Here is a 55,054-nt window from a genome sequence, read left to right as displayed (position 1 = left end):
CCTCGGTGTCCTTTGCGCCGCTGCAGTCGCTGTTCGGCATCATCACGCCCAGCGGCCTGCACTTCGAGCGTCATCACCAGGGCTGGTGGGACATCGACCCGTCCAGGCACCGCCTGATGATCAACGGCTCCGACGCATCACTGTTGAAGACGCCCAAGGTGTTCACCATGGACGAGCTGATGCGGCTTCCGGCCGTGTCCCGCCTGCACTTCATCGAATGCGGCGCCAACACCGGGATGGAGTGGGGCAACGTGGCCGTGCCGACCGTGCAGTACACGCACGGCATGCTCAGTTGCAGCGAGTTCACCGGCGTGCCTCTGAAGCTGCTGCTAGAGCATTGCGGGGTCGATGCGAAGCGCGGCCGCTACCTGCTGGCCGAGGGCGCGGACGGCTCCTCCATGACCCGCACCATCCCGATGGAGCTGGTCGAGTCCGGCGAGGTGCTGGTGGCCTACGGCCAGAACGGCGAGATGCTGCGGCCCGAGAACGGCTACCCGCTGCGCCTGGTCGTGCCCGGCGTGCAGGGCGTGAGCTGGGTGAAGTACCTGCGGCGCATCGAGGTCGGCGACCAGCCCTACGGCACCAAGGACGAATCCATCCATTACATCGACCTGATGCCCGACGGCCTGCACCGCCAGTACAGCAGCACGCAGGAGTGCAAGAGCGTGGTCACCACGCCCTCCGGCGGGCAGGTGCTGCTGGACCAGGGCTTCTTCAGCATCTCCGGGCTCGCCTGGTCGGGCCGCGGCACGATCAAGGCGGTGGATGTTTCGGTCGACGGAGGCCGCCAATGGCGGCCTGCCCGGCTCGAATCGCCGATCATGAGCAAGTGCCTCACACGCTTTTCCATCGACTGGGTGTGGGACGGCAAGCCGGCCATCGTGCAAAGCCGCGCCACCGACGAGACCGGCTACGTGCAGCCCACCTATGCGCAGCTGCGCGCCGTGCGGGGGCGCCGCTCGATCTACCACAACAACGCCATCCAGAGCTGGCTGGTGCAGGAGAACGGAGAGGTGCGCAATGTCCAGCTCTCCTGAGACTCGCCGCACCCTGCGCATGGCGGTGCTGGGCCTCGCGCTGGTGACTCAGATCGCGCAGCCCGCCGCCGTGGCCCCGCCCTCGAGCTACCCCGGCATAGGCCGCCCGGCGACGGCCAAGGAACTCGCCGCCTGGGACATCGACGTGAGGCCTGACTTCAAGGGCCTGCCCCCGGGCAGCGGCTCCGTCGCCCAGGGCCAGGACATCTGGGAAGCGAAGTGCGCCTCCTGCCACGGCATCTTCGGCGAGTCCAACCAGGTGTTCAACCCGCTGGTGGGCGGCACCACCGCCGAGGACGTGAAGACCGGCCATGCGGCCCGCCTGATGGATCCGGCCTTCCCCGCCCGCACCACCTTGATGAAGCTGCCCACGGTCTCGACGCTGTGGGACTACATCCATCGCGCCATGCCGTGGAACGCGCCCAAGTCGCTCAAGGTCGACGAGGTCTATGCGGTCTCGGCCTTCCTGCTCAACCTGGGTGGCGTGGTGCCGGACGATTTCGTCCTGTCCGACCGCACCATGGCCGAAGCCCAATCCAGGCTGCCCAACCGGAACGGCATGACGACCGCGCACGCGCTGTGGCCGGGCCGCTCGCTGCCCGGCATCGCGACGCAGCCGGACGTCCGGGCCCCCGCCTGCATGCACGACTGCGCCACCGAGGCCAAGGTGTCGTCGCTGCTTCCCGATCACGCGCGCAATGCCCATGGCAACCTGGCCGACCAGACACGCGCCGTCGGTCCGCAACACGGTGTCGGCACGGGCGCGCCCGCCGCCGCGGATCGTGCCGACACGCCGCCAGCGGTGAGCTTGCTCCAGGGCCACGGCTGCGTCGCGTGCCACGCCATCGACAGCAAGCTCATCGGGCCGGCCTTCGTCGACGTCGCGGCCCGGCATGGCAGCCGCAGCGATGCGCTCGTCTACCTGAGCGAGAAGATCCGCACTGGCGGCTCCGGCAGCTGGGGGGCGATCCCGATGCCGCCTCAAAACCTTTCCGACGCCGACGCGCGGGCGATCGCGCAGTGGCTGGCCGACGGCGCCCGCAAATAGGCCCGCCCGTTCAGGGTTGGGCCGCTTGCCGGTACGCTGCCGGCCGTTTACACCTGAATCCGCATGAGTCAAGGAGTGCACGAGCATGCTGAAGCGACGTGAGATGCTGGCCCGCAGTGCCACGGTGGCCGGCCTGATGGCCTCGGCGGGCCTGTGGCCGGCGCTGGCGCGGGCCGACTGGAACCAGCCGGCCTTCGAGGCCAAGAGCGTGGCCGAAGCGATCAAGGCGATCGGCGGCTCGCCGCCCACCGAAAGCAAGGACGTCACCATCACCGGCCCCGACATCGCCGAGAACGGCGCCGTCGTGCCCATAGGCGCGGCCACCGCGCTGCCGGGGGTCAAGCGCGTGCTGATCCTGATCGAGAAGAACCCTTCGGTGCTCGCCGCGGCCTTCGACGTGAGCGACGCGGTGGAGGCCAACTTCTCGACGCGCGTGAAGATGGCCCAGTCGTCCAACGTCTACGCCGTGGCGATGATGGCCGACGGCAAGGTGCTGTTCGCGCAGAAGGAAATCAAGGTCACGCTCGGGGGCTGCGGCGGGTGAATGAAGCCCCCACGCCCCCTGCCGGGGGCTGCCCCCCGAGGGGGCTCGCGCAGCGGACCGGCTAATCCGAATCCGCGCCCGCCCTGGAAGGGAGGCGGCTCCTGAGGAGCGCCTCGTGGGGGAATGACATGAATGCGAAATTGGTCAACGAAATCTGAGGAGCCTCGAATGGCAGATCCGATGCGCATACGCGCCCAATCCGCGGGCAACGCCGCCACCGTGCGGGTGCTGATGAGCCACGAGATGGAGACCGGCCTGCGCAAGGATGCCAACGGCGTCGCCATCCCGGCCTGGCACATCCGCGAAGTCAGTGCGGCCCTCAACGGCAAGACCGTCATGACCGCCCAGTGGGGTCCGTCGATCTCCAAGAATCCCTTCCTGCAGTTCAGCATCAAGGGCGCCAAGGCCGGCGACAAGGTGAGCATCACCTGGGTCGACAACAAGGGCGACCGCCGCACCGACGAAGCCGTTATCAGCTGACACTTTCCACCCCTCCCTTGCAGGAGACCGCGTGCAAGCATCCGTTTTCAAGACAGGCACCGCCGCCGCCCTGGGCGCCACGCTAGCGGCCCTGGGCCTGACCCTGGCCGCCGGCAGCGCACAAGGCCAGAAGAGCACTGCCGACGGCATCGCCGAATACCGCGCGATGCTGGCCGACGGCAATCCCGCCGAGCTGTTCGAGGCCCGGGGCGAGGCCCTGTGGAAGGAGCCGCGCGGGCCGAAGAACGCCTCGCTCGAGCGCTGCGACCTCGGCCTCGGCCCGGGCGTGGTCAAGGGTGCCTGGGTGCAGCTGCCTCGCTGGTTCCCCGACACCAAGCGCGTGCAGGACCTCGAATCGCGCCTGCTGACCTGCATGGAGACGCTGCAGGGCATCGCCGCCGAGGAGGTCGCGAAGTCGCCCTTCGGCAAGGGCGAGCAGAAGTCGATGGAGGCGCTGGCGGCGTGGATCTCCGCCGAGTCGCGTGGGCTGCGCATGAACCTGCCGCAGGCCCACCCGGAAGAAAAGCGCATGTACGCCCTGGGCGAAAAGGCCTTCTACTTCCGCGGCGGGCCGATGGACTTCTCCTGCGCGACCTGCCATGGCGAATCGGGCAAGCGCATCCGCCTGCAGGACCTGCCCGACCTGCGCACCAACCCGGGCGACGGCATAGGCTTCGCGGCCTGGCCGGCCTACCGGGTCTCCAGCGGCGAGCTGTGGACCATGCAGCGCCGGCTGAACGACTGCTACCGCCAGCAGCGCTTCCCCTACCCCGGCTACGCGTCGGACGTCACCATTGCCTTGGGTGTCTTCATGGGCGTCAACGCCAAGGGCGCCGAGTCCATCGCACCATCGCTCAAGCGCTGAGGAAAGCACATGACGCCACGACACCTCCCACGCGCCGGCCTGGCACTGATTGCTGCAGCCGTGATGGGCTGCGCCACCGGGCCCAGCTCGGAGCAGATGGACCGGGACTTCCAGGCCATGATGAAGGCCTCCTTCCGCAGCGAGGGCATCGCCACGGTGGACCGCATCGAGCAGGATGCCGACCAGGCCGCCTGCTCTGCGGCACACCAGGCCAATGCCAGCGACACGCAGCGCATCGAGGCCGAAGCCCGCGCCACCATCCGGCCGCCCGGCGATGGCAAGTACCTCGGTGACTGGCGCGAGGGCGAGAAGCTGGCCCAGAACGGCCGCGGCATGACCTGGACCGACAAGAGCGCCGACCCAGCCGGCAACGGCGCCAGCTGCTACAACTGCCACCAGATCAACAAGGCCGAGATCTCCTTCGGCACCATAGGACCGAGCCTGTACCAGTACGGCAAGCTGCGCGGGGTGACCAACCCGGCCGACCCCGCCGCGCTGCCGATGCTGCAGTACACCTGGGGCAAGCTCAACAACTCCTGGGCGTACAAGGCCTGCTCCAACATGCCGCGCTTCGGCCACAAGGGCCTGCTCAACGAGATGCAGCTCAAGCACCTGATGGCGCTGCTGCTGGATCCCCAGTCGCCGGTCAACGCGCAGTAGGCCTTGGCCGGTATGGGAATCAGCAGGCGGGACTTCCTCCAGGTCCTGGGCGCGGCCTCGGCCGCCGGCATGGGACTGGCGCGCTGGGCCGAGGCCGATGCCGCCACCGCGAGCGAGGGGCTGTACGAAGCGCCGCGCTTCGGCAGCGTCTCGTTCCTGCACATGACCGACTGCCATGCGCAGTTGAAGCCGCTGAGCTTTCGCGAGCCGAGCGTCAACCTCGGTGTCGGTTCGATGCTGGGGCAGTGGCCGCACCTGGTCGGAGACGCGCTGCTGCAACGCGCGGCCCTGCGGCCGGGCACCGAGCTGGCGCATGCCTACACCTGCCTCGATTTCGAGCAAGCCGCGCGCCGCTACGGCCGGGTCGGCGGCTTCGCCCACCTCGCCACCCTGGTGAAGCGGCTCAAGGCCAGCCGCCCGGGCGCCCTGCTGCTCGACGGCGGCGACACCTGGCAGGGTTCGGCCACCTCGCTGTGGACCGAGGCGCAGGACATGGTCGAGGCCGCCAAGCTCCTCGGCGTGGACGTGATGACCGGGCACTGGGAATTCACCTACGGCATGGAGCGCGTCCGGGAGATCGTCGAGAAGGATCTCAAGGGTCGCATCAGCTTCCTCGCGCAGAACGTGAAGACCGCCGACTTCGGCGACCCGGAGTTCGAGTCACACCTGATGCGCGAGATCAACGGCGTGCCCTGCGCCATCATCGGCCAGGCCTTCCCCTACACGCCCATCGCCAACCCGCGCTACTTCGTCGCCGACTGGACCTTCGGCATCCAGGAAGAGCCCCTGCAGAAGCTCGTCGACCAGGTGCGCGCCAAGGGGGCGCAGGTGGTGGTCCTGCTCAGCCACAACGGCATGGACGTGGACCTGAAGATGGCCAGCCGCGTGCGCGGCATCGATGCCATCTTCGGCGGCCACACCCACGATGGGGTGCCGGTGGCCATCCCGGTCGCCAATGCGGGCGGCAAGACGCTGGTCACCAACGCCGGCTCGAACGGCAAGTTCCTCGGCGTGATGGACTTCGAGCTCAAGGGCGGCCGCGTCGCCGACTTCCGCTACCGGCTGCTACCGGTGTTCTCGAACCAGTTGCCCGCCGACCCGGCGATGGAAGCGTTGATCGCCAAGGTCCGTGCGCCCTACGAGGCTCGACTGGCCGACAAGCTCGCCGTCAGCGACGGGCTGCTTTACCGGCGCGGCAACTTCAACGGCAGCTGGGACCAGCTGATCTGCGATGCGTTGATGGAGGTGCAAGGCGCCGACATCGCCTTCTCGCCGGGTTTCCGCTGGGGCACGACGCTGCTGCCGGGCGAGGTGATCACCCGCGAGGCGATGATGGACCAGCTGGCGATCACCTACCCCTACGCGACCGTCAGCGAGATGAGCGGCGAGACGATCAAGACGGTGCTCGAGGACGTCTGCGACAACCTGTTCAACCCTGATCCGTACTACCAGCAGGGCGGCGACATGGTGCGCGTTGGCGGCCTGAGCTACACCTGCACGCCGGGCGAGGCGATGGGCCGGCGCATCGACAACATGCGGCTGAAGGGCAAGCCGATCGAGGCGGGCAAGACCTACAAGGTCGCCGGCTGGGCGCCCGTGGCCGAGGCCGCACGCACGGCGCCTGGAACGCGGCCGGTCTGGGAAGTGGTCGAGCCGTGGCTCAAGTCGCAGCCCGGCGGCCGCGTGAAGCCGCGTGCGCTGAACACGCCCACCCTGGTCGGCGTGGCGGGCAACCCCGGCCTGATGGGCTGACGCGCCATGGTCTCGCGGCGCTGCGTGCTCTGCCGTGGGGCGGCAGCGCTGCTGCTCGGCCCGGCCAGTGCAGCCCCGGCCGAGACCGAGGTGGCGACCATCGAGATGCGGCCGGTGCAGCTGGCCGAGGGCGCGTGGTTCGTGCAAGGCGAAGCGGCGCTGGGCTCGGCGGCCAACCAGAACTTCATCTCCAACGCCGGCTTCGTCGTCACGCCCGCCGGCGTGGTGGTGATCGACGCGCTCGGCTCGCCGCCGCTCGCGCGCCGGCTGCTGGCGGAGATCCGGCGGATCACCCCGCAGCCGATCCGCTACGTCATCGCCACGCACTACCACGCCGACCACATCTATGGCCTGCAGGTGTTCAAGCAGGCCGGCGCCACCATCCTGGCCCATACCGCGGCGCGCGAGTACCTCGCCTCGGACGCCGCCCGGCAGCGCCTGGCCGCGAGCCGGCAAGACCTGTTTCCCTGGGTCGACGAGAACACCCGGCTCGTCGAACCCGACCGCTGGCTCGGCGTCCCGGACCCGAAAGCGGACACCACCCTGGAGCTGGGCGGCGTGCGCCTGCTCATTCGCCCTGTCGGGCCGGCGCACACGCCGGAGGACCTCGTCGTCTACCTGCCGGACCGCGGCGTGCTCTACGGCGGCGACCTGCTCTTTCGCGGCCGCATCCCCTTCGTCGGCCAGGCCGACAGCCGCGCCTGGATAGAGGCGCTGGACCGGCTGCTGAGCTTGAAGCCCAAGGTGCTGGTGCCCGGCCACGGCGCGGCTTCGACCGACCCGGTGGCCGACATCACGCTGACCCGCGACTACCTGCAGTACCTGCGCGACCGCATGGGCGCCGCGGCCCGCGAGATGGAGCCTTTCGAAGAGGCCTATGCGCGCACCGACTGGAGCCGCTTCGCCGGGTTGCCGCTGTTCCAGGCGGCCAACCGCATCAACGCCTACAACACGTACCTGCTGATGGAGCACCAAGGTCGCTGATGCCGCCACCGCACGCGGCGCATACTGCCCCTGGTTCTCGTCACATGCCGCGAAGGAGTGCTGCCATGCCACTGCGCCGCCACGGATCCATCGCCGCCGCCGCGGTGTTCGCCGCCGGCGTGACCAGCGCCATGTCGGCCGCGCCGCCGCCCTTTGAGGGCGCCGACCTCCAGCTCGGCGAGCGCCTGATCCAGGAGCACCGCTGCAACCAATGCCATGCCCGGAAGGTGGGCGGCGATGGGCAGGCGATCTACCGGCCGCAGGGCCGCATCAACACGCCTTCGGCCTTGCGCACCATGGTCGAGTACTGCAGCACCGAGCTGAAGCTGCAGCTCTTTCCCGAGGACCTGGACGCGATCGCCGCGGTGCTCAACCGGGACCACTACCACTTCCGTTGATGCGTATCGGTACATGAGCACACGCTCATAGAATCGCCTCATGCCGCTGCCGACCTCGCCCGACCAGGACGCCGTCTTCGAGTCGGTCGCCGAGCTTTTCTCGCTGCTTTCGACCCCCGTGCGGCTGAAGATCATCAGCGCCTTGTGCCAAGGCGAGAAGAACGTCTCGCAGCTGCTGGAGCAGATCGAGACCACGCAGCCCAACATGTCGCAGCACCTGTCCACGCTGTACCGGGCCGGGGTGCTTGGCCGCCGGCGCGACTCGACGCAGATCTACTACCGGCTGCAGTGCGAGCGCGTCGCCACGCTGTGCCGCGCGGTGTGCACCCAGGTCGCGATCGAGCTGGACCCGCAGGCCGAAGTCCCGCCGCAAGAGCGCCTGCTGCCGGCCGGCGGCCGCTGATTCAGGCGGAGCGTTCCAGCCGCCACTCCTGGTAGCGCAGGCCCAGCAGCGCGCCGCCCACGAGCGCGGCCAGCGCCAGCAAGCTGCCCACCGAAAGCGTGGAGACGCCCGACAGGCCCTGGCCGATGGTGCAGCCCAGCGCCAGCACGCCGCCCACGCCCATCAGAGCGCCCCCCGTGAGGTGGTGCGCGGTGTCGCTCGCGCTCGCGAATCCCTCCCAGCGGAACTCGCGCCGCGCCAGCGCCATCGCCCACGCACCGGCCGCGATGCCCGCCACGGCGGCGATGCCCAGCGTCAGCTTCATCGAGGCGTCGCTGGTGTACAGCAGCCATTCGAGCGCATAGGCCACCGGCCCGACGGCGCTCAGCGCCTCCATGCGGTGCGAGTTCGTGGCGAGGAAGGCCTCCTCCAGCGTGCGCGGGTCCTCCACCAGATGGCCATAGCGCCCGCTGGCCCACCACAGCGCGACGATCACCAGCCCGATGCCCACGCCACCCGACCACACCGCGCCGCCTCGCCCCTCCGGCCTTCGCAGCACCCAGCCGATCAGCGCCAGGCCGATGAGCGTGCCCAGCACCGCGGCCACGCGCGGCACCGGCCAGCCGCTGCCCGCCGCGAGCAGCGACGGCAGGTCCTGGCTGGTGGGCAGGTCGATCGCCACGCGGTCGATGGTGGCGACGCGCCAGGTCGCGGTCAGTCCCTTCAGCGTTGCGAAGGCAGCCACCGCCAGCACCAGCAGCACGACAAGCGACTTGAGGTTGCCGCCGCCGAGCCGGACCAGGTTGCGGCTGCCGCAGCCCGAGGCGATGACCATGCCGAAGCCGAAGAGCAGGCCGCCCAGCAGCATCGAGGCCCAGGCCAGGTGCGGGCCGGCGTACAGGCTCTTGCCCGCCTCCACCCAGCCCAGTGCCACCATGCCGTTGAAGCCGAGGATGGCCACCGCGATGGCCAGGACCCACATGCGCATTCGCGTCCAGTCGCCCATGGTCATGATGTCGGCCACCGCGCCCATGGTGCAGAAGTGCGTGCGCTGGGCGATGGCGCCGAAGGCCGCGCCCAGCGCGAAGGCCATCCACACCACTTGGCGCGCGATCAGGTCGGGGTCGATTTCGGGCATCGGGCGATTGTGGCTCGGGGCCTCACGGTCCTCGCGAAGGCGCGTGCGGCAGAGGCCACGCCCTGCTGCGGGGTCAGGGAACCGCGGTATGGTGGCCACGGCTCGGTCCACTGAAACTTCACCCGCCTCGAGACACCATGAGCAAGACCTATCGCATCGCCGCCATCCCCGGTGACGGCATCGGCAAGGAAGTGATGCCCGAGGGCCTGCGGGTCCTGCAGGCCGCCGCCAGTCGCTTCGGCTTCCGGCTCGAGACGACGCCGATCGAGTGGGCTTCCTGTGACTACTACCTGCAGCACGGCGCGATGATGCCGGCCGACTGGAAGGAGCAGTTGCAGGGCCAGGACGCGATCTACTTCGGCGCCGCCGGCTGGCCGGCCACGGTGCCCGACCACATCTCGCTGTGGGGCTCGCTGCTGAAGTTCCGGCGCGAGTTCGACCAGTACATCAACCTGCGGCCGGTGCGCCTGTTCGAAGGCGTGCCCTGCCCGCTGGCCGGGCGCCAGCCTGGCGACATCGACTACTTCGTCGTGCGCGAGAACACCGAGGGCGAGTACACCAACCTCGGAGGCGTGATGTACGCCGGCACCGAGCGCGAGATCGTGATCCAGGAGTCGGTCTACTCGCGCTTCGGCGCCGATCGGGTGCTGAAGTACGCCTTCGAGCTGGCGAATTCGCGCCCGCGCCGGCAGCTCACCGTCGCGACCAAGAGCAACGGCATCGCCATCAGCATGCCGTGGTGGGATGCGCGCGCCGACGAGGTCGGCCGGCAGTACCCGCAAGTGAAGGTCGACAAGCAGCACATCGACATCCTTTCGGCCCGCTTCGTGCTGCAGCCCCAGCGCTTCGACGTGGTGGTGGCCACCAACCTGTTCGGCGACATCCTGAGCGACCTGGGGCCGGCCACCACCGGAACGATAGGCCTGGCGCCTTCGGCCAACCTGAACCCCGAGCGCAAGTTCCCCTCGCTCTTCGAGCCCGTACACGGCTCGGCACCCGACATCTACGGCAGGAACATCGCCAACCCGGTGGCCATGATCTGGTCGGGCGCGCTGATGCTGGAGTTCCTCGGCGAGAAGGCCGCGCACGACGCGATCCTCAAGGCCATCGAGACGGTGCTGGCCGAGGGTCCTCGTACCGGCGACCTGGGTGGAACGGCGTCTACCACCGAGATGGGTGAGGCCATCGCGAAGCTGGTGTAATTGCGGGCTCCCATCCTGCTGCGGCGCAGCTCAACTCGCAGCGCCGCCACCTCTTCAAGATGAGTGCCTACAGCACCGAGAAGGTCACCCACGTCCACCACTGGAACGAGTCGCTGTTCACCTTCCAGTGCACGCGCGACGCGGCCCTGCGCTTCGACAGCGGCCAGTTCGTGATGATCGGCCTGATGGTCGACGGCAAGCCGCTGATGCGCGCCTACAGCGTGGCCAGCGCGCACTACGACGAGCGGCTGGAGTTCTTCAGCATCAAGGTGCCCAACGGCCCGCTCACATCGCGCCTGCAGCACCTGCGCGTGGGTGACTCGGTGCTGGTAGGTCGCAAGGCCCACGGCACGCTGCTTATCGACGACGTGCTTCCCGGCAAGCACCTCTACCTCTTCGGCACCGGCACCGGCCTCGCGCCCTTCCTCAGCATCATCAAGGACCCGGTGGCCTACGAGCGCTACGAGAAGGTCGTCCTGGTGCACGGCGTGCGCACCAAGAGCGAGCTGGCCTACGCGCAGATGATCGAAGAGGAGCTGCCCGGCAACGAGTTCTTCGGCGAGGACGTCCGGGCCAAGCTCGTCTACTACCCCACCGTCACCCGCGAACCCTTCAAGAACCAGGGCCGGCTGACGGACCTGATGCACAGCAACAAGCTGTTCAACGACATCGGCCTGCCGCCGCTCGACCCGAAGGCCGACCGCGCCATGATCTGCGGCAGCCCGAGCATGCTCAAGGACACCTGCGCCCTGCTCGACGAGTACGGCCTGAAGGTGTCGCCGCGCCTGGGCGAGCCGGGCGACTACGTGTTCGAGCGCGCCTTCGTCGAGCGCTGAACACGCGATCTCTCTCCGGCAGAGATTCGGTCAAGATTGATCAACGGCAGGGGTACATCCTGCTGTTGCGGCATGGGGCCTGCTCCTAGATTTCGCGCGGCCGCGGCTCACGAAGCCCGGCTGCGTGTGTCACAACGACTGACAACGTTAGGAGAAATCCCATGCATCGAATGGCAGGTTGGATGATTTGCGTGCTGGCGCTCGCCTGCGCCACGAGCGCCCAGGCCGGCGCGAAGGACAAACTGGCGGTGCAGCTCTCGCTGCCGAACCCGGTCGTCCAGGGCGACGCCGAAGTGCTGGTCGACGTCGCCGTCACCAACAAGGGCTCGCACGCGGTGAAGGTGCTCAAGTGGCAGTTGCCGTCCAGCGGCCTGCAGGGCAAGTTGTTCGAGGTGACGAAGGAGGACGGCAGCCCGGCGCGCTATGTGGGCCCGCTGATCAAGCGCGCGTCCCCCAGGGCCGAGGACTACGTCACCATCGCAGCCGGCGCGACGCTGAACTTCCAGGTCGACCTGGGTCGTTCGTTCGACCTGACGGACGGCCGCTATGCCGTCAGCTACCTCGGCCGGGGCCGGCACGGCAACGAGGCCGAGGTCGCGTCGAAACGCGCCGTGCAGCTGTGGACCTCGGGCCGCAGCGCCCTGCAGCGCCACGACGAGCAGGAGAAGGTCCGCGCGCAGGCCGCGACCATCACCTACACCGGCTCCTGCACCTCGTCCGAGAAGTCCACGCTGGCCAGCGCGGTGAGCGCGGCCACCACCTACGCCACCAACTCGTACAACTACCTCACGGGCATCTCCGCGAGCACGCCGCGCTACCTGAAGTGGTTCGGCACCTACTCTGCCACCCGCAAGAGCACGGTGCAGACCCACTACGCCAACGAGGTAACGGCCTTCACCACCAAGACCATCACCCTCGACTGCTCGTGCAACGACACCGACACCTTCGCCTATGTCTACCCTGACTCGCCCTACAAGATCTACGTCTGCGGCGCCTTCTGGGGGGCACCCATGACGGGAACCGATTCGAAGGGCGGCACGCTCGTGCACGAGATGTCACACTTCACCGTGGTGGCGGGCACCGACGACTGGGCCTACGGGCAGACGGCCGCGGCGGCCCTGGCCAAGTCGAGCCCGACCAAGGCCGTCGACAACGCCGACAGCCACGAGTACTTCGCGGAAAACAACCCTTACCTCAACTGATGATGAACCGGCGGTCTGCGCTCCTGCTCGCGTGCGGCGCAGCCGCCTGGTCCCTCGCCATGCCCACCTTGGCCGCTCCCGCGCTGCGCTGTGCCGTCGAAGCCCCGGCCCGCGTGGCGGCCGGCCACTCGGTGGTGCTGCGCTTCACGCTGAGCAACCCGGGCCCTGCGCCGCTGCAGGTCCTGAAATGGAACACGCCGTTCGAGGGTTCATGGCTCGCGCCCTTCATCGAGCTCCAGCGCGATGGGCGGCCGGTGCCCTACCAGGGTCCCATGGTCAAGCGCGCCGAACCCCAGGCCGAGAGCTACCTGCGCCTGGAGCCCCGGGGCTCGGTCAGCGCCGAGATCGAGCTGGCCCCGGCCTTCGATGTTTCGGTGCCGGGCCGCTACCGCGTGCAGCCGAAGCTGCACATCGTCGACCTGCACGTGGCCCATGCCGGGCCGGTGGAGCGGCCGCGCGCCGAGCACCAGGGCGTGGATATCGCCTGCCCGGCCGTGCAGTTCGAGGTGCTCATCCCGCGCTAGCTTCGCTCTCGCCGCTGCCGGCGGCGCCGCGCTTCCAGTAGGCCGCAGCGCGGATCGCCCGCTTGTCGTGGCCCTTTTCGTCGACGAGGATGCGCCGCAGCTCCGCCATCGTCGCGGCCTCGCCCGCAGCCCACACATAGCCCTCGCCGGCCGGCAGCGTGAGGGCGCGGATCGCAGCCAGGCAGGCCGCGTCGTCGTCGACCCAGCGGAGCGTCAGGTCGGCATCGGTGCGAGGCGGGCGGCGGTCGGCCTCGTCGGGCACCTGCAGGATGGCGTGGGCGCGGGTGCCTGCAGGCAACTCCTCCAGCCGTCGCGCGATGGCAGGCAATGCGGTCTCGTCGCCGACCAGCAGGTGCCAGTCGTAGTCGGTCGGGATGATGAAGGAGCCGCGCGGGCCGGCGATGCGCAACGGCTGGCCTGGTTGCGCCAGCTCTGCCCAGGTGGCCGCGGGGCCGTCCCCATGCAGCACGAACTCGATCACCAGCTCGCGTGCCTCGTTGTCGAAGCGCCGTGGGGTGTAGTCGCGCCGCGCCGGGTCTTCCTCTCCCGTGTCGATGAAGACCTTGACGTGGTCGTCGAAGGACGGGCTGACGAAGTCGGACAGCGAATCGCCGCCGAGGGTGACGGCCACGAGGTGGGGCGACAGGCGTTCGACCTGCCGCACCTCGAGGTCGCGGTATTTCAGTTCGTGGCGAACGCGCTGCACGCGGCCGAGGATGCTGCTCATGCGTCCATGATGCCGCGGCGCGCTTGACCTTCCGCCGTTTGCGGTATCACGCCGTATCGAAGCGGGCCTCGATGGCGGAGAGGCGTTCGCGCAGTGCAGGCGATGCAGCCGTCAACGGCGCGCGCAGCTCGTCGCTCATCCGCCCCTGCTGCGCGAGCACCGCCTTCAGCGGCCCCGGGTTGGGCTCGGTGAACAGCGCCTCGATCAATGGCACCAGCGGCTGCCAGGCCGCACGGGCCTCGTGCAGTTCGCCTCTCGCCAGGGCGTGAAGCACCGCGACGAAGCGGGCGGCGTGCAGATGTGCGCTGGCCGCGATCGCGCCGGCGCCACCGAGCGCCACGGTGGCGAAGATCTGCAGGTCCTCGCCGGCCAGGACTGCGAGGCGGCCATCGGCGATCAGGGCCTGCGTCCTGGCCGCGTCGCCCCCGCAGTCCTTCACCGCCCCGATGTTGGGATGGGCGGCCAGGGCCAGCATCGTCTCCCGCGCGATCACCGCGCCGGTCCGGTAGGGGATGTCGTACACGATGAGCGGCAGCTCGCTCGCATCGGCCAGCGTCTCGAACCAGTGGCGAAGGCCCTCCTGCGACGGGCGCACGTAGTGCGGCGCGGGCACCAGCAGGCCGCAGAGCCCCGGCACCTGCGATCGCGCGAGTGCCGACAGAGACTGCACCCAGGACCGGGTCTGGCCGAGGTGGTAGCCGCTCAGGCCCATCACGAGGGGCCGGCCGAGCGCGTGCCGCGAGACGGTGGCCAGGCAAGCCAGTTGCTCGTCCTCGTCCATCGCGGCCGCCTCGCCGGTGGAGCCGCAGACCACGAAGCCATTGACGCCGTCGTTGGCGATGGAGCGCGTGAGCGCCGCGAGCGCCTCGTGGTCCACCGCGCCGCCACGAAACGGCGTGACGAGCGGCACCCAGAGGCCCGAGAAGGCGGAAGGGGAATGCGTTGGCATGAAGCGTCCTTTGAGGTTGACCGAGGGTTCAACCGCCGAGGGACGCACGAGGGAACAAGGCACAGTCGCCGCCGGCCCGGCCGGCTCCGTCGCTCATCCGACGACGGCAGCCGCAGCTCCGGTCAGATGAGCCGGGCTTTTTCTTTTTTCGACGCGCGCACGCCGGCCGCCGAGGCGGGAGGGACGTGCGGGCTGGGCGACATGCGGCGACTCTATCAGTCCGAGACACCTGGGCGGACGAGGCCACCCCGATCGCGGCACACTCGGGCGATGCCATCCTTCGGATTCGACAACACCTACGCCCGCGAGCTGCCCGGCTTCTATGCCGCCGTGCAGCCCGCCTCAGCGCCCGCGCCACGGTTGCTATTCCTCAACGAGCCGCTGGCGCTCGAGCTCGGCCTCGATCCCGCTGCACTGCGCGAGGCGGACGGCGCTGACCTCTTTGCCGGCAACGTGCTGCCCGACGACGCCCAGCCCATCGCCCAGGCCTATGCGGGCCACCAGTTCGGCGGCTTCTCGCCGCAGCTGGGTGACGGCCGCGCGCTGCTGCTGGGCGAGGTGATAGACCGCACCGGCCAGCGGCGCGACATCGCCTTCAAGGGCTCGGGCCGCACGCCGTTTTCCCGCGGCGGCGATGGCAAGGCCGCGATCGGGCCGATGCTGCGCGAGGTGCTGATCGGCGAAGCGATGCACGCGCTGGGCATCCCCACCACCCGGGCGCTGGCCGTGGCGGCGACCGGCGACATGGTCTACCGCGAGATCCCGTTGCCCGGCGCCGTGCTCACCCGGGTGGCGGCCAGCCACCTGCGGGTCGGGACCTTCCAGTTCTTTGCCTCGCGCGGGCAGCTCGACCAGCTGCGCCGGCTGGCCGACTACACCATCGCGCGCCATGACCCGGAGCTCGCCGGCGCGTCCCAGCGCGAGCTCGGCCTGCTGCGCGCCGTGGCCCGGCGCCAGGCTTCGCTCATCGCCCAGTGGATGAACGTGGGCTTCATCCACGGCGTGATGAACACCGACAACATGGCGCTGTCGGGCGAGACCATCGACTACGGACCCTGTGCCTTCATGGAGGCCTACGACCCGGGCGCGGTCTTCAGCAGCATCGACCATGGCGGCCGCTACGCCTACGCCAACCAGCCGCTCATCGCGCGTTGGAACCTCGCACGCTTCGCCGAGACCTTGCTGCCACTGATGGCACCGGCCGACGACGAGGCGGCGATCCAGCAGGCGGTAGGCGCCGTGATGGAAGTCATCGATGCATTCCCTTCGATGCACGCGGTTGCCCTGCTTCGCGGCCAGCGCCTCAAGCTGGGCCTGTTCGCAGCCACCCCGACGGACGACACGGTGGATGCGGCCCTGGCCGAGGACTGGCTCGGGCTGCTGCACGCGCAGGCCATCGACTTCACCCTGGCCTGGCGGCTCCTGGCCGACGCCGCCGTGGGTGACGGCGCCAAGCTCCAGGCCCTGTTCGCGGACACCGCCCCGCTGCAGGCCTGGCTCGCCCGCTGGCGCGAGCGCTGCGCGCGCGACGAGGCCGCCGGTGGCCCGCGCCCCACCGAGCGGGCTTCGCGCATGCGCCAGGCGAGCCCGTGGATCATCCCGCGCAACCACCGGGTGGAGGAGGCACTCAACGCCGCCATGCATGAGGGCGACCTCGTCCCCTTCGAGCGGTTGCTGGCCGCCGTTCGCCGCCCGTTCGACGACGACCCATCGCTCGCGCCCTTCGCGGAACCGGCGCCACCCGAGGTCACCGCCGGCTTCCGGACCTTCTGCGGGACCTGACGACGCCGAGGGCGGATCTCGTCTTGCCCGCATCCATCAACGGGCTCGAAGCAGTGACGAAGTAGCGCGCGGGACGCGGCGTGCCAGGCCCCCCGCCGGCTAAAATCCGACCCTTTCCACAGCCCCTGGCTCTACACCATGCAACGCTGTGCCGACCGCGCCGCACCCACCGCCGGCGCCTCGCGCCGTCTCCTGCTCTCCTCGCTGGGCGCCGCTTGCCTGGCCGTGGCCCTGCCCGCCCAGGCGCAGATGCAGGCGCAATTGCGCCGCTTCCCGAGGACCGCGCTGCGCGGCGAGATCGCCTTTGGCGGCTGGCCCCAGATCGAGCTCAATGGCCAGCCGGCGCAGCTGTCGCCCGGTTCGCGCGTGCGCGACCTGCGCAACATGGTGGCCCTGCCCGGTGCGCTGGCGGGCAACAAGTACGTCGTGAACTTCACCATCGACTCGATGGGCCTGGTGCACGAAGTGTGGATCCTCAGGCCCGACGAGATCGCCATGCAGCCCTGGCCGCGCACGCCGGCCGAAGCGCAGGCCTGGACCTTCGACGAGAGCGCGCAGGCCTGGAGAAAGCCATGAGCAAGAAGGTCTACATCCGCACGTTCGGCTGCCAGATGAACGAGTACGACTCGGACAAGATGGCCGACGTGCTGCGCGCCGCCGAAGGCTACGAGCCGACCACCGACGTCGAGCAGGCCGACCTGGTGCTCTACAACACCTGCTCGGTGCGCGAGAAGGCCGCCGAGAAGGTGTTCTCCGACCTCGGCCGCATCAAGCACCTGAAGAAGAAGGGCGTGCTGATAGGCGTCGGCGGCTGCGTGGCCAGCCAGGAGGGCGCGGCCATCATCGAGCGCGCGCCCTACGTCGACCTGGTGTTCGGCCCGCAGACCCTGCACCGCCTGCCGCAGATGATCGCCCAGCGCCAGCAGCAGCAGCGACCGCAGGTCGACATCAGCTTTCCCGAGATCGAGAAGTTCGACCACCTGCCGCCGGCCCGCGTCGAAGGCGCCTCGGCCTTCGTCTCGATCATGGAGGGTTGCTCCAAGTACTGCACCTACTGCGTGGTGCCGTATACCCGCGGCGAAGAGGTCTCGCGCCCCTTCGAGGACGTGCTGACCGAAGTCGCCGGCCTGGCCGACCAGGGCGTGAAGGAAATCACGCTGCTCGGCCAGAACGTGAACGCCTACCGCGGCGCCATGGGCGACTCCAGCGAAATCGCGGATTTCGCCCTGCTGCTCGAGTACGTCGCCGAGATCCCCGGCATCGAGCGCATCCGCTACACGACCAGCCACCCGAACGAGTTCACCCAGCGCCTGATCGACGCCTACGGGCGCATCCCGCAGCTGGTGAACCACCTGCACCTGCCGGTGCAGCACGGCTCGGACCGCATCCTGGCGGCCATGAAGCGCGGCTACACCTCGCTCGAGTACAAGAGCACCATCCGCAAGCTGCGCGCGGTGCGGCCGGAGATCTCGCTGAGCTCCGACTTCATCGTCGGCTTCCCCGGTGAGACCGAGGAAGACCACGCGAAGACGATGAAGCTGATCGACGACATCGGCTTCGATGCCTCGTTCAGCTTCATCTACAGCCCTCGGCCCGGCACCCCGGCAGCCGCGCTGCACGACGACACGCCGCACGAGGCCAAGCTGGCCCGGCTGCAGGCGCTGCAGGCGAAGCTGGAGGAAAACGTCCGCCGCTATAGCGCGGCCCGCGTGGGCACGGTGCAGCGCATCCTCGTCGAGGGCCCTTCGCGCAAGAGCGCCGCCGAGTTGATGGGCCGCACCGAGTGCAACCGCATCGTCAACTTCGCCGGCGCGGCGCGGCTGGTCGGGCAAATGGTCGAGGTGACCATCACCGAAGCGTTGCCGCACTCGCTGCGCGGCGAGGTGGTGACCGCCGAAACCCTGTCGGCCTGAGCGCCGGCGGCCTCAGGGCAGCTTGCGCGGGCCTTGCCACCACAGCGCCAGCGCGGTGGCAATGCACAGCAGGCCGTACGTCGCCATGCGTCCATCGCGCCCGAAGGCCACCAGGCCACCGACCAGCGCGGCAGCACCGGCCGCGACAGCCCAAGCGGCCAGCCGCCGGAAGGCCACCGCCTTGAGCGAGCGCCACCACAGCAGCTTGCACAGCCCGCTGGCGATCAGGCCGACGCCGATCGCCGGCCCGAAAAAGTTCAGCACATGCCACAACGCGTCTATCGGGCCCATCGAAATCGGATTGCTCGGGTGGATGGAAACAACGGCGGCTTGATCGGCATCAAGCGCGGCGGCGGGTCACTGCGCGTTCTTCAGCGCCGCGAAAGACCCCAATTTTATAATTCGCACCCATGAGTGTCCTCGCGCTCGGGCTGAACCACACCACCGCGCCGCTGGACGTGCGCGGCCGGTTCGCCTTTCCGCCCGAGCAACTGCCGCCGGCGCTGCGCGCGCTGTGCGCCCAGTGGCCGCAGCGGCAGCCGCGCCATGCGCCCGAAGCGGCCATTCTTTCCACCTGCAACCGCACCGAGCTGTACGTCGCCGCCGGCAACGACCACGCCGGCAGAGAGCTGGTCCGCCCCGCCATCGACTGGCTCGCGGCCCAGGGCGGCATCGAGGGCGGCAAGCTGCTGGCCCACACCTACGTGCTCGAAGGCCGCGAAGCCGCGCGGCACGCCTTCCGTGTCGCCTCCGGGCTGGATTCGATGGTGCTGGGCGAGCCGCAGATCCTCGGCCAGATGAAGGAGGCCGTCCGCGGCGCCAACGAGGCCGGCACGCTGGGCACCACCCTGCACCAGCTGTTCCAGCGCTCCTTCTCGGTCGCCAAGGAGGTCCGCAGTTCGACCGAGATCGGCGCGCATTCCATCAGCATGGCCGCCGCCACGGTGCGGCTGGCATCGCAGATCTTCGAGGATCTGCAGCAGACCAAGGTCCTTTTCGTCGGGGCCGGCGAGATGATCGAGCTAGTGGCGACCCACTTCGCCGCGCGGCAGCCCCGGCAGATGGCCCTGGCCAACCGCACCCTCGAGCGCGGCGAGAGGCTTGCCAGCCGCTTCGGCGCCCAGGCCATCCGGCTGGCCGACCTGCCGGCCCGGCTGCACGAGTTCGACGCGGTGATCTCGTGCACCGCCAGCACGCTGCCCATCATCGGCCTCGGTGCCGTGGAGCGGGCGCTCAAGGCACGCCGCCGGCGCCCGATGTTCATGGTCGACCTCGCGGTGCCGCGCGACATCGAGCCCGAAGTTGCCCGCCTGTCGGACATCTACCTCTACACCGTCGACGACCTGACGCAGGTGGTGCAGACCGCCGGCGAGAAGCGCCAGGCCGCCGTGGCCCAGGCCGAGGCCATCATCGATGCCGGCGTGCAGAGCTTCTCGCACTGGCTGGACCAGCGGGCCAGCGTGCCGCTGATCCAGGCCCTGAATTCGCAGGCCGACGAATGGCGCGCCGCCGAACTGGCCCGCGCCCGCAAGCTGCTCGCCCGCGGCGACGACGTCGACGCGGTGATGGAGGCCCTGTCGCGCGCGCTGACGCAGAAGATGATGCACGGCGCCCTGGCCGAGCTACGCGCCAGCGAAGGCGAAACCAGGCACGCGACCGCCGAGTGGGTCTCGCGCCTGTTCCTGCGCCAATCCACACGCAACCTCGCGGCCGACGAGCCCGGCCCGGGCGACAAGCTCTAGCGACGCGGCCCGATTGCCGCCGCCCGGCGCCCGCCGGTGCCCCCGTCGCCCCTTCCCCACGCCGGCCCGACCGGCCCCGATCCCGATGAAAGACTCGCTGCGCCAGCAACTCCAACGCCTGCAGATGCGCCTGGCCGAACTGGACGCCAGCCTGGCCGATCCGCAGGTCACCGCCGACATGGGCCGCTACCGCACCCTGGCGCGGGAGCAGGCCGAAGCTGCCGAGGTGGTGGGCCTTTTCCGCCGCTACGAGCAGCGCGAACGCGACCTGGCGGCCGCCCGGGAGCTGCAGGCCGATCCGGACATGGCCGAGATGGCCCGCGAGGAGATCGCGTCTGCCGAGACCGAGCTGTCAACCTTGTTGGCCGGGCTGCAGACCGCCCTGCTGCCGCGCGATCCGGACGACCATCGCAACGCCTTCGTCGAGATCCGCGCCGGCACGGGCGGCGAGGAATCGGCCCTATTCGCCGCCGACCTGGCGCGCATGTACACCCGCCATGCCGAGCGCCAGGGCTGGCGGACCGAGGTGATGAGCGAGAACGCGTCGGACCTGGGCGGCTACAAGGAAATCGTCTTCCGCTTCGAAGGCGAGGACGTCTACGCGCAGATGAAGTTCGAATCCGGCGGCCACCGCGTGCAGCGCGTCCCCGAGACGGAAGCCCAGGGCCGCATCCACACCAGCGCGTGCACGGTGGCGGTGATGCCCGAGCCGGACGAGGCAGCCGAGGTGACGCTCAACCCGGCCGACCTGCGCATAGACACCTTCCGCGCCAGCGGCGCCGGTGGGCAGCACATCAACAAGACCGACAGCGCGATCCGCGTCACCCACCTGCCCACCGGCCTGGTGGCCGAGTGCCAGGACGATCGCTCGCAGCACCGCAACAAGGCCAAGGCACTGGCCGTCCTGCAGGCGCGCCTGCGCGACCGCGAGCGGGCCGAGCGCGAAGCCAAGGAGGCCGCGACCCGCAAGGCGCTCGTCGGCACCGGCGACCGCTCCGACCGGATCCGCACCTACAACTTCCCCCAGGGCCGGCTGACCGACCACCGCATCAACCTGACCCTGTACAAGCTCGGCCAGATCATGGACGGCGACCTGCACGATGTCATCGCCGCCCTGCAGGCCGAGCAGGCCCAGCAGCAGCTGGCGGCGCTGGAAAGCGGCGGCGCCGCATGAGCCTGACCGTGGCGCAGGCGCTCGCCGAGGCGCAGGCAGGCGGGCTGGACCGGCTGGATGCGCAGTGGCTGCTGGGCCACGTGCTGGGCCGGCCGCGCGCCTGGCTGATCGCCCACGGCGAGGATGCGCTGGGCGACGACCAGGCCTCGACCTATCGCGCCCTGTGCCGCCGCCGGGCCGAAGGCGAGCCGTTTGCCTACCTGGTCGGTGAACGCGAATTCCACGGCCTGCCGCTGCAGGTCGACGCGGCCGTGCTCGTGCCGCGGCCGGAGACCGAGGTGCTGGTCGACTGGGCGCTGGAGCTGCTCGCCGGCGAGCTCGCTGTTCATTCGGCGGCCGAGGTGGTCGACCTGGGGACCGGCAGCGGCGCCATCGCACTGGCCGTCAAGCATCGCCACCCGGCGGCTTCGATGACGGCCGTCGACCTGAGCGACGCCGCTTTGGCCGTCGCCCGTGGCAATGCCGACCGCCTGGGCCTGGCCGTCGACTTCCGAACCGGTTCCTGGTGGGCACCGCTGCCGGGCCGGCGGTTCGACCTGGCCTTGAGCAATCCGCCCTACATCGCCGGCGGCGATCCCCATCTGGCCGCGCTGCGGCACGAGCCGACGCTCGCCCTGACGCCCGGTGGGGACGGCCTGGATGCAATCCGCACCATCGTGGCCGGGGCGCCGCTTCACTTGCGCCCTGGCGGCTGGCTGCTCATGGAACACGGCTGGGATCAGAGCAACGCCGTCGCGGCGCTCCTGCAGTCGAGTGGATTCGAAGCCGTGTCGACCCGTTGCGACCTGGCGGGCCATGGGCGTTGCACGGGCGGCCGTCTCCCCCACGATTGAAGCTGGGGAGGACCTGTAATGTCCCGCAACAGCGGGATGAGAGCGGCCACATTTCACGCGCATGCCAAAAGGGGCTGCAGTAGTATTTCCTAACGGCCACCTGGGCCGGGACTGTCCTGCGGGAGGTCACCATGCGCCGGTTCTTTGCCTTGCCGTTTTGTTGGGCCTTGTGCCTTGCCGCACCGGGGCTCGCCATGGCCGCCTCTCCCGTGGCCGGCGACGGCCTGAAGGTCGACACCGAGATGGGAGACGACTGGTCTGCCTGGCAAACCCGCCTGGCGCTCGGCGCCCCCGCCAGACCGCTGTTCGGCAGCGCCATCGGCATGCCGGCGACGGGCAACGCGCTGTTGGCGGGTGACCGCTATCTCGGTTGGGGTCGGGTAGGCGATGGCGGTGGCCTGCGCGCCACCGGTGCCCTGCTCGTGGGCCCAGGCGCCCTGGCGCTGGCCGCGCCGTCCGGCGTCAGCCACGGCGAGATGCAGTGGCGAGGCACCAGCAGCCCGAGCCTGGCCGATCCGGACGCCAACGGCCCCATGCCCTACCTCGGCCTCGGCTACAGCGCCTGGTGGGCGCGTACCGGGCTGGGCGTGTCCGCCGACCTGGGGCTGGCTGCGCAGCGGCCTGGGCAGGTGGTCCGCTTCGGCCGCGCGATGCAAGGCAGCGAAGGCCTGGACGACGTGATCAAGGCCATGCAGTTGTCGCCCATGTTCCAGGTCAACCTGTCCTACACCTTCTGACGTTTTCCAGCACCTGCATGCAGGGCTTGACGCCGCCGCGCCACCTGCGCGGCGGCTTTGCTTTATAAAGTTGGTTTTCCGCCCAGCATCCGATACCCATGAGCGACGTCCAACAGCGCATCGACCAGATCGTCAACGGCCACAAGGTGGTCCTGTTCATGAAGGGCACGGCGCAGTTCCCCATGTGCGGCTTTTCGGGCCGCGCGGTGCAGGTCCTCAAGGCCTGCGGCGTGAACGACCTGACCACCGTCAACGTGCTCGAAGACGAAGAGATCCGCCAGGGGATCAAGGATTACGCCAACTGGCCCACCATCCCGCAGCTGTATGTGAACGGCGAATTCGTCGGCGGCTCGGACATCATGATGGAGATGTACCAGGCGGGCGAACTGCAGCAAGTCCTGGCCGCCTGAGTTGGCCCCGCCGCCGCGAGTTGTCGTCGGCATCACCGGGGCCTCCGGTGCGGTGTACGGCGTGCGGCTCCTGGAGCGACTCCGCTCGCTCGGCGCGCACACCCACGTCGTGGCCACGTCGGCCGGCGTGCTGAATGTTCATCACGAACTGGGGTTGGATCGCGGCGCGCTCGAAGCGCTGGCCAGCGAGTCGCACGCCGCCGGCGACATCGGCGCCTGCATCGCCAGCGGCAGCTACCGCACCGATGCGATGGTCGTCGCGCCCTGCTCGATGAAGTCGCTCGCCGCGATCGCCCACGGCTTCGGCGACAACCTGCTGACCCGAGCTGCCGATGTCACACTGAAGGAACGCCGTCGGTTGGTGCTGATGGTGCGCGAGACGCCCTTCAACCTGGCGCACCTGCGGAACATGACGGCGGTGACCGAGATGGGGGCGGTGGTGTTCCCTCCGCTGCCGGCCTTCTACCACCGGCCACAGACCATCGCCGAACTGGTCGACGACACCGTCGAGCGCGTGATCGAAATGCTCGGCGTCAGCAGCGCAGAGCCTCGCCGCTGGACCGGGCTCTAGCCGCTAGATCAGCCACTGCTTGCGCGCCCCGAGCACCGCGTTCGGATACTCGGGCCGGCCGCGGCTGCCGTTGTAGCGGCCCAGGGCCATGTACAGGTCGCCCTGCTCGACCTCGAGGTAGTGGCGCAGGATCACGCAGCCGAAGCGCAGATTCGTCTGCATGTGGAACAAGCGCGAGGCATCCCCATCGCCGATGAGCCGGGCCCAGAACGGCATCACCTGCATGTAGCCGCGCGCGCCGGCGCTGCTGATCGCGTACTTGCGAAAGCCGCTTTCCACCTGCACCAGGCCGAGCACCAGCTCCGGCTGCAGGCTGGCACGCTTGCTCTCGTACCACAGCGTCTCCAAGAATTCGATGCGGGTCTGACGCTCGGATTTGCGGGGCTTGAGCTTGTCGCTCATCGCACCGATCCAGCGCAGATAGGCGAGCCGCTCCTCGATGGTCGAGAAGCTGGGCTTCGGCGGGGCGCTGTTCGCCACCGCAGCTGACAATGCGGTCCGAACCGCATCGGCCAGTGGCTCCTCGGCCTGCTTGCCGGCGATCGCCGGCCGCCAGGCCAGCGGCCCCAGCAACGCGGAGGCCGCGGCGGCCCGCAGATAGGCGCGCCGCCGCTCCTTGCGCCCGCCAGGCCCGCCCATCAGACGGCCAGGCGCGCCTTCACCGTGGCGCCCACTTCGGCCAGTGCGACCTTGGTCGCTTCGGCATCCCGCCGCCCCTGCACTTCCAGCAAGCCTTCTTTCAGGCCACGGTCGGAAAGCACCACGCGCAGCGGCACGCCGATCAGCTCCCAATCCGCGAACATCGCGCCGGGGCGCTCGCCGCGGTCGTCGAGCATCACGTCTATGCCGGCGGCCAGCAGCTCGTCGTGGAGCTTGTCGGCCGCCGCCTTCACCTCCGCCGAGCGGTCGTAGCCGATCGGGCAGAGCACGCAGGCGAAAGGCGCGATCGAAGCCGGCCAGACGATGCCGCGAGCATCGTGGTTCTGCTCGATCGCCGCGCCCACGATGCGCGTGACGCCGATCCCGTAGCAGCCCATCTCGAAAGCTTGCGGCTTGCCGGTCTCGTCGAGGAAGTTCGCGTTCATCGCCTGCGAATACTTGGTTCCCAGGTAGAACACATGGCCCACTTCGATGCCGCGCTGGATGGCGAGGATACCCTTGCCATCCGGCGAGGGGTCGCCCACCACCACGTTGCGGATGTCGGCCACCAGATCCGGTTCGGGCAGGTCGCGCCCCCAGTTCGCACCGGTGTAGTGGAAGTCGCCTTCGTTGGCGCCGCAGACGAAGTCGGCCATGTTCGCCACTGTGCGGTCGGCCACGACCTTGACGGGCTTCTTCATGCCTATCGGGCCGAGGTAGCCCGGCTTGCAGCCGAAGTGCTCCTCGATCTCCGCCACCGTGGCGAACCGCCAGCCCTTCTTCAAACCGGGCAGCTTGCCGGTCTTGACTTCATTGAGGTCGTGGTCGCCTCGCACGAGCAGCAGCCAGACCGTCGTCTTGACGATGTCTCCGGCGTCGTTCTTGTCGTCGGTGGCGAGCACCAGCGACTTCACCGTGCGCTGCAGCGCGAGCCCGAGCAACGCAGCCACGTCCTCGCAGGTGCTCTTGCCGGGAGTGGGCGTCTTGGTCAGCTGTTCAGTCGCCGGGCCACGCTCGGCGATCAGCGACACCGCTTCGGCCAATTCGATGTTGGCGGCGAAGTCGCTGGTCGGGCAGTACACCAACGCGTCCTCGCCCGTGTCGGCGATGACCTGGAACTCGTGCGACGCGTCGCCGCCTATGGAGCCGGTGTCCGCCGCCACCGCGCGGTATTGCAAGCCGAAGCGATCGAAGATCGCGCAGTAGGCGCGGTACATCACGTCGTAGCTCTTGAGCGCAGCCTCCTTGTCGCGATCGAAGGAGTAGGCATCCTTCATCGTGAACTCGCGCCCGCGCATCATGCCGAAGCGGGGCCTGCGCTCGTCGCGGAACTTCGTCTGGATGTGGAAGAAGTTCTTCGGCAGCTGCTTGTAGCTGCGCAACTCCTGCCGGGCGATGTCGGTGATCACCTCCTCCGAAGTCGGCTGGATCACGAAGTCGCGGTCGTGCCTGTCCTTCACCCGCAGCAGCTCGGGCCCGTAGGCCTGGAACCGGCCCGACTCCTGCCACAGCTCGGCCGGCTGCACCACCGGCATCAGCAGCTCCACCGCACCGGCCCGGTTCATCTCCTCGCGGATGATCGCCTCGACCTTGCGGATCACCCTCAGGCCCATCGGCATGTAGTTGTAGATGCCGGCGCCCAGCCTCTTGATCATGCCGGCTCGCATCATCAATTGATGACTGACGACTTCGGCGTCGGCGGGCGCTTCCTTGAGCGTGGAAATGAAGAACTGGCTGGCTTTCATGGCGGCTCGGTCGGCGGCGTGACGCTTCGGGTAAGCGAGAGCCTGCGCCCTGTAGGCCGCCGGTGCTATATTGATTTCAGTTCAAAAATTGGGGTTTGATTATGCTCGACAGGGAAGGCTACAGGCCTAACGTCGGCATCATCCTGCTCAATGCCCGGAACCAGGTGTTTTGGGGCAAGCGTTTGCGTACCCACTCCTGGCAGTTCCCGCAAGGGGGCATCAAGTACGGCGAATCGCCCGAGCAGGCCATGTTCCGCGAGCTGCACGAGGAAGTGGGCCTGCTTCCGGACCACGTGCAGATCCTCGCCCGCACCCGAGACTGGCTGCGTTACGAGGTCCCCGACCACTTCATCCGCAAGGACGCGCGCGGCCACTACAAGGGCCAGAAGCAGATCTGGTTCCTGCTCAAGCTCATGGGCCGCGACAGCGACATGAACCTGCGCGCCACCGATCACCCCGAGTTCGATGCGTGGAGGTGGAACGAGTACTGGGTCCCTCTCGACGTGGTGATCGAGTTCAAGCGCGGGGTCTACCAGATGGCCTTGACGGAGCTGGCCAGGTTCCTGCCCAAGGTCAACCATCACAACCGCTACCTGCGCAGTGGCATGCGTCCGCACGGGCGCGACGACCGGCGTCGCAGCGATGAAACGTCCGAACCCGTGCCCCTGCCGGACCACAACGGGTCGACGCACTAGGGCTGGCTCTAAGCGAGCACCAGGTTGTCGCGGTGAATGAGCTCCGGCTCGCTGGCGTAGCCCAGCAGCCCTTCGATCTGCGATGAAGGCTTGCGGGCGATAAGGCGTGCCTCCGCGCTCGAGTAGTTCGCCAGGCCGCGCGCCACTTCGGCGCCTTCCGAAGTACGCACGGCGATGACGTCCCCGCGGTGGAATTCGCCTTCGACCTCGACGACGCCGATCGGCAGCAGACTCTTGCCTTCGTCGCGCAGCTTGATCACCGCACCGTCGTCGATCCGCACCGCGCCGCGCAGCTGCAGGTGATCGGCCATCCACTGCTTGCGCGCGGCGAGCTTGGGCGTGCCGGCCAGCAGCACCGTGCCTATCGGCTCGCCCGAGACCAGCCGCAGCAGGACGTCGGGTTCCCGCCCCCAGGCGATCACGGTGCTGGCCCCGCTGCCGGCGGCGCGCTTGGCGGCCAGCACCTTGGTGATCATGCCGCCCTTGCCGATGCTGCTTCCCGCCCCACCGGCCATGGTCTCGAGCTCCGCCTCGCCAGCCTGTGCTTCGTCGATGAAGCGGGCGGCGGGATCCTTTCGGGGGTCGGCCGAATAAAGGCCGCGCTGGTCGGTGAGGATGACCAGGGCGTCGGCCTCGATCAGGTTCGCGACTAGCGCACCGAGGGTGTCGTTGTCGCCGAACTTGATCTCGTCATTGACCACCGTGTCGTTCTCGTTGATGACCGGTATGACCTTCAGGCCCAGCAGCGTGAGCAGGGTGGAGCGCGCGTTGAGGTAGCGCTCGCGGTCCGCTAGGTCCGCATGGGTCAGCAGCACCTGCGCGCTGCCCATGCCGTGGGCGGAGAGCTTCTGCTCGTACATCTGCGCCAGGCCCATCTGGCCGACGGCTGCGGCGGCTTGCAGCTCGGGCAGTTCCTTGGGCCTCGTCGACCACCCCAGGCGCTTCATGCCCTCCGCAATCGCGCCGGAGGACACCATGACCACCTCTCGCCCCTGGGAGGCCAGAGCTGCCAGCTGCCGGCACCAGTTGTCGATTGCGCCTGCGTCTATGCCCCGGCCTTCGTTGGTCACCAGGCTGGAGCCGACCTTGACGACGATCCGTCTTGCGGTTCTCAAGGCCTCGCTCATGCCGCCTGCCCCCCGTCGTCCGGCGCCGAGTCGAAGCGCGGATCGGGCGGCGCCACGGGCGGATTGTTCTGTGCAGCCACGTGGTCCCAGATCGCGTGGATCAAGGGCTGCAAGCCCTCACGCGCCAGCGCGGAGATTTCGAACACCGGCCCCTTCCACTTGTAGCGCTTGACGAAGTCCTTCACGCGCTTGGCCCGCTCTTCGGCTGGGACCATGTCGAGCTTGTTCAACACCAGCCAGCGTGGCTTCTGGTAGAGGGCCTCGTCGTACTTGCGCAGCTCCTCGACGATGGCCTTGGCCTGCGCCACCGGATCCACCGATTCGTCGAACGGCGCGAGATCCACCACGTGCAGCAGCAACCGCGTGCGCTGCAGGTGACGCAGGAACAGATGGCCCAGGCCGGCCCCCTCGGACGCGCCCTCGATGAGGCCAGGGATGTCGGCGACCACGAAGCTCTTCTCAGGCGCGACGCGCACGACGCCGAGATTGGGGTGCAGCGTGGTGAACGGATAGTCCGCGATCTTCGGCCGGGCATTCGACACCGAAGCGATGAGGGTCGACTTGCCGGCGTTGGGCATGCCGAGCAGGCCGACGTCGGCCAGCACGCGCAACTCGAGCTTGACCTTGAACGCCTCGCCGGGCCAGCCTGGCGTCTTCTGGCGCGGCGCCCGATTGGTGCTGCTCTTGAAATGCAGGTTGCCAAAGCCCCCGTCTCCTCCCTTGGCAATCAGCACCGGTACGTCAGGCTCGATCAGCTCGGCCAGCACGCGCCCCGTCTCGAGGTCCGTGATGATGGAGCCCACCGGCATGCGCAGGGTGATGTCTTCGCCCGCCGCACCGAAGCAGTCCGAGCCCCGCCCGGGCTCGCCGTTCTTCGCTTCGTGGCGCCGGGCGTACCGGTAGTCGATGAGGGTGTTGAGGTTGCGGTCGGCGACCGCATAGACGCTGCCTCCGCGGCCACCGTCTCCGCCGTCCGGCCCCCCGAAGGGAATGAACTTCTCGCGCCGGAAGCTCGCGCAGCCCGCGCCGCCGTGCCCGGCCGCAATGTCGATGGTGGCTTCGTCGACGAACTTCATGATGAGACGAGATGGTAGGTGGCGGCCGATGAGGTGGCCGCAGAAGCGAAAAAGCCCCGGCAAGCCGGGGCTTCGCGTGGCGAACGCGCCAGCTCAGGCCGGCGTGATGTTGACCGTGTGGCGGTTCAGCTCGCCCTTGACCTGGAAGGACACGGTACCGTCGACCAGCGCGAACAGCGTGTGGTCGCGCCCCATGCCGACGTTGGAGCCGGCATGGAACTTGGTGCCACGCTGGCGCACGATGATCGAGCCGGCGGACACGGCCTGGCCGCCGAACGCCTTCACGCCGAGCATCTTCGGCTGGGAATCACGGCCGTTCCGGGTGGAACCGCCGCCTTTTTTCTGTGCCATGGTTCACGAACTCCTGCTGGGCTTCAGCCGTTGACCGCGCTGATTTCCAGCTCGGTGTAGTTCTGGCGGTGACCGCCGTGCTTCTGGTAGTGCTTGCGGCGGCGCATCTTGAAGATGCGAACCTTGTCGTGACGACCATGCGCCACGACCGTGGCCTTCACGCTCGCGCCGCTCACCAGGGGGGTCCCGACCGTCAGGCCCGCGCCGTCACCGACGGCGAGCACCTGGTCAATCACGATTTCCTGGCCAACGTCCGCAGCAATCTGTTCTACCTTGATCTTTTCGCCGGCTGCAACCTTGTATTGCTTGCCACCGGTTTTTATGACCGCGTACATGTGTGCCTCTTTGGGAAAAGGGGTATGGCTCCGCCCAGCCCATTCCGGGCGAAGCCCAGGATTATAGCAGTGGCACAGGGTTAACGCCAGTCCCTTCGCGGGCTTCCTATAATCAGCCGCCTGCCTTCGTCCTCTGACCGCCCAACTACCGACATGCCCTCGACGGAAACGCCACCGACGATTCTTTCGCCGGCCACCGCCACGACCGATCCGATGGCACAGGGCATGGCGCGCGTCGATGCCGTCATCCGGGAGCGACTCACCTCGGACGTGGCCCTGATCGAGCAGATCTCGCACTACATCATTGGAGCCGGTGGCAAGCGGATCCGGCCGCGACTGGTGCTGCTGTTTGCCGATGCGCTGGGCTACTCGGGCGACGAACCCTACGAGTTGGCCGCCATCGTGGAGTTCATCCACACCGCCACGCTGCTGCACGACGATGTGGTCGACGAATCGTCCCTGCGCCGCGGCCGTGCCACCGCGAATGCACTGTTCGGCAATGCCGCCAGCGTGCTGGTCGGCGATTTCCTGTATTCGCGCGCTTTCCAGATGATGGTCGCGCTGGACCGCATGCGCGTGCTGGACGTGCTCGCCGACGCGACCAACGTCATAGCCGAAGGCGAAGTGCTGCAGCTGATGAACATGCACGACCCCGACCTGGCGGTCGACGCCTACCTGAAGGTCATCCGCTACAAGACCGCCAAGCTGTTCGAGGCGAGCGCGCGACTGGGTGCCGTGGTCGCCGGCGCGCCCCGTGCGGTGGAGGATGCCTGCGCCGAATATGGTCGCGCATTGGGCACCGCCTTCCAGCTGGTCGACGACTTGCTCGATTACGAAGGCGACACGCAAGCCCTCGGAAAGAACGTGGGCGACGACCTGCGGGAAGGCAAGCCGACCCTGCCCCTGCTGATCGCCATGGAACGCGGCACCGCCGAGGAGCGGGCGCTGATCCGGCATGCCATCGAACAGGGCGAGGTCGAACGCCTGGCTGAGATCGTCACGATCGTGCGGCGCACCGGCGCCCTGCAGGCCACGCGCGAGGCAGCCCGCGCGGAGGCACAAGTGGCGCGTGAACGTCTTTTCGCGCTGCCCGCTTCGGCGGCGCGAGAAGCTCTGCTAGAATTATGTGCTCGGTCGGTTGAGCGCTCCTCCTAGCGCAAATTCAACAATAGACGACAAGCATCGGGGTGTAGCTTAGCCTGGTAGAGCGCTACGTTCGGGACGTAGAGGCCGGAGGTTCGAATCCTCTCACCCCGACCAGTCTTTTTTTCTCGCACCCTGGCGACACCACGCCGTGACGCGAAGAGCGTCTCGCCGGTCCCAGCGTGGTCCACATTTCGCAGCGGACCGTCGAAGCGTGAAGAGGTGTTCATTCTCACGGTTCGTCAAGGCCGGTCACGATTTACAGCCCCCATGGGTTCGGCGATGATGGCCGGTCATGGTCTGTCTGCGCCCTGACGGTGCACGCTTGTGGATACCCTGATAGAAGCTCCTTCCTCCGCGTTGTCCGGCGTCGCCCGGGTGTTGGTTCATGGCGGGAAGCTCAAGGTCCAGCGAGCCGAGGAACTGACGGTCCAGGCGCGCGACAAGAGAGTCAGCTTCATCGCCGCGTTGATGGAGTCGGGCGACCTGACACCCTCGGCCCTCGCCCACAGCCTGTCGACGGCCCTGGCCGTTCCCCTGCTGGATCTGGATGCACTCGACGCCCAGAAGCTGCCGCGGTCCATCCTCGACAGCAAGCTGATCAGCCAATACAAGGTCCTGCCGCTGGCCAAGCGCGGCAGCCGGCTGTTCCTGGCGTGCGCCGACCCCACCGACCAGGAGGCCGGCGAACGCATCAAGTTCGCCACCCAGCTGGCGCCGGAGTGGGTGCTGGTCGAATACGACAAGCTCAATCGCCTGCTCGACAGCCAGGGCACGCCGGCCTCGCAGGCGATGGAGACCCTCGCCGCCGCCGACTTCGACTTCGAGGTCACTGAGGAAGACACGTCCCAGCCGGCTGCGGCGGAAGTGACGACCGAAGTGGAAGATGCGCCGGTGGTGCGCTTCCTCCAGAAAATGCTGGTCGACGCCATCAACCTGCGCGCCTCCGACCTGCACTTCGAGCCGTACGAGTTCAATTACCGCGTCCGCTTCCGCGTCGACGGCGAACTGCGAGAGATCACCCAGCCGCCGATCGCCATCAAGGACAAGCTGGCGTCGCGCATCAAGGTCATCTCGCGTCTGGACATCTCTGAAAAGCGTGTGCCGCAAGACGGCCGGATGAAGCTGCGTTTCGGCAACAAGTCGATCGACTTCCGCGTCAGCACCCTGCCCACGCTGTTCGGCGAGAAGATCGTGATCCGTATCCTCGATTCGTCCAGCGCCAAGCTGGGCATCGAGGCGCTGGGCTACGAGCCCGCCGAGAAGGAGCGCCTGCTGCATGCGATCCACCGGCCCTACGGCATGGTGCTCGTCACCGGCCCCACGGGCTCGGGCAAGACGGTGTCGCTCTACACCTGCCTGAACATCCTCAACCAACCCGGCGTCAACATCGCCACTGTCGAGGATCCGGCCGAAATCAACTTGCCGGGCATCAACCAGGTCAATGTCAACGACAAGGCCGGCCTGAATTTCGCGGTCGCGCTGAAATCCTTCCTGCGCCAGGATCCGGACATCATCATGGTCGGCGAAATCCGCGACCTGGAGACGGCCGACATCGCGATCAAGGCCGCCCAGACCGGCCACATGGTGATGTCGACGCTGCACACGAACGACGCGCCATCCACCCTGACCCGCCTGCTGAACATGGGCGTCGCCCCGTTCAACATCGCTTCGAGCGTGCTGTTGATCACGGCGCAGCGCCTGGTGCGTCGCCTGTGCGACAACTGCAAGAAGCCGGCCGAATACCCGCGGGCGGCTCTGCTCAAGGCCGGCTACGCCGAGGCCGATCTCGACGGGACCTGGACACCCTACAAGTCCGTCGGCTGCAGCCACTGCAACAACGGCTACAAGGGCCGGGTCGGCATCTACCAGGTGATGCCGATCACCGAGCAGATCCAGCGCATCATCCTTTCGCTTGGCACGGCACCTGACATCGCGGCCCAGGCCCGGAAGGAAGGCGTGCGCGACCTGCGCGAATCCGGTCTCGTGAAGGTGAAACTGGGTGTCACATCGCTCGAGGAAGTGATCGCTGCCACGAACGAGTGAGCGGCCGTGCGGTGACAATCGCGCACGTTACAGACGATCGTTTGGGATATGGCCGGAGGCTCGATGGCTACTGCAGCGGCGGTGAGAGACGTCAAGGAATTCATCTTCGAGTGGGAAGGCAAGGACCGCAACGGCAAGATCGTTCGCGGCGAACTTCGCTCCGGGGGCGAAGCGGCGGTCAGCGCCAGCCTGCGCCGCCAGGGCGTCATGGTCACCAAGATCAAGAAGCGGCGCAGCGGCGGCGGCAAGTCGATCAAGGCCAAGGACATCGCCGTCTTCACGCGCCAGCTGGCCACCATGATGAAGGCTGGCGTGCCCCTGCTGCAGGCCTTCGACATCGTGGGTCGCGGCAGCCCCAATCCCCGCCTGACGCGGCTGCTGATGGACATCCGGTCGGACGTCGAGACCGGTACCAACCTGTCCTCGGCCTTCCGTCGTCATCCGCAGTATTTCGACGCGCTCTATTGCAACCTGGTCGAGGCAGGTGAGGCGGGCGGCATTCTGGAAGAACTGCTGACGCGCCTGGCGCTCTACCAGGAAAAGACACTCGCCATCAAGCAGAAGGTGAAGTCGGCCCTGATCTACCCGATCTCGGTGCTGGTCGTCGCCTTCGTGGTGGTCACGGTGATCATGATCTTCGTGATCCCGGCCTTCAAGGACGTCTTCAAGTCCTTCGGCGCCGAGTTGCCCGCGCCCACCCTGATCGTGATGTCGATGAGCGACGCCTTCGTCAAATGGTGGTGGCTGATCTTCGGCGTCATCTTCGGCGGCGGCTACGTCTTCATGCAAACCTGGAAGCGTTCCGAGAAGATGCAGTTCGCGATGGATCGCTTCCTCTTGCGCCTGCCCATCTTCGGTGACCTGATTCGCAAGGCCATCATCGCCCGCTGGACGCGCACGCTGGCCACGATGTTCGCCGCGGGCGTCCCGCTGGTCGAGGCGCTCGACTCGGTCGGCGGCACTGCAGGCAACTCGGTGTATGCGCACGCCACGCAGCAGATACAGCGTGACGTGGCCACCGGCACGGCGCTGACCACGTCGATGACGCAGACTGGCGTGTTCCCGAACATGGTGCTGCAGATGGCCGCCATCGGCGAAGAATCCGGCGCGCTGGACGACATGCTCGCCCGCGCGGCCGACTTCTACGAGGAAGAGGTCGACGAGATGGTCAAGGGCCTGTCGACCCTGCTCGAGCCCATCATCATCGTCTTCCTGGGGGGCCTGATCGGCGGCATCGTGGTGTCGATGTACCTGCCGATCTTCAAGCTCGGCCAGGTGGTCTGACGTGCTGGGGGCGGATGCGCTGAGCCTGTGGCTCGCTCCGCCGGTGCTGGGCCTGCTCGGCCTGTGCATCGGCAGTTTCCTCAATGTCGTCGTCCACCGGCTTCCTCGCATGATGGAGCGCGAGTGGCTCGACGAGATCGCCGGGCACCTCAAGGACGGAGAGGCATTCAGGAGCCTCTTTCGCGAGCCGCCTGCGAAAGAGCTTGCCGTCGCGGGCGACATCCTGGCCGCTCGCCTGGAGGCGCTTCCTGCCTACAACCTGTGGCGGCCGGGCTCAGCCTGCCCGAAATGCGGGCACCAGATCCGGTGGTACGAAAACCTGCCGGTCGTGGGCTGGCTGGGCCTGCGCGGACGCTGCTCGGCGTGCAAGACGCCGATTTCGTGGCGATATCCCGCGATGGAACTGCTCACGGGCGTGCTGTTCGCCGCGGCGGGCTGGCGTTTTGGTACGCAGCCGGCCACCTTGATGTGGTGCGCGGTGATCGCGACCTTGCTGGCCCTGGCGGCGATCGACTGGGACACGACCCTGCTGCCCGAGTCGATCACCCTGCCGCTGATCGGAGGAGGCCTCGCGGCGTCGGCCCTGGGCTGGACGACGGTGTCACTCCCCAGCGCCGTCGGGGGCGCTCTCGTGGGCTACTTGTCCTTGTGGTCGATCTACTGGCTTTTCAAGCTGGCCACCGGCAAGGAGGGCATGGGCTACGGCGATTTCAAGCTGCTGTGCGGACTCGGAGCCTGGCTGGGACTGCCCGCGATCCTGCCGATCATCCTCATGTCTTCGGTCGTCGGCTCGGTGATCGGCCTGTGGCTGAAGTTTTCCGGCGCCCTCCGGCAAGGCGTGTACGTGCCTTTCGGCCCCTTCCTGGCGGGAGGCGGCCTGATCGTGATCCTGGTGGGCAGCGCGCCCATCAACCGCTGGCTGGGTTGGTAGCCGGTGAATAGCGCGGCCCCGCTGCACGCCGGACTGACTGGCGGCATCGGCAGCGGCAAGAGCACGGTGGCCGCCGCGCTCGCCCGCCTCGGGGCCCTGATCGTCGACACGGATGCGATAGCCCGCGAGCTGACTGCGCCCGGCGGCGCGGCGCTCCCGCCGATCGCCGAGGCATTCGGCCGCCAGATGATCGACAGCTCGGGAGCGCTGGACCGTTCGCGCATGCGGGCCGAAGTGTTCGCCCAGGCCCCCAAGCGGCAGCGCCTCGAAGCCATCCTCCACCCACTGATCGGCCAGGAGGCGCAGACGCGTGCGGCCGCGGCGGGCGCCGGCCAGCCGGTCGTGTTCGACGTGCCCCTGCTGACCGAATCCGCGCACTGGCGCCAGAGGGTGGACCGCATCCTCGTCGTCGACTGCGATGAGGCCCTGCAGGTCGAACGGGTGATGCAGCGCTCCGGCTGGCCGGCGGACGAGGTGCGAAGAGTCATCGCCCAGCAGGCGTCTCGCCCTGCTCGCCGGCGGATAGCCGACGCGGTGATCCACAACGGCGCCGGCATGACACTCGCCGGCCTCGAGGCCATGGTCGCGCGCCTGTGGCAACGCTGGTGGCCATGAGGGGGTGCCGCAGGCGCTGAGGCGGCGCCGGCAAGTGCTGTGAAACAATCAACGCTTTCCCGGGTCTTGTGCCCGGGCAGGTTGCGCAAGGACGACAGCACTTGGTTCTCTACGAATACCCCTTCAACGAAGGCATTCGAACGATGCTTCGGCTGGAGCACCTGTTCGCCCGGCTGCACGCCCTCCTGCCACGCGATTCGGCCGTCGACCACCACTTTGCGCTGGTCACGCTGTTCGAGATCATGGACGTCGCCTCGCGAGCCGATCTCAAGTCGGATCTGCTGAAGGAACTGGAACGCCACCGCGCCCAGTTGCAGGCCTTCAGAGGCAACCCCAGCGTCTCGGAGGCCGCGCTCGACGAGATCACCGGCCGCATCGACCACGCGCACGCCAGCCTGAACCACCTCGCCGGCAAGGCGGGGCACACGCTGACCTCCAACGAGTGGCTGATGAGCATCCGCAGCCGCATCAGCATCCCCGGCGGCACGTGTTCGTTCGACCTGCCCGCCTACTATGCCTGGCAGCAATTGGCGCCGGAGCAGCGGCGCAGCGACCTGACCCACTGGGTCGACACCCTCGTGCCGCTGGCCGAGGCGCTGCTGCTGCTGCTGAACCTGTTGCGCGATGCCGGCGTGCCGCACCGCGTCGTGGCGCAAGCGGGCCAGTACCAGCAAAGCCTGCCCGCCGGGCGCACCTACCACCTGCTGCGCCTGCGCATCGACGAGTCGCTCGGGCTCGTGCCCGAGATCAGCGGCCATCGCCTGATGGTGTCGGTGCGGCTGATGCGCGCCGATGCCGAAGGCCGACTGAAGCCCTTCCACGGCGACGCCACCTTCGACCTGTCCCTCTGCGTCTGAAAGTCGCCCCGATGGCCGCGCCTACGCCACCCGAGCCGCCTGTTCCCCCTCGCAGGCCCCGCCTGGTGCCCTGCCCCACTTGCCGCCGGCCGGCCCTGTTTTCGCCCGAGAACGCCTTTCGGCCGTTCTGCAGCGCCCGCTGCCAGGGGCAGGATTTCGGCGCCTGGGCCAGCGAGGACTACCGCGTCGGCTCGCCCCCTCCCTCCGACGACCAGGAGTGAGGGCATCCGTCGACAGGGCGGGTCTTGAATCCGCGTCGACGGTCCCTATAATCCTGCTAGCACTCGATCCGCTGGAGTGCTAATAGCCAGCGGCAGAGACGCGTTCCGGTGGTCCGCTTCGGCGGACTGCCTCATGTGAATGAGCGCCAACTTCATTGGTGACTCGCACCCTCACTGATTGCCAATGCCTCAAGGAGATGCAATGAAGCTTCGTCCGTTGCACGATCGCGTGATCGTCAAGCGCCTGGAAAATGAAACCAAGACCGCCTCGGGCATCGTGATCCCCGACAACGCCGCCGAGAAGCCCGACCAGGGCGAAGTGCTGGCCGTCGGCCCCGGCAAGCGCAACGACAAGGGCGACTTCGTGGCCCTGAACATCAAGGTCGGCGACCGCGTGCTGTTCGGCAAGTACTCCGGCCAGACCGTCAAGGTCGATGGCGAGGAACTGCTGGTCATGAAGGAAGACGACCTGTTCGCTGTCGTCGAGAAGTAAATAGCCCGAGGGCGATTTACTTCCGTCGAAGGCTAACCTGGCTGCGCCAGGTTAAGGCCCGAAGGGCCGGCCGAAGACAAAAGTGACTCGCCACGCGCAGAACCTTTTGAACTGAATTCGGAGAATCAAACATGGCAGCAAAAGACGTCATCTTCGGCGCCGACGCGCGTCACCGCATGGTCGAAGGCGTGAACATCCTGGCCAACGCGGTCAAGGTCACGCTGGGCCCCAAGGGCCGCAACGTCGTGCTCGAGCGCTCGTTCGGCGCGCCCACCGTCACCAAGGACGGTGTGTCGGTCGCCAAGGAAATCGAGCTCAAGGACAAGCTCCAGAACATGGGCGCGCAGATGGTCAAGGAAGTCGCTTCCAAGACCAGCGACAACGCCGGTGACGGCACCACCACCGCCACCGTGCTGGCCCAGGCCATCGTGCGCGAAGGCATGAAGTACGTGGCCGCCGGCATGAACCCGATGGACCTCAAGCGCGGCATCGACAAGGCCGTCCTGAGCCTGACGGAAGAGCTGAAGAAGGCCTCCAAGCCGACGACCACCAGCAAGGAAATCGCCCAGGTCGGCACGATCTCCGCGAACTCCGACGAATCGATCGGCAAGATCATCGCCGACGCGATGGACAAGGTCGGCAAGGAAGGCGTCATCACCGTCGAAGACGGCAAGAGCCTGAACAACGAGCTGGACGTCGTCGAAGGCATGCAGTTCGACCGCGGCTACCTGTCGCCCTACTTCATCAACAACCCCGAAAAGCAGTCGGCGATCCTCGAGAACCCGTTCGTGCTGCTGTTCGACAAGAAGATCAGCAACATCCGCGACCTGCTGCCGACGCTCGAAGCCGTCGCCAAGGCCGGCCGTCCGCTGCTGATCATCGCTGAAGAAGTCGAAGGCGAAGCGCTGGCGACCCTGGTGGTCAACACCATCCGCGGCATCCTGAAGGTCTGCGCCGTCAAGGCCCCGGGCTTCGGCGACCGCCGCAAGGCCATGCTGGAAGACATCGCCATCCTGACCGGCGGCAAGGTCATCGCCGAAGAGATCGGCCTGTCGCTCGAGAAGGTCACGCTGGCCGACCTGGGCCAGGCCAAGCGCATCGAAGTGGGCAAGGAAAACACCACCCTGATCGACGGCGCCGGCGCTGCCGCGGACATCGAAGCCCGCGTCAAGCAGATCCGCGTCCAGATCGAGGAAGCCACCAGCGACTACGACCGCGAGAAGCTGCAAGAGCGCGTGGCCAAGCTGGCCGGCGGCGTGGCCGTCATCAAGGTCGGTGCCGCCACCGAAGTCGAGATGAAGGAGAAGAAGGCCCGTGTCGAAGACGCGCTGCACGCCACCCGTGCCGCCGTCGAGGAAGGCATCGTGGCCGGCGGTGGCGTCGCGCTGCTGCGCGCCCGCCAGTCCGCTGGTGAGATCAAGGGCGACAACGCCGACCAGGACGCCGGCGTCAAGCTGGTCCTGAAGGCCATCGAAGCCCCGCTGCGCGAGATCGTCTACAACGCCGGTGGCGAAGCCTCCGTCGTCGTGAACGCCGTGCTGGCCGGCAAGGGCAACTACGGCTTCAATGCCGCCAACGACACCTACGGCGACATGATCGAGATGGGCATCCTGGACCCGACCAAGGTGACTCGTACCGCGCTGCAGAACGCCGCGTCCGTCGCGTCGCTGATGCTGACCACCGAAGCCATGGTCGCCGAAGCCCCGAAGGACGACGCCCCGGCCGGCGGCATGCCTGGTGGCATGGGCGGCATGGGCGGCATGGGCATGGACATGTAAGTTCACGCCCGGGCAAGCCCCTCGCTCCACGAAAGGCCACCTCCGGGTGGCCTTTTTTCTTGGCGCCGGTCGCGGTGGGGCTTCCAGGACGCGGGCCAGCTCGCCCGCGCCTACCAGCCGCAGTTCGGCGAAAGGCCGAGCAAGACGCGCACGCGCCCGGCCTGACGAGCCGCTGCAGCCGGCGACAATCCGCGCCCATGCGATGGCGTGACCTCCTGCTGGCCCTGGGCTGCGCGGCCTCGACGATGTGTGCGAACGCGCAAGCGGCCCCTGCCGAGGCGGCTGCCGCGCCATCGCGGCCCCGGATCGGCCTGGTCCTTTCGGGTGGGGGCGCCCGCGGCCTGGCCCACATCGGCGTGCTGAAGGTGCTCGAGCGCGAGCACGTTCCCATCGACGTGATCGCCGGCACCTCGATGGGCGCCATCGTCGGCGGCCTCTACGCCAGCGGCATGAAGGCCGACGACATCGAGCAGGAGCTCAAGCGCGTCGACTGGGTCCGCCTGTTCGAGACACGGGTGGCGCGCCAACAGCTCTCGCAACGCCGCAAGGAAGAGGACTTCGAGATCGCCTCGGCGATCGAGCTGGGGCTCACCGAGGACGGCGAGTTCCGCGCGCCGCAGGGCGCCGTGTCGAGCCGGGGCCTGGAGACGCTGCTGCGCCGCTTCACGCTGCCGGTGCGGTCGGTGCAGCGCTTCGACCAGCTCCCCATTCCCTTCCGCGCCGTGGCGACGGACATGGAGACCGGCGACGCCGTGGTCCTCGGCGAAGGCGACCTGGCGATGGCGTTGCGCTCCAGCATGAGCGTGCCCGGCGTCTTCCCGCCGACGGAGCTCGGCGGCCGCGTGCTGGGCGACGGTGGCCTGGTCAACAACGTGCCGGTCGACGTGGCACGCGAGATGGGCGCCGACATCGTGATCGCGGTCAGCATCGGGACCCCGCTCGCGCCGCGCGACACGCTGAGCTCGGCCCTGGGCCTGACGGCGCAGATGATCAACATCCTGACCGAGCAGAACGTCAAGCGCAGCCTCGCCTCGCTGAGGCCGGCCCAGGACCTGCTGGTCGCTCCCGACCTGGGCGCGCTGACTTCGAGCGACTTCAACCGGGCCGCCGACCTCATCCGCATCGGCGAGGAAGGCGCTGAAGCGTTGCAGCCAAGGCTCGCCTCCCTGGCCCTGCCCGCAGACAGCTATGCCGCCTGGCGAGCCGCACGACACAGCGGCGGCGTGCCCCAGGCCAAGCTCGCCTTCGTCGCCTTCGAGGGCACGACCGTCACCAATCCGGCGCGCTTCGAGGCGCAGCTGCTGTCGCAACCGGGCGCCCCTTTCGACGCCGCCGCCGCCGCCCGCGACGCGCGCCACCTCGCCGCCAGCGGCGACTACGTGCGGGCCGATTACCGCCTCGTCGACACCACGAGCGGCGCGACGGGCCTGGTCTTCGACCTGGAGGACAAGCCCTGGGGGCCGAACTACCTGCGCATCGGGCTCGACCTGGCGACCGACTTCGGCGGCCACAGCGACTTCAACATCAAGATCAGCCACAACCGCCACTGGCTCACCGACAGCGGGACCGAGTGGCGCAACCGGCTGCAGATCGGCGAGGTGCCGCAGCTGTACAGCGAGCTCTACCACCCGCTGAACTGGACACTCGGGCTGTGGGACGACTGGTTCGTCTCGGGATGGGGCCTGGCCGAACGGCGGGTGCTGACCCTGTACCAGGCCGATGCCGGGCCGGAGGTGGGACAGCTGCGGCGCACCACCGGCCGCATCGGGGTGGACATCGGTCAGCCCTGGAGCAACCTCGGCGAACTGCGACTGGGCCTGACGCACCAGGCGGGCAGCACCGAGCCCGTCCTGCTCGCGGCGGACTACTCGGGACCCACCACGGCCGAGACCTGGAACGAGGTCGCCGTGAGAGCACGGGTGGTGATCGACCAGCTGGACTACGCCAACTTCCCGCAATCGGGCTATCGGGTGGAGAGCGAAGCGCAGGTCGGCCAGCGCCATCACGAAGGCACGCAGAGCCTGGCCCGGGTCGAGAGCCAGCTCACGGTGGCGACCAGCTGGGGCGCCCACACGGTGAACCTGTACGGCCTGGTGCAGGCGGCCGATGCGCGTGCCGACGCGATCGTGGGGCAGTACTCCCTCGGGGGCTTCCAGCAGCTGTCCGGCTACCGCCCCGGCCAGCTGGCCGGCAACGCGGTGCTCTTCGGCCGGCTCAACTGGTACTGGCGCCTGGCCGAGCCCCCGGTCTTTGCCCGCGGGTTCTATGTCGGAGCCTCGCTCGAGGCCGGCAACGCCTGGGCGACGCGGCGGCAGGTGAGCCTCGGCGACCTGCGCGCGGGCGCCAGCGTGTACCTGGGGGCGGACACCGGCATCGGGCCGATGTTCCTGGGGCTGACCTGGGCGCCGCAGGGCGAAGGCGGCATTTCGCTGCGGGTCGGACGCCCCTGACGAGCCTCAGCGTTGGCCCGCGGGCCGGGCCGGGACTGTCTGCAAGTAGGCGTGGATCGCCTCCAGGTCGATGTCGCTCATCTCGCGCAGCGACTGGAACGGCATCACCCCGCTGATCGTGCTGCCGTCGGGCCGCTTGCCACTGCGCATGGCCATTCGAAACACTGCGGCATCCGCATAGCGCGGCAGCACGCTGCCTTCTCCCGGCGTGAGGTTGGCAGCGGCTGGCCAGTCGGGCGGCCCTCCCGGGATGCGACCACCGGACAGGCCTTCGCCATGGCAGCCCACGCACATCTGCGCCACGTACCGGCCGTGCTCCACGGTCGGGCCTTCGGGTACCGGTTGCGGTGGCGGCAACGCGTGGTCGATCTTTTCAGCCGCGTCCTTGACCACGCCGTAGCCGTAGAGGACGCGCACCGGCAGCGGCAGGCGGAATTCGGCCGGGCCGCCGGCCACGGGCGCGAGCGAGCGCACATAGGCCACCACCGCGCCGAGGTCGGCGTCGGTCCAGCGGCTGTAGTCCTCGCTCGGCATGATCATCAGCGGACGTCCGTCGGGCTTGATGCCGTGGCGCAAGGTCCGTTCCCAGTCGGCGACCTGGTACTGCGTCACGACGGAGCCGGCGCCCGGCGAGATGTTCGGCGCCCTGGCGTACAGGCCGCCACCCGCAGCGTCATCGATGAACGCCCGGCCGGCACCGTCGGCGCCGTGGCACTCGGCGCAGCCGCGCGAGGCGAACAAGTAGCGACCACGGGCCAGCGCAGCCGCATCGTCAGGCAAGGCCAGCGCGTAGGCCGGCTGGGTCATCTTCCGCGCCAGGCGCTGGTCCGATCTCATGACGCCCCAGGCCACGGCAGCGGCCCCCATGGCAACGACGGCCGCGAGCCCGATCAGGCTCCGGCGAATCCATCTGCTCATCACGCCCTCCGCGTGTCGTTTCACGAACGGCGGGCATGGTGCCCTCGGCGAGGCACCGTATCCATCCCAAAGGCGGTGATCCGCGCGGGACGCAGCCTGCGGATCGCTCAGCAGTCTCGCTTGGCGATCATGGCGCGGGCCACGCGCGAGCCGTTGGGCTGGCCGATCGCCGTGCGGATCGCCTGGCCGGCGTCGATGAGCCGGTCGAGATCGATGCCGGTTTCTATGCCGAGGCCGTGCAGCAGGTAGACGACGTCCTCGGTCGCCACATTGCCGGTGGCGCCCTTGGCGTACGGGCATCCGCCCAGGCCCGAGACGCTGGTGTCGAAGCTGGCGATGCCGAGCTCGAGGCTGGCGTAGACGTTTGACAGCGCCTGGCCGTAGGTGTCGTGGTAGTGGCCGCTGACCTCTTGCAGCGGGTAGTGCTCCAGCGCCGCCTCCAGCGCGCGCTGCACCTTGCGCGGCGTGCCGACGCCGATGGTGTCGGCCACGCCCACGTGCTGCACGCCGATCTGCTTCATCAGCCGCGCCACCATGCCGACCCGCTCGGGCGCGATCTCGCCCTCGTACGGGCAGCCGACGGCGCAGGAGATGGCGCCGCGCACCTTGATGCCGGCGGCACGCGCAGCCTCGGTCACCGGCGCGAAGCGCTCGATGGATTCGGCGATGGAGCAGTTGATGTTCTTCTGGCTGAAGGCTTCGCTCGCGGCGCCGAAGACGACGATCTCGTCCGGCTTCGTCGCCAGCGCGGCCTCGAAGCCCTTCATGTTCGGCGTCAGCACCGAGTAGCGCACGCCAGGCCGCCGCTGGATGCCGGCCATGACCTCGGCGTTGTCGGCCATCTGCGGCACCCATTTCGGGCTGACGAAGCTGGTGACCTCGATCTCGGTCAGGCCAGCGTCCTGCAGGGCGTGGACGAGGGCGACCTTGTGCGCGGCCGCCACCGGCTGCTTCTCGTTCTGCAAACCGTCGCGCGGGCCCACTTCGACGATCTTGACGCGGCTGGGCAGGTTCATCGGGTCACCTCATTCGGACAGTCTCAGCAGCTCGCCACCCTCGGCGACCTGGTCACCGACGGCATAGAGCACCTCCGCCACCGTGCCGGCGCGTGGGGCGGAAAGGGTGTGCTCCATCTTCATCGCCTCCATCACCGCCAGCGCCTGGCCCGGCGTGACCGTGTCGCCCGGCCTGACGTGGATGGCGATCACCTTGCCCGGCATGGGTGCGGTCAAGCGACCGGCGCCGCCCGCGACCTCGCCGGCATGGGCGATGGGGTCGAACTCCTGCAGCTCCAGCGAAGCGGCCGCGCCGAAGACCGCCACGCGCTCGCCTTGCAGGTAGACGGCCAGCGTGTGGCGCTCGTTGCCGAGCGTCACGTCGTAGCGGTCACCCCCGAGCGAGCGTGCGACCAAAGGCCAGCTGTCGGGCCCCATCGCCAGGCGCAGGGCGCCGTCGTGCAGGCGCTCCAATGTGGCCACGTGATGGACCTGGCCCTGCTGCAGGTCGAAGCGGCGGCGGGCACCCCCGTGGATGCGCCAGCCATCGCGGCGTGACCACGGGTCGGCATCCTCCAGCGCTGCCTCGGCCCCCATCGCCTGGGCGACCACGCCCGCGGCGGCCACATGCAGCGGCAGGCCGGGCGCATCGAACAGGACCGCGCGCTCGCGCTCGATCAGCGCGGTGTCGAGGTCGGCCGTGGCGAATGATTGGCTGCCCACTACCCGGCGCAGGAAGGCCACGTTGGTCGACAGGCCGACGATGTGCGTGTCACGCAGCGCCGCATCCAGCCGGGCCAGCGCCTGCGCGCGGTTCTCGCCCCAGACGATGAGCTTGGCGATCATCGAGTCGTAGTAAGGGCTGATCGCGTCGCCCTCGCGCACGCCGGCATCCACGCGCACGGGTGCAGGCTCGTGGAAGCGCTCCGCGTCGGCATTGCGGCGGAAGGTCACGTGCTCGCGCGGCCAGCGCAACACGGCCAGCGTGCCGGTGGCGGGCAGGAAGTTGGCATCCGGGTTTTCGGCGCAGATGCGGGCCTCGATCGAATGGCCGTGGATCTTCAGCTCTTCCTGCTTCAGCGGCAGCGGCTGGCCGGCCGCGACGCGCAGCTGCCACTCCACCAGGTCGTGGCCGGTGATGGCCTCGGTCACCGGGTGCTCCACCTGCAGCCTCGTGTTCATCTCCATGAAGAAGAAGCGCAGGTCGCCGTCGCCGACTTCCTCGGCAATGAACTCGACCGTGCCGGCGCCCACATAGCCGACCGCCTTGGCCGCGGCCACTGCGGCGGCGCCCATCTCGGCGCGACGCGCCTCGCTCATGCCGGGCGCCGGAGCCTCCTCCAGCACCTTCTGGTGGCGGCGCTGCACCGAGCAGTCGCGCTCGAAGAGGTAGACGCAGTCGCCCTGGCTGTCGCCGAAGACCTGGATCTCGATGTGGCGCGGCTTGGTGACATAACGCTCGACCAGCACGTGGTCGTCGCCGAAGCTCGCCTGGGCCTCGCGCTGGCAGGAGGCGAGCGCGCCGGCGAAATCCTCCGCCCTGTCGACCCGCCGCATGCCGCGGCCGCCGCCGCCGGCGCTGGCCTTGATCAGCACCGGATAGCCGATGCGCTCGGCCTGCCCCGCGAGGAAGTTCGGATCGTTGTCGTCGCCGTGGTAGCCCGGGACCAGCGGCACGCCGGCCTTCTCCATCAGCGCCTTGGCCGCCGACTTGCTGCCCATGGCCGCGATGGCCTCGGGCGGCGGGCCGATGAAGACGAGGCCGGCCTCGGCACAGGCCCGCGCGAAGTCCTCGTTCTCGCTCAGGAAGCCGTAGCCCGGGTGCACTGCCTGCGCGCCGGTGGCCTGGGCCGCCTCGAGGATGCGCTGCCATTGCAGGTAGCTGTCCTTGGCCGCGAGGCCGCCCAGCGGCACCGCTTCATCGCAGGCATGGACGTGCTTGGCGTTGGCATCCGCATCCGAGTAGACAGCCACGGTACGGATGCCCAGCCGCCGCGCGGTCTCGGCCACCCGACATGCGATCTCGCCGCGGTTGGCAATCAGGATCTTCTTGAACATCACATCCCTTCAGGCCCGCGCCGGCGCGGCACCGAAATGTTGGCGCAGGGCGGCCACCAGCCCGCGCAGGAACTTGAACATCAGCACGATGGTTGCGACCATCAGCAGCAGGGCCACGGCCAGCACGACGAAGAAGGCCACGGGGTGCGACCAGGACAGCCAAAGCATGCCCGGCACCGCGGCATCGCCCAGCAGCGACAGGCCCAGGTTGGAGAAAGGCTCGGGCGATGTGTTGGCCGCGGCGCGCGTCGTCGCCTTGGCGGCATGGGCGGTGGCGGCGAGACCGCCGCCCAGCAATGCGGCGATCACCGTCCAGGCGCCCGCGTCGGCCCCGAACACGCCCGCCGCCAGCGCCGCGCCGGCGGGGATGCGGATGAAGGTGTGCACCGCGTCCCACAGCGAATCCACCCAGGGCACCTTGTCGGCGAAGAACTCGACCAACACCAGCAGGCCAGCCACGGCGATCACGCCCGGGTGCTGCAACACGTGCAGGCCCTGCGGCAGCGGCACCCAGCCCAACCATCCTGCCAGGCCGGTGAGGAAGACGACCAGATAGAGCCGCAGCCCGCTCGCCCAGCCCAGCACCGCGGCGAGCGCGATGAGCTGCGTCATGTCCAGGCCGGCAGCGGCCTGGACGACGGAGGGCGGGAGCGACCAATCCACGGCGCCGAGGGATCAAAGCCAGGACGGCGAGCGCTTCTGGAGGAACGACTGCACGCCCTCCTTGCCTTCGGCGCTGGCGCGGATGTCGGCGATGCGGCGGGCGGTGTCGGCACGCAGCTCCGGCGTGATCGCCTGGCTCGCCAGATCCTGCACCAGTCGCTTGCAGGCGCGCACCGCGGCCGGTCCGTTGCCGCTCAGCGACTTGACGATGTTCTGCACCGTCTCGTCCAGCGTCTCGGGCGAAGTCAGCTCGTGCACGAAGCCCAGGCGGTGCGCCTCGGCGGCCGTGAAGCGCTCGGCGGTGGTGAAGTAGCGCTGCGCGGCGCGCTCGCCCAGCGCGCGCACCACATAAGGCCCGATGGTGGCGGGCAGCAAGCCGAGCTTCGCTTCGCTGAGGCAGAACGCCACGTTGTCGGAGGCCACCAGCACATCGCACACCGCGGCCAGTCCTACGCCGCCCGCATAGCAATCGCCGTGGACGCGGCCGACCACCGGCATCGGGCAGCTGTGGATCGACCACAGCATGTCGGCCAGGGCCTGCGCATCGGCGCGGTTCTGCTCCCAGGAGTAGTCGGCCATGGCGCGCATCCAGTTCAGGTCCGCGCCGGCGCAGAAGGCCTTGCCATGGCCGCCGAGCACGACGACGCGCAGCGCCTCGTCCTCGGCGAAACCGCGGAACGCAGCGGTGAGCTCGGTGATCACGCCTTCGTTGAAGGCGTTGCGAACGTCGGGCCGGTTCAGCCACACCTCGGCCACGTGGGGCGAGGGGCGGCGCAGGTCGAGGGTGGAAATGCTCATGGCTGCCCCATCACATCCGGAAGACGCCGAACTTCGCGTCGGGTATGGGGGCGTTGAGCGATGCCGAAAGGCCCAGCGCCAGCACGCGGCGAGTGTCCACCGGATCGATCACGCCGTCGTCCCACAGCCGGGCGCTGGCGTAGTAGGGGTGCCCCTGGCGCTCGTACTGGTCGCGGATGGGGGACTTGAAGGCCTCTTCCTCCTCGGCGCTCCATTGGCCGCCCTTGCCTTCGATGCCATCGCGCTTGACGGTGGCCAGCACGCTCGCGGCCTGCTCGCCACCCATCACGCTGATGCGCGCGTTGGGCCACATCCACAGGAAGCGTGGCGAGTAGGCGCGGCCGCACATGCCGTAGTTGCCCGCGCCGAAGCTGCCGCCGATGATCACCGTGAACTTGGGCACGTTGGCGCAGGCCACGGCCGTCACCATCTTGGCGCCGGCGCGGGCGATGCCCTCGTTCTCGTACTTGCGGCCGACCATGAAGCCGGTGATGTTCTGCAGGAACACCAGCGGCACCTTGCGCTGGCAGCACAGCTCGATGAAGTGCGCACCCTTGTTGGCGCTCTCGGCGAAGAGGATGCCGTTGTTGGCGACGATGCCCACCGGCATGCCCTCTATCCACGCGAAGCCGCAGACCAGCGTGGTGCCGTAGCGGGCCTTGAACTCCTCGAACTCCGAGCCATCGACGATGCGGGCGATGATCTCGCGCACGTCGAAGGGCTTGCGGGTGTCGGTGGGGATCACCGACAGCAGCTCGTCGGCGGCGAACTTCGGGGGCTGCGGCGCGCGCAGCGCCACCGGCACTTCCTTCTTCCAGTTCAGGCTGCCGACGATCTGGCGCGCCAGGGCCAGCGCATGCATGTCGTCCTCGGCCAGGTGGTCGGCCACGCCGGAAAGGCGCGTGTGCACGTCGCCGCCGCCGAGATCCTCGGCGCTCACCACCTCGCCCGTGGCCGCCTTCACCAGCGGCGGGCCGCCCAGGAAGATGGTGCCCTGGTTCTTGACGATGATGGTCTCGTCGCTCATGGCCGGCACGTAGGCGCCGCCCGCGGTGCACGAGCCCATCACGACCGCGACCTGCGGGATGCCTTGGGCCGAGAGGTTGGCCTGGTTGTAGAAGATGCGGCCGAAGTGGTCGCGGTCGGGGAAGACCTCGTCCTGGTTGGGCAGGTTGGCGCCGCCGGAATCGACGAGGTAGACGCAGGGCAGCCGGTTCTGCTGCGCGATCTCCTGCGCCCTCAGGTGCTTCTTGACGGTGACGGGGTAGTAGGTGCCGCCCTTGACCGTCGCGTCGTTGCAGACGATGACGCACTCGACACCACCGATGCGGCCTATGCCGGCGATCATGCCGGCGCAGGGGGCGGCGTCGCTGCCGTCCTTCTCGGGGTACATGCCCAGCGCCGCCAGCGGCGCGATCTCGAGGAAGGGCGTGTCCGGGTCGAGCAGCATCTCAACGCGATCGCGCGGCAGCAGCTTGCCGCGGGCCAGGTGCTTGGCGCGCGCGGCCTCGCCGCCGCCCTCGGCGATCTTCGCCAGCCTGGCGTTCAGATCTTCGACCACCGCCCGCATGGCGGCGGCGTTGGCCTTGGCCTCCTCGGAGCGAGGATTCAGCTTCGACGCCAGCGCGGCCATCAGCAGGTCTCCGAAAAAAGCTCGCGGCCGATCAGCATGCGGCGGATCTCGCTGGTGCCGGCGCCGATCTCGTAAAGCTTGGCATCGCGCCACAGCCGGCCGGCCGGGAACTCGTTGGTGTAGCCCACGCCGCCCAACGCCTGGATCGCCTCGCCGGCCATCCAGGTGGCCTTCTCGGCGGTGTAGAGGATCACGCCGGCGGCGTCCTTGCGCAGCGTGCGGGCGTGGTCCCCGCGGTCGCAGGCCTGGGCCACCGCGTAGCCGTAGGCCCGGCAGGCCTGGAAGGTGGAGTACATGTCGGCCAGCTTGCCCTGCATGAGCTGGAACTCGCCGATCGATTGGCCGAACTGCTTGCGCTCGTGGATGAAGGGCACCACGACGTCGAGGCAGGAGGCCATGATCCCCAGCGGGCCGCCGGAGAGCACCACGCGCTCGTAATCCAGCCCGCTCATCAGCACCTTGGCGCCCTGGCCCTCGCCACCCAGCACGTTCTCGGCCGGCACCTCGCAGCTGTCGAAGAACAGCGGATAGGTGTTGGAGCCGCGCATGCCGAGCTTGTCCAGGTGCTCGCCCTTGGAGAAGCCCTTGAAGCCCTTCTCGATGATGAAGGCGGTCATGCCGCGCGCGCCGAGCTCGGGCTCGGTCTTGGCGTAGACCACCAGCGTGTCGGCATCACCGCCGTTGGTGATCCACATCTTCGAGCCGTTGAGGACGAAGCGGTCGCCCTTCTTCTCGGCCCTGAGCTTCATGCTCACCACGTCGGAGCCGGCGTTGGGCTCGCTCATCGCCAACGCACCGACGTGCTCGCCGGAGATCAGCTTCGGCAGGTACTTCGCCCTCTGGGCCTCGCTGCCGTTGCGGTTGATCTGGTTCACGCACAGGTTGGAATGCGCGCCGTAGCTCAGGCCCACCGAGGCGCTGGCGCGGCTGATTTCCTCCATCGCGACCATGTGGGCGAGGTAGCCGAGCCCGGTGCCGCCGTGCTCCTCGGGCACCGTCAGGCCCATCACGCCCAGCTCGCCGAGCTTGCGCCACAGGTCGGCGGGGAAGAGGTTGTCGCGATCGATCTGCGCCGCGCGCGGAGCGATCTCGGCTTGCGCGAAGTCGCGCACGGCGTCGCGCAGGGCGGCGATGTCCTCCCCCAGCGGGAAGGTGAAGGTGGATTCGAACATCGGCGTCTCCGGTCTGAATTGAGTTGACCTCAATACGCCGGCCCGGCCGGCGCAGAAGGAGCGAAATCTACCAGCGCCGCGCTTGCACCGCAAGCCAAAGTTGAGTCATACTCAAAATATGCCTACCCGCCGCGCCCCGGCCCAGCCGGCCCCTGCCCCCGATTTGCCCGCCCGCCGCCCGTCCGCCGGCGCTCGCGGCGAGCAGCGCATGCGGGACATCCTGCGCGTCGGCCGCGAGGTCTTTGCCGAGAAGGGTTACGAGCGCGCCACGACGACCGAGATCGCCCAGCGCCTGGGTGTCTCCGAGGCCACGGTGTTCACATACTTCCACGGCAAGCGCGAGCTGTGCGTGCGGGTGATCACCGACTGGTACGACGAAATCATCGCGGCGATCGAGGCCGGCCTGCCCCGCCAGCAGTCAGCGCGGGCGCAACTGGACTGGTTCGTGCGCACCCACCTGCGGCTGTTCCTCATCCAGGGGACCGGGATGTGCGCGCTGGTGCTTTCCGAAGGCCGCAGCAAGGGCCAGGAGCTGGCCGAGGTGCTGCAGCCGCTGCAGCGCCGCTACACCGCGCCGCTGATGGACCTGCTGGTCCGAGGCCAGGCCAGCGGGGAGTTCCGCACCGACCTGCCGTTGCGCCTCATGCGCCCGCTGGCGCTGGGGCCGATGGAGCACATCCTGTGGGAGGCGGTGGCGCAGGGCGGCGACGGGGCCGGCAAGGCGATGGACATCGACGCCACGGCCTCGGCCGTGTCGGCCATGCTGTGGAGCGCCCTGCAGGCGCCCGACGCCGAGCTCAAGGCATTGCGCGGCCTGCGTGCCGACGTGGCGGAGGCCCTGCGCAAGTCCGGCTGAATTGGCTCAGCGCGGCTCGACGGCCCGGTGCATGGCGCTGCCGGCGACCAGGCTCAGGACCCAGGCCGCCAGCATGCCCAGTGCGTTCATCCCCACCGACTCGGGCCAGAGGTTGCCCACGACCGCCCCGGTGACCAGGATCACCGGGTAATGCAGCAGGAACACCGGGTAGGAGACCCGCGACAGGTAGCCGATCACCGCCCGGCCCAGCTTCGCCGGAGCGCGCTTGAGCGCCGCCGGCTCGGGCGCCAGGCACAGCAGCAGGGCAGTGCCTCCGGCCAGGGCAATGCGGCTTCGCCATTCGACGATCAGCGCGATCCCGATCAGCAAGGCCAGCCCGAGCGTGGCGGTCTCCGGCCCGCCGCGGCGGCCGCGGATCCAACGCGCCAGCACACCGAGCCCGTAGGAGCCGATGAAATACGGTGCGTAGGCGTCCAGCGACGAGTCCAGGTTCCACCACAGCAAGGACAGCAGCACCAGGGCGACGATCACGGCCGTGGCCGCGCTGGCGCGCTGAGCCGTGTCGCCCGGCAGCCCGCGCAGCGCCACGGCGAGCAACAGCAGCAGGGCATAGAGCTGGAAATCCACCGCCACGTACCAGAAGCCGGCCGAGAGCGAATCGAAGCCCATCACGTCCTGCAGCAGCAGGATGTGGGCGGCCAGTTGCCCCGGCTCGGGCGCAGCCGGGATGGTGGGGTGATCGATCAGGGCCCGCGCCACCCAGGCGGCGACGATGACGGCCAGCATCGCCAGCAGGTACGGCCGCGCCAGCCGCTGGTAGCGACGCCACAGCTGGGCGGGGACGTCGCGCCAGCCCACGCGGGACCGCGCGCCGGGAGTCGGCCACAGCGAGCTGGCGGCCAGGAAGCCGCCGACAACCAGGAACACCTGCACCACCAGGCGCGCATGCTCGTTCAGCAAGGCCAAGGTGGTGGGGGCCAGCGAACGCGCGACATCGCACATCGGACCGTACAGCGAGAGGTGATGCCAGACGATGAGCTGCGAAGCCAGTGCCTTGGCCAGGTCGATCCAGGTCGACGGCACAGGGGCGACCAGGGCCCGCTGCAGCGCTGCCGGAATGAAATCGGCGGGGGCGCCGCGTGGGGGGGCGGCGGCGTCGGACATCGGGAATCTCACGAGGTGGCTGATAGGGATTTGAGGCGCGGGCGGGGCCGCGGGGCGGGCGGAACTTACCATCGACCCGGCCGGATTACCGCAACCCGTTGCAACGGAGGTCACATGGATCAGCCTGTCCACTCGCTCGCCCAGCTGTTCGCCCAGCTCGGTTTGCCCGACGATGCGGCGTCGATCGAGGCCTTCGTGGCCCACCATGCCCCCTTGCCGGGGGAGCTGATTCTGCCCGACGCCCCATTCTGGACACCTTCTCAGGCGGCCTTCCTGCGCAGCGCCTGGAAAAGTGACGCCGACTGGGTCGAGATGGTCGACACGCTGGATGCAATGCTGCGCCGGCCCCCGCGGCCCTCTTAGCCGGTTTGTTGACCGCGCGGCTTGACACCGCGTGCCACCGCGACCAGTCTGGCGCTTTGCCGTCAAGGGGGTCACGATGAGCAGGACGGATTCTCTGCACCACTGGTCGATGGTCATCGCGCTCGTCGCGGCCACCGGCGCGCTGGCGGCCCCGGGGCCCTACGCGTTGACCGCGTTGGGCGAGCCCCCAGGCGACTCGGATCGCGCCGCCCAGGCCTACGCGATCAACAGCCAAGGCGTGGTGGCGGGCGAGTTCCACCTCTCGGTCGCCCGGCCGACCGCCACGTCGCCCTTCGTCGCGTGGGCAGGCGAGTTCCGCAGCCTCGGCACGCCGCTGGGCCTGGTGCACGCCGGGGCACGGGGCATCAACGATCTGGGTCACGTGGTGGGCGAGACCAACTACTACGGCTTGGACAGCAGGGCCTTCCTGTGGCGCCCCAAGCGCTATGTCGACCTCGGCACGCTGGGTGGCACCTGGGCCAGGGCCAAGGCCATCAACAACGCGGGCACGGTGGTCGGCTGGTCCGGGATGCCGGACTGGAGCGGCCACGCTTTCGTCTATCAGGATGGGGTGATGCACGACATCCACCAGATCGGCGTCGACAGCATCGCCAAGGCCATCAGCCCCAACGGTACCGTCGTGGGCGACTGGAGCAACCCGGCGGTGGGCAATCGCATCTTCATCTACCGCGATGGCGTGATGCAGGATCTCGATCCGCTGCATGGCCCCACGTATGCCAACGGCGTCAATGATGCCGGCCAGGTCGTGGGGCTGGGGCCGATACCCAGCGGCGGCGAGTATCCCGATTACCACGCCGTGCTGTGGCAGGACGGCGTGATGATCGACCTGGGTACGCTCGGCGGCACCGACAGCGAAGCCTTCGGCATCAATGATCGGGGTCAGATCGTCGGCCAGTCCTCGGTCGTCGACCACCAGATGTCGCGCGCCTTCATTCATGACGAAGGCCGGATGTGGTCGCTGACAGAAAGGGTAAGCAAGGGCGGCGAGGGTTGGACGCTTCAGACGGCGCGTGCCATCAACAGCCGGGGCCAGATCACCGGCATGGGCACGCAGAACGGGGTGCGCCGCCCATTCCTGCTCACGCCTATCACCAGATCCGCGTCGCCCTGATGGCTGTCCGGGGGCTCAGACGGGCGGAAGCGGCAGCGCGGTTTCGTACTTCACTTCCCGCAACACCACGTTGCTGCGGATGCTGGACACGCCCTTGAGCTTGAACATGCGCTCCTGCAGGAAGTGGTCGTAGGCCTTCATGTCCGGTACGACGATCTTGATGAGGTAGTCGGCCTCGCCGGTGATGCTGGCGCACTCCATGATCTCGGGGCAGGACTCCACCATGCGCTCGAAATCCTCCTCCGCGCCGTCGGTGTGGCGAACCAGCGTGACGTGGGCCCAGACGCAGATGGCCAGGCCCAGCTTCTCGCGGTCCATCAGCACGACCTCGCGGCGGATGACACCGCTTTGCTCCAGCTCCTTCAGCCGCCGCCAGACCGGCGTGGCCGACATCCCCACGCTCTCGGCCAGGGCCTGGGCGCTCTGGCGGCCGTGGCGTTGCAGCGCCTCGATCAGGCGCCGGGTGGTGCGGTCCAGTTCAATCATTCCCGGATTCTCGCATTCGGAAGATGGATGAACTCGCTACAGCCGGATTCCGCGTCGATGGGGAACGACGCATTTGCGTGAACGGACGAAAATTCCCCCAATCGTTCTTCCCCCTGCTGCAGGTGCCTTGATGTCCGATTCCCCTGCCCTGCGCTCCTATGCGCTGACCGACAACCTGGCTGCCACCCACGGCGCGGTCTTCCTCACCGGCACCCAGGCACTCGTTCGCCTGCCGCTGATGCAGAAGCGCCTGGACGAAGCGGCCGGCCTGGACACCGCCGGCTTCGTCTCGGGCTACCGCGGCAGTCCGCTCGGCATGGTCGACCAGCAGATGTGGAAGGCACAGAAGTTCCTCGATGCCGCGAAGGTCCAGTTCCTGCCGGCGATCAACGAGGACCTGGCCGCCACGGCCTGCCTGGGCACGCAGCGCGTGGCGCTCGACCCGCAGCGCACCGTCGAGGGCGTGTTTGCCATGTGGTACGGCAAGGGCCCGGGCGTCGACCGTTCCGGCGATGCGCTCAAGCACGGCAACGTCTACGGCTCGAGTGCGCAGGGTGGCGTGCTGGTCGTGGCCGGTGACGACCACGGCTGCGTGAGCTCGTCGATGCCGCACCAGAGCGACGTCGCGATGCAGGCGTGGAGCATGCCGGTGCTGCATCCGGCCAACGTGGCCGAGTACCTCGAGTTCGGCCTGTACGGCTGGGCGCTGTCGCGCTTCTCGGGCGCCTGGGTGGGCTTCAAGGCGCTGTCGGAGGTGGTCGAGAGCGGCATGACGGTGGACCTGGACGCCGTGCCGCTGGATTTCGTGCTGCCGGTGGATCACCAGCCGCCGGCGTCGGTCGGCTCCCTGCACGTGCGCTCGGTCGACCTGCCCTCGCTGGGCCTGGAGGAGCGCCTCGCCGCCAAGCTGGACGCCGTGCGCGCCTTCGCCCAGGTCAACTCGGTCGACAAGCACATCGTCGCCAGCCCCGCCGCCACGCTGGGCATCGTGACCATCGGCAAGGCGCACTACGACTTCATGGAGGTGCTGCGCCGGCTGGACCTGGACCCGAACGCCCTGGCCGCCGCCGGCGTGCGCGTCTACAAGGTCGGCCTGGTGTTCCCGCTGGAGCCCACGCGGATGCTGGAGTTCGCGCGCGGCCTGGAGGAGATCCTCGTGATCGAGGAGAAGGGCCCGGT

General features: G+C 68.6%; 56 protein-coding genes, 1 tRNA gene and 1 pseudogene (1 of these 58 cut by a window edge). 39 read left to right on the top strand and 19 right to left on the bottom strand.

The window, feature by feature from the left end; translation table 11 throughout:
• The 10 genes from soxC to ACS5PM_RS16080 all read left to right on the top strand — a co-directional run.
• A protein-coding gene (gene soxC, locus ACS5PM_RS16125) for a sulfite dehydrogenase (protein ID WP_439388679.1) crosses the window boundary here: on the top strand, nt 1–1,037 show its 3' portion. It extends 370 nt beyond the left edge of the window; 1,037 of the gene's 1,407 nt are visible here — the last part of the coding sequence; the start codon falls outside the window, past its left edge; it ends in the stop codon at nt 1,035–1,037.
• Complete coding sequence (locus tag ACS5PM_RS16120; protein WP_439388678.1) at nt 1,021–2,085, top strand: c-type cytochrome; 1,065 nt, start codon at nt 1,021–1,023, stop codon at nt 2,083–2,085. The genes soxC and ACS5PM_RS16120 overlap by 17 nt, the downstream gene beginning before the upstream one ends.
• Nucleotides 2,086–2,170: 85 nt before the next feature.
• On the top strand, nt 2,171–2,629 hold the full coding sequence (soxY, locus tag ACS5PM_RS16115) for a thiosulfate oxidation carrier protein SoxY (RefSeq protein WP_439388677.1): 459 nt from the start codon (nt 2,171–2,173) through the stop codon (nt 2,627–2,629).
• 168 nt (nt 2,630–2,797) lie between these two features.
• A complete protein-coding gene (gene soxZ / locus ACS5PM_RS16110; protein WP_439388676.1) occupies nt 2,798–3,109 on the top strand; it encodes a thiosulfate oxidation carrier complex protein SoxZ in 312 nt (103 codons plus the stop codon).
• A gap of 31 nt (nt 3,110–3,140) precedes the next feature.
• Entirely contained in the window at nt 3,141–3,974 is an 834-nt protein-coding gene (gene soxA / locus ACS5PM_RS16105; protein ID WP_439388675.1) for a sulfur oxidation c-type cytochrome SoxA, read from the top strand.
• A gap of 9 nt (nt 3,975–3,983) precedes the next feature.
• Nucleotides 3,984–4,634: a sulfur oxidation c-type cytochrome SoxX gene (gene soxX / locus ACS5PM_RS16100; RefSeq protein WP_439388674.1), complete on the top strand. Its 651-nt coding sequence runs from the start codon at nt 3,984–3,986 to the stop codon at nt 4,632–4,634.
• A gap of 12 nt (nt 4,635–4,646) precedes the next feature.
• The gene (gene soxB / locus ACS5PM_RS16095; RefSeq protein ID WP_439388673.1) at nt 4,647–6,386 is read left to right on the top strand and encodes a thiosulfohydrolase SoxB; all 1,740 of its coding nucleotides are present in this window, start codon (nt 4,647–4,649) and stop codon (nt 6,384–6,386) included.
• 6 nt (nt 6,387–6,392) lie between these two features.
• A complete protein-coding gene (locus ACS5PM_RS16090) occupies nt 6,393–7,370 on the top strand; it encodes an MBL fold metallo-hydrolase (protein WP_439388672.1) in 978 nt (325 codons plus the stop codon).
• A 65-nt stretch (nt 7,371–7,435) separates the two neighbouring features.
• Entirely contained in the window at nt 7,436–7,768 is a 333-nt protein-coding gene (locus ACS5PM_RS16085; protein ID WP_439388671.1) for a hypothetical protein, read from the top strand.
• 40 nt (nt 7,769–7,808) lie between these two features.
• Nucleotides 7,809–8,171 carry an ArsR/SmtB family transcription factor gene (locus tag ACS5PM_RS16080; protein WP_439388670.1) on the top strand — a complete coding sequence of 121 codons (363 nt, stop codon included), beginning with the start codon at nt 7,809–7,811 and terminating at the stop codon, nt 8,169–8,171.
• A gap of 1 nt (nt 8,172) precedes the next feature.
• Here the strand turns inward: ACS5PM_RS16080 and ACS5PM_RS16075 are convergent, their stop codons facing one another.
• The gene (locus ACS5PM_RS16075; protein ID WP_439388669.1) at nt 8,173–9,288 is read right to left on the bottom strand and encodes a YeeE/YedE family protein; all 1,116 of its coding nucleotides are present in this window, start codon (nt 9,286–9,288) and stop codon (nt 8,173–8,175) included.
• Between the two features lie 137 nt (nt 9,289–9,425).
• Here ACS5PM_RS16075 and ACS5PM_RS16070 point away from each other — a divergent pair, with 137 nt between their 5' ends.
• The 4 genes from ACS5PM_RS16070 (at nt 9,426) to ACS5PM_RS16055 (ending at nt 13,052) form a co-directional block, all read left to right on the top strand.
• A complete protein-coding gene (locus tag ACS5PM_RS16070; RefSeq protein ID WP_439388668.1) occupies nt 9,426–10,490 on the top strand; it encodes a tartrate dehydrogenase in 1,065 nt (354 codons plus the stop codon).
• A 59-nt stretch (nt 10,491–10,549) separates the two neighbouring features.
• Nucleotides 10,550–11,326 (top strand): ferredoxin--NADP reductase, encoded by a 777-nt coding sequence (locus ACS5PM_RS16065; protein WP_439388667.1) that lies wholly within the window; start codon nt 10,550–10,552, stop codon nt 11,324–11,326.
• 161 nt (nt 11,327–11,487) lie between these two features.
• Nucleotides 11,488–12,528, top strand: coding sequence for a M35 family metalloendopeptidase (locus ACS5PM_RS16060; RefSeq protein ID WP_439388666.1), 1,041 nt, complete (start codon nt 11,488–11,490; stop codon nt 12,526–12,528).
• 59 nt (nt 12,529–12,587) lie between these two features.
• A complete protein-coding gene (locus ACS5PM_RS16055; RefSeq protein WP_439388665.1) occupies nt 12,588–13,052 on the top strand; it encodes a hypothetical protein in 465 nt (154 codons plus the stop codon).
• On the opposite strand, the gene ACS5PM_RS16050 is transcribed toward ACS5PM_RS16055, so the two are convergent.
• Nucleotides 13,039–13,779, bottom strand: a complete 741-nt coding sequence (locus ACS5PM_RS16050) for a siderophore-interacting protein (RefSeq protein ID WP_439388664.1) — start codon at nt 13,777–13,779, stop codon at nt 13,039–13,041. The two genes, ACS5PM_RS16055 and ACS5PM_RS16050, sit on opposite strands and share 14 nt — an antisense overlap.
• A 46-nt stretch (nt 13,780–13,825) precedes the next feature.
• Entirely contained in the window at nt 13,826–14,728 is a 903-nt protein-coding gene (gene dapA / locus ACS5PM_RS16045) for a 4-hydroxy-tetrahydrodipicolinate synthase (protein WP_439388663.1), read from the bottom strand.
• 270 nt (nt 14,729–14,998) lie between these two features.
• Between dapA and ACS5PM_RS16040 the strand changes: the two genes are divergently transcribed.
• From ACS5PM_RS16040 to miaB, 3 genes are all read left to right on the top strand, one after another.
• Entirely contained in the window at nt 14,999–16,510 is a 1,512-nt protein-coding gene (locus ACS5PM_RS16040) for a protein adenylyltransferase SelO (RefSeq protein WP_439388662.1), read from the top strand.
• A gap of 138 nt (nt 16,511–16,648) precedes the next feature.
• A complete protein-coding gene (locus ACS5PM_RS16035) occupies nt 16,649–17,086 on the top strand; it encodes a hypothetical protein (protein ID WP_439388661.1) in 438 nt (145 codons plus the stop codon).
• A complete protein-coding gene (miaB, locus tag ACS5PM_RS16030; protein WP_439388660.1) occupies nt 17,083–18,423 on the top strand; it encodes a tRNA (N6-isopentenyl adenosine(37)-C2)-methylthiotransferase MiaB in 1,341 nt (446 codons plus the stop codon). The genes ACS5PM_RS16035 and miaB overlap by 4 nt, the downstream gene beginning before the upstream one ends.
• 12 nt (nt 18,424–18,435) lie before the next feature.
• Here miaB and ACS5PM_RS16025 read toward each other — a convergent pair whose 3' ends face one another.
• Complete coding sequence (locus ACS5PM_RS16025; protein ID WP_439388659.1) at nt 18,436–18,714, bottom strand: hypothetical protein; 279 nt, start codon at nt 18,712–18,714, stop codon at nt 18,436–18,438.
• A 119-nt stretch (nt 18,715–18,833) separates the two neighbouring features.
• Between ACS5PM_RS16025 and hemA the strand changes: the two genes are divergently transcribed.
• The 6 genes from hemA to ACS5PM_RS15995 all read left to right on the top strand — a co-directional run bounded on the left by hemA (nt 18,834) and on the right by ACS5PM_RS15995 (nt 23,890).
• The gene (hemA, locus tag ACS5PM_RS16020) at nt 18,834–20,165 is read left to right on the top strand and encodes a glutamyl-tRNA reductase (RefSeq protein ID WP_439388658.1); all 1,332 of its coding nucleotides are present in this window, start codon (nt 18,834–18,836) and stop codon (nt 20,163–20,165) included.
• Nucleotides 20,166–20,250: 85 nt separating this feature from the next.
• Nucleotides 20,251–21,339, top strand: a complete 1,089-nt coding sequence (gene prfA / locus ACS5PM_RS16015; protein WP_439388657.1) for a peptide chain release factor 1 — start codon at nt 20,251–20,253, stop codon at nt 21,337–21,339.
• Entirely contained in the window at nt 21,336–22,172 is an 837-nt protein-coding gene (gene prmC / locus ACS5PM_RS16010; RefSeq protein WP_439388656.1) for a peptide chain release factor N(5)-glutamine methyltransferase, read from the top strand. The genes prfA and prmC overlap by 4 nt, the downstream gene beginning before the upstream one ends.
• 194 nt (nt 22,173–22,366) lie before the next feature.
• Nucleotides 22,367–22,909 (top strand): hypothetical protein, encoded by a 543-nt coding sequence (locus ACS5PM_RS16005; RefSeq protein ID WP_439388655.1) that lies wholly within the window; start codon nt 22,367–22,369, stop codon nt 22,907–22,909.
• A 98-nt stretch (nt 22,910–23,007) separates the two neighbouring features.
• Nucleotides 23,008–23,319 (top strand): Grx4 family monothiol glutaredoxin, encoded by a 312-nt coding sequence (gene grxD, locus ACS5PM_RS16000; RefSeq protein ID WP_439388654.1) that lies wholly within the window; start codon nt 23,008–23,010, stop codon nt 23,317–23,319.
• A 1-nt stretch (nt 23,320) separates the two neighbouring features.
• Nucleotides 23,321–23,890, top strand: coding sequence for a UbiX family flavin prenyltransferase (locus ACS5PM_RS15995; protein ID WP_439388653.1), 570 nt, complete (start codon nt 23,321–23,323; stop codon nt 23,888–23,890).
• A 3-nt stretch (nt 23,891–23,893) separates the two neighbouring features.
• Here the strand turns inward: ACS5PM_RS15995 and ACS5PM_RS15990 are convergent, their stop codons facing one another.
• Nucleotides 23,894–24,529, bottom strand: a complete 636-nt coding sequence (locus ACS5PM_RS15990; RefSeq protein WP_439388652.1) for a lytic transglycosylase domain-containing protein — start codon at nt 24,527–24,529, stop codon at nt 23,894–23,896.
• Complete coding sequence (locus tag ACS5PM_RS15985) at nt 24,529–26,274, bottom strand: proline--tRNA ligase (protein WP_439388651.1); 1,746 nt, start codon at nt 26,272–26,274, stop codon at nt 24,529–24,531. The genes ACS5PM_RS15990 and ACS5PM_RS15985 overlap by 1 nt, the downstream gene beginning before the upstream one ends.
• Before the next feature lie 101 nt (nt 26,275–26,375).
• Between ACS5PM_RS15985 and ACS5PM_RS15980 the strand changes: the two genes are divergently transcribed.
• Nucleotides 26,376–26,969, top strand: coding sequence for an RNA pyrophosphohydrolase (locus tag ACS5PM_RS15980; protein WP_439388650.1), 594 nt, complete (start codon nt 26,376–26,378; stop codon nt 26,967–26,969).
• Nucleotides 26,970–26,977: 8 nt separating this feature from the next.
• Here the strand turns inward: ACS5PM_RS15980 and proB are convergent, their stop codons facing one another.
• The 4 genes from proB to rplU form a co-directional block, all read right to left on the bottom strand.
• Nucleotides 26,978–28,096, bottom strand: coding sequence for a glutamate 5-kinase (gene proB, locus ACS5PM_RS15975; protein ID WP_439388649.1), 1,119 nt, complete (start codon nt 28,094–28,096; stop codon nt 26,978–26,980).
• Nucleotides 28,093–29,172 (bottom strand): Obg family GTPase CgtA, encoded by a 1,080-nt coding sequence (gene cgtA / locus ACS5PM_RS15970; protein ID WP_439389011.1) that lies wholly within the window; start codon nt 29,170–29,172, stop codon nt 28,093–28,095. The genes proB and cgtA overlap by 4 nt, the downstream gene beginning before the upstream one ends.
• Before the next feature lie 93 nt (nt 29,173–29,265).
• Nucleotides 29,266–29,523 carry a 50S ribosomal protein L27 gene (gene rpmA, locus ACS5PM_RS15965; RefSeq protein WP_439388648.1) on the bottom strand — a complete coding sequence of 86 codons (258 nt, stop codon included), beginning with the start codon at nt 29,521–29,523 and terminating at the stop codon, nt 29,266–29,268.
• Between the two features lie 23 nt (nt 29,524–29,546).
• Nucleotides 29,547–29,858 carry a 50S ribosomal protein L21 gene (gene rplU / locus ACS5PM_RS15960; protein WP_324157996.1) on the bottom strand — a complete coding sequence of 104 codons (312 nt, stop codon included), beginning with the start codon at nt 29,856–29,858 and terminating at the stop codon, nt 29,547–29,549.
• A 153-nt stretch (nt 29,859–30,011) separates the two neighbouring features.
• Between rplU and ispB the strand changes: the two genes are divergently transcribed.
• The 11 genes from ispB (at nt 30,012) to ACS5PM_RS15905 (ending at nt 41,676) form a co-directional block, all read left to right on the top strand.
• On the top strand, nt 30,012–31,013 hold the full coding sequence (ispB, locus tag ACS5PM_RS15955) for an octaprenyl diphosphate synthase (protein ID WP_439388647.1): 1,002 nt from the start codon (nt 30,012–30,014) through the stop codon (nt 31,011–31,013).
• 28 nt (nt 31,014–31,041) lie between these two features.
• Nucleotides 31,042–31,118: transfer RNA gene (locus ACS5PM_RS15950), tRNA-Pro, on the top strand.
• Between the two features lie 210 nt (nt 31,119–31,328).
• Nucleotides 31,329–33,047, top strand: coding sequence for a type IV-A pilus assembly ATPase PilB (gene pilB / locus ACS5PM_RS15945; protein ID WP_439388646.1), 1,719 nt, complete (start codon nt 31,329–31,331; stop codon nt 33,045–33,047).
• A 63-nt stretch (nt 33,048–33,110) separates the two neighbouring features.
• Nucleotides 33,111–34,331 (top strand): type II secretion system F family protein, encoded by a 1,221-nt coding sequence (locus tag ACS5PM_RS15940; RefSeq protein ID WP_439388645.1) that lies wholly within the window; start codon nt 33,111–33,113, stop codon nt 34,329–34,331.
• 4 nt (nt 34,332–34,335) lie between these two features.
• The gene (locus tag ACS5PM_RS15935; RefSeq protein ID WP_439389010.1) at nt 34,336–35,262 is read left to right on the top strand and encodes a prepilin peptidase; all 927 of its coding nucleotides are present in this window, start codon (nt 34,336–34,338) and stop codon (nt 35,260–35,262) included.
• Between the two features lie 3 nt (nt 35,263–35,265).
• Nucleotides 35,266–35,877 carry a dephospho-CoA kinase gene (gene coaE, locus ACS5PM_RS15930; RefSeq protein ID WP_439388644.1) on the top strand — a complete coding sequence of 204 codons (612 nt, stop codon included), beginning with the start codon at nt 35,266–35,268 and terminating at the stop codon, nt 35,875–35,877.
• Nucleotides 35,878–35,978: 101 nt separating this feature from the next.
• Nucleotides 35,979–36,734 carry a cell division protein ZapD gene (gene zapD / locus ACS5PM_RS15925; protein ID WP_439388643.1) on the top strand — a complete coding sequence of 252 codons (756 nt, stop codon included), beginning with the start codon at nt 35,979–35,981 and terminating at the stop codon, nt 36,732–36,734.
• 65 nt (nt 36,735–36,799) lie between these two features.
• Nucleotides 36,800–36,955, top strand: a complete 156-nt coding sequence (locus ACS5PM_RS15920; RefSeq protein ID WP_439388642.1) for a DNA gyrase inhibitor YacG — start codon at nt 36,800–36,802, stop codon at nt 36,953–36,955.
• A gap of 202 nt (nt 36,956–37,157) precedes the next feature.
• Complete coding sequence (groES, locus tag ACS5PM_RS15915) at nt 37,158–37,448, top strand: co-chaperone GroES (RefSeq protein ID WP_128197167.1); 291 nt, start codon at nt 37,158–37,160, stop codon at nt 37,446–37,448.
• Nucleotides 37,449–37,579: 131 nt separating this feature from the next.
• On the top strand, nt 37,580–39,226 hold the full coding sequence (groL, locus tag ACS5PM_RS15910) for a chaperonin GroEL (RefSeq protein ID WP_439388641.1): 1,647 nt from the start codon (nt 37,580–37,582) through the stop codon (nt 39,224–39,226).
• 197 nt (nt 39,227–39,423) lie between these two features.
• On the top strand, nt 39,424–41,676 hold the full coding sequence (locus tag ACS5PM_RS15905; RefSeq protein ID WP_439388640.1) for a patatin-like phospholipase family protein: 2,253 nt from the start codon (nt 39,424–39,426) through the stop codon (nt 41,674–41,676).
• Between the two features lie 6 nt (nt 41,677–41,682).
• On the opposite strand, the gene ACS5PM_RS15900 is transcribed toward ACS5PM_RS15905, so the two are convergent.
• From ACS5PM_RS15900 to ACS5PM_RS15870, 7 genes are all read right to left on the bottom strand, one after another.
• Entirely contained in the window at nt 41,683–42,594 is a 912-nt protein-coding gene (locus ACS5PM_RS15900) for a c-type cytochrome (RefSeq protein ID WP_439388639.1), read from the bottom strand.
• Between the two features lie 107 nt (nt 42,595–42,701).
• A complete protein-coding gene (locus ACS5PM_RS15895; RefSeq protein ID WP_439388638.1) occupies nt 42,702–43,610 on the bottom strand; it encodes a hydroxymethylglutaryl-CoA lyase in 909 nt (302 codons plus the stop codon).
• A 9-nt stretch (nt 43,611–43,619) separates the two neighbouring features.
• A complete protein-coding gene (locus tag ACS5PM_RS15890; RefSeq protein WP_439388637.1) occupies nt 43,620–45,647 on the bottom strand; it encodes an acetyl/propionyl/methylcrotonyl-CoA carboxylase subunit alpha in 2,028 nt (675 codons plus the stop codon).
• A 9-nt stretch (nt 45,648–45,656) separates the two neighbouring features.
• On the bottom strand, nt 45,657–46,259 hold the full coding sequence (locus tag ACS5PM_RS15885) for a DUF4126 domain-containing protein (RefSeq protein WP_439389009.1): 603 nt from the start codon (nt 46,257–46,259) through the stop codon (nt 45,657–45,659).
• A gap of 63 nt (nt 46,260–46,322) precedes the next feature.
• Nucleotides 46,323–47,108, bottom strand: coding sequence for an enoyl-CoA hydratase/isomerase family protein (locus ACS5PM_RS15880; RefSeq protein WP_439388636.1), 786 nt, complete (start codon nt 47,106–47,108; stop codon nt 46,323–46,325).
• 10 nt (nt 47,109–47,118) lie between these two features.
• Nucleotides 47,119–48,741, bottom strand: coding sequence for a carboxyl transferase domain-containing protein (locus ACS5PM_RS15875; protein ID WP_439388635.1), 1,623 nt, complete (start codon nt 48,739–48,741; stop codon nt 47,119–47,121).
• On the bottom strand, nt 48,741–49,913 hold the full coding sequence (locus ACS5PM_RS15870) for an isovaleryl-CoA dehydrogenase (protein WP_439388634.1): 1,173 nt from the start codon (nt 49,911–49,913) through the stop codon (nt 48,741–48,743). The genes ACS5PM_RS15875 and ACS5PM_RS15870 overlap by 1 nt, the downstream gene beginning before the upstream one ends.
• A 208-nt stretch (nt 49,914–50,121) precedes the next feature.
• Between ACS5PM_RS15870 and ACS5PM_RS15865 the strand changes: the two genes are divergently transcribed.
• Entirely contained in the window at nt 50,122–50,769 is a 648-nt protein-coding gene (locus ACS5PM_RS15865; protein WP_439388633.1) for a TetR/AcrR family transcriptional regulator, read from the top strand.
• A gap of 6 nt (nt 50,770–50,775) precedes the next feature.
• Here the strand turns inward: ACS5PM_RS15865 and ACS5PM_RS15860 are convergent, their stop codons facing one another.
• Nucleotides 50,776–51,894: an acyltransferase family protein gene (locus ACS5PM_RS15860; protein ID WP_439388632.1), complete on the bottom strand. Its 1,119-nt coding sequence runs from the start codon at nt 51,892–51,894 to the stop codon at nt 50,776–50,778.
• 114 nt (nt 51,895–52,008) lie between these two features.
• Here ACS5PM_RS15860 and ACS5PM_RS15855 point away from each other — a divergent pair, with 114 nt between their 5' ends.
• Both ACS5PM_RS15855 and ACS5PM_RS15850 read left to right on the top strand, forming a co-directional pair.
• Nucleotides 52,009–52,257 (top strand): DUF2789 domain-containing protein, encoded by a 249-nt coding sequence (locus tag ACS5PM_RS15855; RefSeq protein ID WP_439388631.1) that lies wholly within the window; start codon nt 52,009–52,011, stop codon nt 52,255–52,257.
• A gap of 76 nt (nt 52,258–52,333) precedes the next feature.
• On the top strand, nt 52,334–53,389 hold the full coding sequence (locus tag ACS5PM_RS15850; RefSeq protein ID WP_439388630.1) for a hypothetical protein: 1,056 nt from the start codon (nt 52,334–52,336) through the stop codon (nt 53,387–53,389).
• A gap of 15 nt (nt 53,390–53,404) precedes the next feature.
• Here ACS5PM_RS15850 and ACS5PM_RS15845 read toward each other — a convergent pair whose 3' ends face one another.
• Nucleotides 53,405–53,875 carry an Lrp/AsnC family transcriptional regulator gene (locus ACS5PM_RS15845; protein WP_439388629.1) on the bottom strand — a complete coding sequence of 157 codons (471 nt, stop codon included), beginning with the start codon at nt 53,873–53,875 and terminating at the stop codon, nt 53,405–53,407.
• Nucleotides 53,876–54,005: 130 nt separating this feature from the next.
• Between ACS5PM_RS15845 and ACS5PM_RS15840 the strand changes: the two are divergent.
• A pseudogene (locus ACS5PM_RS15840) lies at nt 54,006–55,054 on the top strand (indolepyruvate ferredoxin oxidoreductase family protein); the annotation flags it as partial.

The organism is Ideonella flava, from assembly GCF_051857595.1.
In the GTDB taxonomy this organism is placed as follows: domain Bacteria; phylum Pseudomonadota; class Gammaproteobacteria; order Burkholderiales; family Burkholderiaceae_C; genus Ideonella.
The sequence above is the reverse complement of the archived record's forward strand: the minus strand, read 5'-3'. Positions and strand labels throughout refer to the sequence as shown.

Excerpts from the sequence above, each read along its gene's own strand:
- ispB (WP_439388647.1), top strand. The coding sequence starts at position 30,012 with ATGCCCTCGACGGAAACGCCACCGACGATTCTTTCGCCGGCCACCGCC.
- proB (WP_439388649.1), bottom strand. The coding sequence starts at position 28,096 with ATGAGCGAGGCCTTGAGAACCGCAAGACGGATCGTCGTCAAGGTCGGC.
- ACS5PM_RS16005 (WP_439388655.1), top strand. The coding sequence starts at position 22,367 with ATGGCCGCCTCTCCCGTGGCCGGCGACGGCCTGAAGGTCGACACCGAG.
- ACS5PM_RS15895 (WP_439388638.1), bottom strand. The coding sequence starts at position 43,610 with ATGAACCTGCCCAGCCGCGTCAAGATCGTCGAAGTGGGCCCGCGCGAC.
- ACS5PM_RS15900 (WP_439388639.1), bottom strand. The coding sequence starts at position 42,594 with ATGAGCAGATGGATTCGCCGGAGCCTGATCGGGCTCGCGGCCGTCGTT.
- ACS5PM_RS15855 (WP_439388631.1), top strand. The coding sequence starts at position 52,009 with ATGGATCAGCCTGTCCACTCGCTCGCCCAGCTGTTCGCCCAGCTCGGT.
- ACS5PM_RS16035 (WP_439388661.1), top strand. The coding sequence starts at position 16,649 with ATGCAACGCTGTGCCGACCGCGCCGCACCCACCGCCGGCGCCTCGCGC.
- ACS5PM_RS16055 (WP_439388665.1), top strand. The coding sequence starts at position 12,588 with ATGCCCACCTTGGCCGCTCCCGCGCTGCGCTGTGCCGTCGAAGCCCCG.
- ACS5PM_RS15875 (WP_439388635.1), bottom strand. The coding sequence starts at position 48,741 with ATGGCCGCGCTGGCGTCGAAGCTGAATCCTCGCTCCGAGGAGGCCAAG.
- rpmA (WP_439388648.1), bottom strand. The coding sequence starts at position 29,523 with ATGGCACAGAAAAAAGGCGGCGGTTCCACCCGGAACGGCCGTGATTCC.
- grxD (WP_439388654.1), top strand. The coding sequence starts at position 23,008 with ATGAGCGACGTCCAACAGCGCATCGACCAGATCGTCAACGGCCACAAG.
- prmC (WP_439388656.1), top strand. The coding sequence starts at position 21,336 with ATGAGCCTGACCGTGGCGCAGGCGCTCGCCGAGGCGCAGGCAGGCGGG.
- soxB (WP_439388673.1), top strand. The coding sequence starts at position 4,647 with ATGGGAATCAGCAGGCGGGACTTCCTCCAGGTCCTGGGCGCGGCCTCG.
- ACS5PM_RS15860 (WP_439388632.1), bottom strand. The coding sequence starts at position 51,894 with ATGTCCGACGCCGCCGCCCCCCCACGCGGCGCCCCCGCCGATTTCATT.
- ACS5PM_RS15865 (WP_439388633.1), top strand. The coding sequence starts at position 50,122 with ATGCGGGACATCCTGCGCGTCGGCCGCGAGGTCTTTGCCGAGAAGGGT.
- ACS5PM_RS15850 (WP_439388630.1), top strand. The coding sequence starts at position 52,334 with ATGAGCAGGACGGATTCTCTGCACCACTGGTCGATGGTCATCGCGCTC.
- ACS5PM_RS15845 (WP_439388629.1), bottom strand. The coding sequence starts at position 53,875 with ATGATTGAACTGGACCGCACCACCCGGCGCCTGATCGAGGCGCTGCAA.
- soxZ (WP_439388676.1), top strand. The coding sequence starts at position 2,798 with ATGGCAGATCCGATGCGCATACGCGCCCAATCCGCGGGCAACGCCGCC.
- ACS5PM_RS15880 (WP_439388636.1), bottom strand. The coding sequence starts at position 47,108 with ATGAGCATTTCCACCCTCGACCTGCGCCGCCCCTCGCCCCACGTGGCC.
- ACS5PM_RS16025 (WP_439388659.1), bottom strand. The coding sequence starts at position 18,714 with ATGGGCCCGATAGACGCGTTGTGGCATGTGCTGAACTTTTTCGGGCCG.
- ACS5PM_RS15940 (WP_439388645.1), top strand. The coding sequence starts at position 33,111 with ATGGCTACTGCAGCGGCGGTGAGAGACGTCAAGGAATTCATCTTCGAG.
- ACS5PM_RS16070 (WP_439388668.1), top strand. The coding sequence starts at position 9,426 with ATGAGCAAGACCTATCGCATCGCCGCCATCCCCGGTGACGGCATCGGC.
- cgtA (WP_439389011.1), bottom strand. The coding sequence starts at position 29,172 with ATGAAGTTCGTCGACGAAGCCACCATCGACATTGCGGCCGGGCACGGC.
- miaB (WP_439388660.1), top strand. The coding sequence starts at position 17,083 with ATGAGCAAGAAGGTCTACATCCGCACGTTCGGCTGCCAGATGAACGAG.
- ACS5PM_RS16075 (WP_439388669.1), bottom strand. The coding sequence starts at position 9,288 with ATGCCCGAAATCGACCCCGACCTGATCGCGCGCCAAGTGGTGTGGATG.
- soxY (WP_439388677.1), top strand. The coding sequence starts at position 2,171 with ATGCTGAAGCGACGTGAGATGCTGGCCCGCAGTGCCACGGTGGCCGGC.
- rplU (WP_324157996.1), bottom strand. The coding sequence starts at position 29,858 with ATGTACGCGGTCATAAAAACCGGTGGCAAGCAATACAAGGTTGCAGCC.
- ACS5PM_RS15980 (WP_439388650.1), top strand. The coding sequence starts at position 26,376 with ATGCTCGACAGGGAAGGCTACAGGCCTAACGTCGGCATCATCCTGCTC.
- ACS5PM_RS15870 (WP_439388634.1), bottom strand. The coding sequence starts at position 49,913 with ATGTTCGAATCCACCTTCACCTTCCCGCTGGGGGAGGACATCGCCGCC.
- ACS5PM_RS16060 (WP_439388666.1), top strand. The coding sequence starts at position 11,488 with ATGCATCGAATGGCAGGTTGGATGATTTGCGTGCTGGCGCTCGCCTGC.
- ACS5PM_RS16040 (WP_439388662.1), top strand. The coding sequence starts at position 14,999 with ATGCCATCCTTCGGATTCGACAACACCTACGCCCGCGAGCTGCCCGGC.
- ACS5PM_RS16120 (WP_439388678.1), top strand. The coding sequence starts at position 1,021 with ATGTCCAGCTCTCCTGAGACTCGCCGCACCCTGCGCATGGCGGTGCTG.
- ACS5PM_RS16050 (WP_439388664.1), bottom strand. The coding sequence starts at position 13,779 with ATGAGCAGCATCCTCGGCCGCGTGCAGCGCGTTCGCCACGAACTGAAA.
- ACS5PM_RS16090 (WP_439388672.1), top strand. The coding sequence starts at position 6,393 with ATGGTCTCGCGGCGCTGCGTGCTCTGCCGTGGGGCGGCAGCGCTGCTG.
- ACS5PM_RS15905 (WP_439388640.1), top strand. The coding sequence starts at position 39,424 with ATGCGATGGCGTGACCTCCTGCTGGCCCTGGGCTGCGCGGCCTCGACG.
- hemA (WP_439388658.1), top strand. The coding sequence starts at position 18,834 with ATGAGTGTCCTCGCGCTCGGGCTGAACCACACCACCGCGCCGCTGGAC.
- prfA (WP_439388657.1), top strand. The coding sequence starts at position 20,251 with ATGAAAGACTCGCTGCGCCAGCAACTCCAACGCCTGCAGATGCGCCTG.
- ACS5PM_RS15990 (WP_439388652.1), bottom strand. The coding sequence starts at position 24,529 with ATGGGCGGGCCTGGCGGGCGCAAGGAGCGGCGGCGCGCCTATCTGCGG.
- groL (WP_439388641.1), top strand. The coding sequence starts at position 37,580 with ATGGCAGCAAAAGACGTCATCTTCGGCGCCGACGCGCGTCACCGCATG.
- dapA (WP_439388663.1), bottom strand. The coding sequence starts at position 14,728 with ATGCCAACGCATTCCCCTTCCGCCTTCTCGGGCCTCTGGGTGCCGCTC.
- ACS5PM_RS15885 (WP_439389009.1), bottom strand. The coding sequence starts at position 46,259 with ATGACGCAGCTCATCGCGCTCGCCGCGGTGCTGGGCTGGGCGAGCGGG.
- soxX (WP_439388674.1), top strand. The coding sequence starts at position 3,984 with ATGACGCCACGACACCTCCCACGCGCCGGCCTGGCACTGATTGCTGCA.
- ACS5PM_RS15890 (WP_439388637.1), bottom strand. The coding sequence starts at position 45,647 with ATGTTCAAGAAGATCCTGATTGCCAACCGCGGCGAGATCGCATGTCGG.
- groES (WP_128197167.1), top strand. The coding sequence starts at position 37,158 with ATGAAGCTTCGTCCGTTGCACGATCGCGTGATCGTCAAGCGCCTGGAA.
- ACS5PM_RS16085 (WP_439388671.1), top strand. The coding sequence starts at position 7,436 with ATGCCACTGCGCCGCCACGGATCCATCGCCGCCGCCGCGGTGTTCGCC.
- ACS5PM_RS16065 (WP_439388667.1), top strand. The coding sequence starts at position 10,550 with ATGAGTGCCTACAGCACCGAGAAGGTCACCCACGTCCACCACTGGAAC.
- ACS5PM_RS15985 (WP_439388651.1), bottom strand. The coding sequence starts at position 26,274 with ATGAAAGCCAGCCAGTTCTTCATTTCCACGCTCAAGGAAGCGCCCGCC.
- ACS5PM_RS16080 (WP_439388670.1), top strand. The coding sequence starts at position 7,809 with ATGCCGCTGCCGACCTCGCCCGACCAGGACGCCGTCTTCGAGTCGGTC.